This window comes from Corynebacterium sp. HMSC14B06 (assembly GCF_001807075.1).
Taxonomy (GTDB): Bacteria; Actinomycetota; Actinomycetes; order Mycobacteriales; family Mycobacteriaceae; genus Corynebacterium; species Corynebacterium jeikeium_D.
The window spans coordinates 57,672-115,342 of sequence record NZ_KV787359.1 but is presented as its reverse complement, the minus strand read 5'-3'; the positions used below and the strand labels follow the sequence as shown (position 1 = coordinate 115,342).

53 protein-coding genes (1 of these 53 only partly in view) are annotated in these 57,671 nt (G+C 59.6%); 12 read left to right on the top strand and 41 right to left on the bottom strand.

Annotated elements, in window-relative coordinates:
* Nucleotides 1–194: the 3' end of an ABC transporter ATP-binding protein gene (locus HMPREF3130_RS02650; RefSeq protein WP_048732385.1), read on the top strand. It extends 550 nt beyond the left edge of the window; the window shows 194 of its 744 coding nt (coding positions 551–744); its start codon lies off the left edge, out of view; its stop codon occupies nt 192–194.
* Nucleotides 191–1,624 (top strand): ABC-2 family transporter permease, encoded by a 1,434-nt coding sequence (locus HMPREF3130_RS02645; RefSeq protein ID WP_070429277.1) that lies wholly within the window; start codon nt 191–193, stop codon nt 1,622–1,624. The genes HMPREF3130_RS02650 and HMPREF3130_RS02645 overlap by 4 nt, the downstream gene beginning before the upstream one ends.
* A gap of 23 nt (nt 1,625–1,647) precedes the next feature.
* Here HMPREF3130_RS02645 and HMPREF3130_RS02640 read toward each other — a convergent pair whose 3' ends face one another.
* Together HMPREF3130_RS02640 and msrA are read right to left on the bottom strand one after the other, a co-directional pair.
* Nucleotides 1,648–2,829, bottom strand: a complete 1,182-nt coding sequence (locus HMPREF3130_RS02640; protein WP_016422008.1) for a YkvI family membrane protein — start codon at nt 2,827–2,829, stop codon at nt 1,648–1,650.
* 99 nt (nt 2,830–2,928) lie between these two features.
* Nucleotides 2,929–3,585: a peptide-methionine (S)-S-oxide reductase MsrA gene (msrA, locus tag HMPREF3130_RS02635; RefSeq protein ID WP_016422007.1), complete on the bottom strand. Its 657-nt coding sequence runs from the start codon at nt 3,583–3,585 to the stop codon at nt 2,929–2,931.
* A gap of 102 nt (nt 3,586–3,687) precedes the next feature.
* Between msrA and menE the strand changes: the two genes are divergently transcribed.
* The 3 genes from menE to HMPREF3130_RS02620 are packed head-to-tail and all read left to right on the top strand — an operon-like array spanning nt 3,688 to nt 6,974.
* The gene (gene menE, locus HMPREF3130_RS02630) at nt 3,688–4,848 is read left to right on the top strand and encodes an o-succinylbenzoate--CoA ligase (RefSeq protein ID WP_049190560.1); all 1,161 of its coding nucleotides are present in this window, start codon (nt 3,688–3,690) and stop codon (nt 4,846–4,848) included.
* 56 nt (nt 4,849–4,904) lie between these two features.
* Entirely contained in the window at nt 4,905–5,801 is an 897-nt protein-coding gene (locus HMPREF3130_RS02625) for a 1,4-dihydroxy-2-naphthoate polyprenyltransferase (protein ID WP_016422005.1), read from the top strand.
* Between the two features lie 9 nt (nt 5,802–5,810).
* On the top strand, nt 5,811–6,974 hold the full coding sequence (locus HMPREF3130_RS02620) for an alpha/beta fold hydrolase (RefSeq protein WP_083276326.1): 1,164 nt from the start codon (nt 5,811–5,813) through the stop codon (nt 6,972–6,974).
* Here the strand turns inward: HMPREF3130_RS02620 and HMPREF3130_RS11400 are convergent.
* Together HMPREF3130_RS11400 and HMPREF3130_RS02610 are read right to left on the bottom strand one after the other, a co-directional pair.
* Nucleotides 6,971–8,194, bottom strand: a complete 1,224-nt coding sequence (locus tag HMPREF3130_RS11400) for a TM2 domain-containing protein (RefSeq protein ID WP_210387120.1) — start codon at nt 8,192–8,194, stop codon at nt 6,971–6,973. The genes HMPREF3130_RS02620 and HMPREF3130_RS11400 overlap by 4 nt on opposite strands.
* A 124-nt stretch (nt 8,195–8,318) precedes the next feature.
* A complete protein-coding gene (locus tag HMPREF3130_RS02610; protein WP_070429275.1) occupies nt 8,319–8,678 on the bottom strand; it encodes a DUF4229 domain-containing protein in 360 nt (119 codons plus the stop codon).
* Nucleotides 8,679–8,854: 176 nt separating this feature from the next.
* Here HMPREF3130_RS02610 and HMPREF3130_RS02605 point away from each other — a divergent pair, with 176 nt between their 5' ends.
* The gene (locus HMPREF3130_RS02605; RefSeq protein WP_070429274.1) at nt 8,855–9,121 is read left to right on the top strand and encodes a hypothetical protein; all 267 of its coding nucleotides are present in this window, start codon (nt 8,855–8,857) and stop codon (nt 9,119–9,121) included.
* Here HMPREF3130_RS02605 and rfbA read toward each other — a convergent pair.
* The 17 genes from rfbA to HMPREF3130_RS02520 form a co-directional block, all read right to left on the bottom strand.
* A complete protein-coding gene (rfbA, locus tag HMPREF3130_RS02600) occupies nt 9,118–9,993 on the bottom strand; it encodes a glucose-1-phosphate thymidylyltransferase RfbA (RefSeq protein ID WP_016422001.1) in 876 nt (291 codons plus the stop codon). The two genes, HMPREF3130_RS02605 and rfbA, sit on opposite strands and share 4 nt — an antisense overlap.
* 20 nt (nt 9,994–10,013) lie before the next feature.
* The gene (locus HMPREF3130_RS02595) at nt 10,014–10,703 is read right to left on the bottom strand and encodes a dTDP-4-dehydrorhamnose 3,5-epimerase family protein (RefSeq protein WP_016422000.1); all 690 of its coding nucleotides are present in this window, start codon (nt 10,701–10,703) and stop codon (nt 10,014–10,016) included.
* A gap of 102 nt (nt 10,704–10,805) precedes the next feature.
* Complete coding sequence (rfbB, locus tag HMPREF3130_RS02590; RefSeq protein WP_070429273.1) at nt 10,806–11,798, bottom strand: dTDP-glucose 4,6-dehydratase; 993 nt, start codon at nt 11,796–11,798, stop codon at nt 10,806–10,808.
* A 52-nt stretch (nt 11,799–11,850) separates the two neighbouring features.
* Complete coding sequence (gene ccsB / locus HMPREF3130_RS02585; RefSeq protein ID WP_016421998.1) at nt 11,851–12,861, bottom strand: c-type cytochrome biogenesis protein CcsB; 1,011 nt, start codon at nt 12,859–12,861, stop codon at nt 11,851–11,853.
* A gap of 172 nt (nt 12,862–13,033) precedes the next feature.
* Nucleotides 13,034–14,722: a cytochrome c biogenesis protein ResB gene (locus HMPREF3130_RS02580; RefSeq protein WP_016421997.1), complete on the bottom strand. Its 1,689-nt coding sequence runs from the start codon at nt 14,720–14,722 to the stop codon at nt 13,034–13,036.
* A 14-nt stretch (nt 14,723–14,736) separates the two neighbouring features.
* Nucleotides 14,737–15,597 (bottom strand): cytochrome c biogenesis CcdA family protein, encoded by an 861-nt coding sequence (locus HMPREF3130_RS02575; protein WP_042389096.1) that lies wholly within the window; start codon nt 15,595–15,597, stop codon nt 14,737–14,739.
* 23 nt (nt 15,598–15,620) lie between these two features.
* A complete protein-coding gene (locus HMPREF3130_RS02570; RefSeq protein ID WP_016421995.1) occupies nt 15,621–16,235 on the bottom strand; it encodes a TlpA disulfide reductase family protein in 615 nt (204 codons plus the stop codon).
* A gap of 55 nt (nt 16,236–16,290) precedes the next feature.
* Complete coding sequence (locus HMPREF3130_RS02565) at nt 16,291–17,001, bottom strand: histidine phosphatase family protein (protein ID WP_016421994.1); 711 nt, start codon at nt 16,999–17,001, stop codon at nt 16,291–16,293.
* Nucleotides 17,002–17,008: 7 nt separating this feature from the next.
* Entirely contained in the window at nt 17,009–18,355 is a 1,347-nt protein-coding gene (gene hemL, locus HMPREF3130_RS02560) for a glutamate-1-semialdehyde 2,1-aminomutase (protein ID WP_016421993.1), read from the bottom strand.
* Between the two features lie 35 nt (nt 18,356–18,390).
* The gene (locus HMPREF3130_RS02555) at nt 18,391–20,982 is read right to left on the bottom strand and encodes a heavy metal translocating P-type ATPase (protein WP_070429272.1); all 2,592 of its coding nucleotides are present in this window, start codon (nt 20,980–20,982) and stop codon (nt 18,391–18,393) included.
* A gap of 19 nt (nt 20,983–21,001) precedes the next feature.
* Complete coding sequence (locus tag HMPREF3130_RS02550) at nt 21,002–21,382, bottom strand: hypothetical protein (protein WP_070429271.1); 381 nt, start codon at nt 21,380–21,382, stop codon at nt 21,002–21,004.
* Nucleotides 21,379–22,023 carry a hypothetical protein gene (locus HMPREF3130_RS02545; RefSeq protein ID WP_016421990.1) on the bottom strand — a complete coding sequence of 215 codons (645 nt, stop codon included), beginning with the start codon at nt 22,021–22,023 and terminating at the stop codon, nt 21,379–21,381. The genes HMPREF3130_RS02550 and HMPREF3130_RS02545 overlap by 4 nt, the downstream gene beginning before the upstream one ends.
* 45 nt (nt 22,024–22,068) lie before the next feature.
* Complete coding sequence (gene hemB / locus HMPREF3130_RS02540) at nt 22,069–23,127, bottom strand: porphobilinogen synthase (RefSeq protein ID WP_016421989.1); 1,059 nt, start codon at nt 23,125–23,127, stop codon at nt 22,069–22,071.
* Between the two features lie 47 nt (nt 23,128–23,174).
* Complete coding sequence (locus HMPREF3130_RS02535; protein WP_016421988.1) at nt 23,175–24,842, bottom strand: bifunctional uroporphyrinogen-III C-methyltransferase/uroporphyrinogen-III synthase; 1,668 nt, start codon at nt 24,840–24,842, stop codon at nt 23,175–23,177.
* Nucleotides 24,843–25,046: 204 nt separating this feature from the next.
* A complete protein-coding gene (hemC, locus tag HMPREF3130_RS02530; RefSeq protein WP_016421987.1) occupies nt 25,047–25,979 on the bottom strand; it encodes a hydroxymethylbilane synthase in 933 nt (310 codons plus the stop codon).
* A gap of 15 nt (nt 25,980–25,994) precedes the next feature.
* Nucleotides 25,995–27,437: a glutamyl-tRNA reductase gene (locus HMPREF3130_RS02525; protein WP_042388369.1), complete on the bottom strand. Its 1,443-nt coding sequence runs from the start codon at nt 27,435–27,437 to the stop codon at nt 25,995–25,997.
* Nucleotides 27,438–27,661: 224 nt separating this feature from the next.
* A complete protein-coding gene (locus HMPREF3130_RS02520; protein ID WP_016421985.1) occupies nt 27,662–27,904 on the bottom strand; it encodes a glutaredoxin family protein in 243 nt (80 codons plus the stop codon).
* A 164-nt stretch (nt 27,905–28,068) separates the two neighbouring features.
* On the opposite strand from HMPREF3130_RS02520, the gene HMPREF3130_RS02515 reads away from it, so the two are divergent.
* Nucleotides 28,069–29,193: an HAD family hydrolase gene (locus HMPREF3130_RS02515; protein WP_016421984.1), complete on the top strand. Its 1,125-nt coding sequence runs from the start codon at nt 28,069–28,071 to the stop codon at nt 29,191–29,193.
* Nucleotides 29,194–29,431: 238 nt separating this feature from the next.
* Here the strand turns inward: HMPREF3130_RS02515 and HMPREF3130_RS11035 are convergent, their stop codons facing one another.
* From HMPREF3130_RS11035 to HMPREF3130_RS02495, 5 genes are all read right to left on the bottom strand, one after another.
* The gene (locus tag HMPREF3130_RS11035; protein WP_003855542.1) at nt 29,432–29,533 is read right to left on the bottom strand and encodes a 30S ribosomal protein bS22; all 102 of its coding nucleotides are present in this window, start codon (nt 29,531–29,533) and stop codon (nt 29,432–29,434) included.
* Between the two features lie 242 nt (nt 29,534–29,775).
* On the bottom strand, nt 29,776–29,967 hold the full coding sequence (locus tag HMPREF3130_RS02510) for a helix-turn-helix domain-containing protein (RefSeq protein WP_005509751.1): 192 nt from the start codon (nt 29,965–29,967) through the stop codon (nt 29,776–29,778).
* A 263-nt stretch (nt 29,968–30,230) separates the two neighbouring features.
* Nucleotides 30,231–31,040, bottom strand: coding sequence for a pyrroline-5-carboxylate reductase (gene proC, locus HMPREF3130_RS02505; protein ID WP_016421983.1), 810 nt, complete (start codon nt 31,038–31,040; stop codon nt 30,231–30,233).
* Nucleotides 31,041–31,142: 102 nt separating this feature from the next.
* The gene (locus tag HMPREF3130_RS02500) at nt 31,143–32,555 is read right to left on the bottom strand and encodes a hypothetical protein (protein WP_070429270.1); all 1,413 of its coding nucleotides are present in this window, start codon (nt 32,553–32,555) and stop codon (nt 31,143–31,145) included.
* A gap of 1 nt (nt 32,556) precedes the next feature.
* Nucleotides 32,557–33,495 (bottom strand): Ppx/GppA family phosphatase, encoded by a 939-nt coding sequence (locus HMPREF3130_RS02495; protein WP_161798518.1) that lies wholly within the window; start codon nt 33,493–33,495, stop codon nt 32,557–32,559.
* A 34-nt stretch (nt 33,496–33,529) separates the two neighbouring features.
* Here HMPREF3130_RS02495 and HMPREF3130_RS02490 point away from each other — a divergent pair, with 34 nt between their 5' ends.
* On the top strand, nt 33,530–34,462 hold the full coding sequence (locus tag HMPREF3130_RS02490; RefSeq protein WP_016421980.1) for a DUF3109 family protein: 933 nt from the start codon (nt 33,530–33,532) through the stop codon (nt 34,460–34,462).
* 51 nt (nt 34,463–34,513) lie between these two features.
* Here HMPREF3130_RS02490 and HMPREF3130_RS02485 read toward each other — a convergent pair whose 3' ends face one another.
* From HMPREF3130_RS02485 to mshA, 5 genes are all read right to left on the bottom strand, one after another.
* Nucleotides 34,514–35,209 (bottom strand): response regulator transcription factor, encoded by a 696-nt coding sequence (locus HMPREF3130_RS02485; protein WP_016421979.1) that lies wholly within the window; start codon nt 35,207–35,209, stop codon nt 34,514–34,516.
* 3 nt (nt 35,210–35,212) lie between these two features.
* Nucleotides 35,213–36,520 carry a sensor histidine kinase gene (locus tag HMPREF3130_RS02480; RefSeq protein WP_016421978.1) on the bottom strand — a complete coding sequence of 436 codons (1,308 nt, stop codon included), beginning with the start codon at nt 36,518–36,520 and terminating at the stop codon, nt 35,213–35,215.
* Between the two features lie 130 nt (nt 36,521–36,650).
* The gene (locus tag HMPREF3130_RS02475) at nt 36,651–37,397 is read right to left on the bottom strand and encodes a phosphoglyceromutase (protein ID WP_016421977.1); all 747 of its coding nucleotides are present in this window, start codon (nt 37,395–37,397) and stop codon (nt 36,651–36,653) included.
* A 70-nt stretch (nt 37,398–37,467) separates the two neighbouring features.
* Nucleotides 37,468–37,953 carry a type III secretion system chaperone family protein gene (locus tag HMPREF3130_RS02470; RefSeq protein ID WP_049172367.1) on the bottom strand — a complete coding sequence of 162 codons (486 nt, stop codon included), beginning with the start codon at nt 37,951–37,953 and terminating at the stop codon, nt 37,468–37,470.
* Nucleotides 37,954–38,012: 59 nt separating this feature from the next.
* Nucleotides 38,013–39,275: a D-inositol-3-phosphate glycosyltransferase gene (gene mshA / locus HMPREF3130_RS02465; protein WP_172620248.1), complete on the bottom strand. Its 1,263-nt coding sequence runs from the start codon at nt 39,273–39,275 to the stop codon at nt 38,013–38,015.
* 259 nt (nt 39,276–39,534) lie between these two features.
* Here mshA and HMPREF3130_RS02460 point away from each other — a divergent pair, with 259 nt between their 5' ends.
* Entirely contained in the window at nt 39,535–41,370 is a 1,836-nt protein-coding gene (locus HMPREF3130_RS02460) for a long-chain-fatty-acid--CoA ligase (RefSeq protein WP_080969550.1), read from the top strand.
* A 286-nt stretch (nt 41,371–41,656) separates the two neighbouring features.
* On the opposite strand, the gene HMPREF3130_RS02455 is transcribed toward HMPREF3130_RS02460, so the two are convergent.
* Nucleotides 41,657–42,832: a UDP-N-acetylmuramate dehydrogenase gene (locus HMPREF3130_RS02455; protein ID WP_070429289.1), complete on the bottom strand. Its 1,176-nt coding sequence runs from the start codon at nt 42,830–42,832 to the stop codon at nt 41,657–41,659.
* 85 nt (nt 42,833–42,917) lie between these two features.
* Between HMPREF3130_RS02455 and HMPREF3130_RS02450 the strand changes: the two genes are divergently transcribed.
* The 3 genes from HMPREF3130_RS02450 (at nt 42,918) to purU (ending at nt 45,206) form a co-directional block, all read left to right on the top strand.
* Entirely contained in the window at nt 42,918–43,415 is a 498-nt protein-coding gene (locus HMPREF3130_RS02450; protein ID WP_049192975.1) for a DUF2505 domain-containing protein, read from the top strand.
* A gap of 97 nt (nt 43,416–43,512) precedes the next feature.
* Nucleotides 43,513–44,283, top strand: coding sequence for an LmeA family phospholipid-binding protein (locus tag HMPREF3130_RS02445; protein ID WP_070429269.1), 771 nt, complete (start codon nt 43,513–43,515; stop codon nt 44,281–44,283).
* A 17-nt stretch (nt 44,284–44,300) separates the two neighbouring features.
* The gene (gene purU / locus HMPREF3130_RS02440) at nt 44,301–45,206 is read left to right on the top strand and encodes a formyltetrahydrofolate deformylase (RefSeq protein WP_016421970.1); all 906 of its coding nucleotides are present in this window, start codon (nt 44,301–44,303) and stop codon (nt 45,204–45,206) included.
* A gap of 182 nt (nt 45,207–45,388) precedes the next feature.
* Here the strand turns inward: purU and HMPREF3130_RS02435 are convergent, their stop codons facing one another.
* The 9 genes from HMPREF3130_RS02435 to HMPREF3130_RS02395 form a co-directional block, all read right to left on the bottom strand.
* Nucleotides 45,389–45,700, bottom strand: coding sequence for a DUF2516 family protein (locus HMPREF3130_RS02435; protein WP_042388363.1), 312 nt, complete (start codon nt 45,698–45,700; stop codon nt 45,389–45,391).
* A 124-nt stretch (nt 45,701–45,824) separates the two neighbouring features.
* On the bottom strand, nt 45,825–47,174 hold the full coding sequence (locus tag HMPREF3130_RS02430; RefSeq protein WP_070429268.1) for a DUF445 domain-containing protein: 1,350 nt from the start codon (nt 47,172–47,174) through the stop codon (nt 45,825–45,827).
* Between the two features lie 190 nt (nt 47,175–47,364).
* Nucleotides 47,365–47,763 (bottom strand): hypothetical protein, encoded by a 399-nt coding sequence (locus HMPREF3130_RS02425; RefSeq protein ID WP_070429267.1) that lies wholly within the window; start codon nt 47,761–47,763, stop codon nt 47,365–47,367.
* A 40-nt stretch (nt 47,764–47,803) separates the two neighbouring features.
* Nucleotides 47,804–48,553, bottom strand: a complete 750-nt coding sequence (locus tag HMPREF3130_RS02420; RefSeq protein WP_005511353.1) for a succinate dehydrogenase/fumarate reductase iron-sulfur subunit — start codon at nt 48,551–48,553, stop codon at nt 47,804–47,806.
* Nucleotides 48,553–50,571 (bottom strand): fumarate reductase/succinate dehydrogenase flavoprotein subunit, encoded by a 2,019-nt coding sequence (locus HMPREF3130_RS02415; RefSeq protein WP_016421965.1) that lies wholly within the window; start codon nt 50,569–50,571, stop codon nt 48,553–48,555. The genes HMPREF3130_RS02420 and HMPREF3130_RS02415 overlap by 1 nt, the downstream gene beginning before the upstream one ends.
* A 19-nt stretch (nt 50,572–50,590) precedes the next feature.
* On the bottom strand, nt 50,591–51,331 hold the full coding sequence (locus HMPREF3130_RS02410) for a succinate dehydrogenase cytochrome b subunit (RefSeq protein WP_049189509.1): 741 nt from the start codon (nt 51,329–51,331) through the stop codon (nt 50,591–50,593).
* Nucleotides 51,332–51,745: 414 nt separating this feature from the next.
* Complete coding sequence (locus HMPREF3130_RS02405) at nt 51,746–54,361, bottom strand: glycoside hydrolase family 65 protein (protein WP_070429266.1); 2,616 nt, start codon at nt 54,359–54,361, stop codon at nt 51,746–51,748.
* A 15-nt stretch (nt 54,362–54,376) separates the two neighbouring features.
* Nucleotides 54,377–55,150 (bottom strand): HAD family hydrolase, encoded by a 774-nt coding sequence (locus HMPREF3130_RS02400; protein ID WP_210387119.1) that lies wholly within the window; start codon nt 55,148–55,150, stop codon nt 54,377–54,379.
* A gap of 257 nt (nt 55,151–55,407) precedes the next feature.
* Nucleotides 55,408–57,618, bottom strand: a complete 2,211-nt coding sequence (locus HMPREF3130_RS02395) for a malate synthase G (protein WP_070429265.1) — start codon at nt 57,616–57,618, stop codon at nt 55,408–55,410.
* Nucleotides 57,619–57,671 lie beyond the last annotated feature (53 nt).

Genomic DNA, 57,671 nt, shown 5'->3' with positions numbered 1-57,671 from the left:
TGCGAAATCTTGCCGCTAGCGGCAAGGCCGTCGTGGTGTCCTCCCATCAACTCGGAGAGGTTGAAAAGAGCGTTGACCACCTTGGCGTCCTTGCTGGTGGCCGACTGGTCTACGAAGGCCCGCTGGCTGACTTTGCGGCAGCTGGTCAATCCCTCGAGCAGGCTTTCTTCACCGCAGTAGGTGTTGCCCGATGAGCACTCAACCGCACACTCGCCCCCTGTACACGCGCACTGTTCCTTCTCGCCGCTACTTGCGAGCCGAGCTACTGCGGGCAAAGTGGTCGCTCACCATGTTTCTGCCCATCATCATGGTGGCAATCGCGCTGGTCAGCATGGTCTTTTCTACAGGTGTTGACGCCACCGCCATGGCGAGCGCCCACATCTACTCGCTTATCCTGCTTCCTCCCCTGGCTGCTGTTACGGCCGTCGTCGGCCAAAACCGTGAAGAAAAGCTCCGCCAAGGCGGCCTAATCTGGCGCAATATCTCGAGCACTCGAGTGCTCCTCGCGCGCGCCGCTACTGTCATCGCCTCCGCGGCCCTCGGTCACGCATTGATGGCTGCACTCCTTGCCCGGAGCGTGAGCACCGCATCGCAATTCACGCTCTTTAGCACGTTGTCATTCTTCGTCTTCTGGGCATTCGGCCTTGCCCTATGGCGCCTTGTGCCACGCGCAGCTCTCTTCCTCGCTCCGCTCGCTTCCATCGCTTGGGCCATCGCAGGAACACTGGACGCCATGAGCCCAAACTGGAAAGTTCTCCCGTGGACCTGGGCAATCCGCCCAACGTTACCTATCCACGGAGTGCAGGCTAATTCCATCTCGGCTCCCGCCGACAGCGAGATCTGGAACATCGCCATCCTGCCGCCCGCGTTGCTGCATTTACTCCTCGGGCTAGGTCTATTTGCCATCGCATTGCTTGCGCACGGAAAATCTCTCAGCTTGCCGACGGGCCGGGAACGCAGCACTTCGTCGTTAAGCCATGGCATGAGCGCGACCCTTCCCTGGCGCACCTGGTGGAGTCTCGCAGCGCTGATGCTTGCCGGACTTGCGGTCGTGCGTGTGGTGTGGAACCCGGAGTATGCGCTGGGGCTGCTGAGTTTCGTCTGCGTGCCGACGGCCGCAACCGTGGTGGCCATCATGACATGGACTTCGCAAGCCGATGCCTGGCCAGCACTGATGTATCGGCGTGCGCGACGCAGCATCACGCTCCGACTGTTTGCCTTGGATATGGCGTTTCTCCTGCCGGTGCTGGTGGTTGCGGTGGTTATCAGTGGTGCAGGCGGCGAGACCAATAGCCAGACGGGCATTAACCCCTGGCCGTACCAGGCGATAATCGCGTCTCTTGTGGCCGCGATGATTGTGGCCGTGACCGGCTTAATTGCGCGTCGAAGTGTGGCGGCCGCAATCTTTGTCTCGGTCGCGCTCGGCGGTTGGGCGGTGATGGTTGGCGGTGATGTCCTCAGCGCCTCACCGCTGTGGTGGACCTCGGAATGGGGATGGACCTGGGTGGTACGTGATTACCCCGAGCGGTGGCCGTCGATGGTTCTCGTATCCGCCATTGTGATCGTGGCTTTCGCGGCTTGGGCTCGGGCGACATCGCTAAAGGCCATCCGATCCCAAGATTGACAGCGGTGCCGCGAGCACCCCACCTACTCCTCGATCGCCTCGCGGACCTCTTCGACACTGAGGTTGGAGTCTTCAATCTCCTCGCGGGCCTCCTTGTTCCGGCCACGGCGGACCAGGCGGAAGATGCGCTTGCGGCGGGAAGTCTCTTCACTGATGCGCTCGCGGCCGCGCAACCAGGCAACAAGCATGACAGTAATGAGCAGCAGACCGATGTAGCCCAGGATTGGGTAGACCCAACCGATTAGGTTCTGGAAGCCCATGAAGCTCAAGGCGAAACCGAGCAAGACCAGCGCGACGTAGACAATCTTGAATTTTTCCGGGTGATTTGCGGTGACGCGACGCCCCAGTGCGTAGAACATGCCAAGTGCCGTGTTGAAGATCATGCCAAGGATTACCACGGCCATGGCCTGGCCTAGCCACGGGTGCAGTCGATTAATGACGGTGAGCATTGGCACGGCATCGGTGGCGACGGTACCAACAGTGTGGAACAACGTGATGGTGGTGATCAGCAGCATCGCGGAGTAGATCAAACCACCGGTAAACCCACCGGCTCCAGCGGCGCGGGGATTGAACAGGCTACCGCCAATAACAATCGCCATGGAAACCGCAACCATCAGGTTAAAACCGACATAGTTCACTGCGGCGACAACCCAGTTCGGCAGAGTGGTCGGGACTTCCGCAACGGCAGCTGCCTGCTCCGCGGCTGGGGTGGCATCGGTGAACGCCAGCGTATAAACACTGGCCAGCAGAATAAAGCCGACGATAAACGGCGTGATGGAACCGATCACTGTGGTCACTCGGTCAACATCGAGGAAACCGGCTGCAATGGTAACCAGCACCATGATTACGGCACCGATCCACACGGGGATGCCCCACTGCTGCTCCATGTTGGCACCGGCACCGGCGAACATGACGAACCCTGTGGCGAAGAGCGTGATAATCACGCCAATGTCCAGTACTCGCGAGAAGATGGGGTGCGATACGCGTCGGAAAACTTCGCCGTGCTCGCTGGCCTGAAAGTAGCTTCCCAGCTGCAAAATGATCATCGCCATCAGGCTCATGATCACCGCTGAGAGAACGGCACCCCAGACACCATTGATGCCAAAGGCGACGAAGTATTGCATGATTTCCTGACCCGTCGCAAAGCCCGCGCCGACGACCACGCCGACGAAGGCAAATGCAACGCGCAGTACTTGCTTCACCACAAGGGTTCACTCCTATTCGACTATCTGATTGATATAACCACCTTACTTTTCTCAGTGAGTTTTACTAATCGCGACTGACCGTTCTAAAAAGCTTCGCCTTTAAATTCCGCAGGCCACGCCGGTCGAATGCACTGGGCAGTAGCCGTTCGGATTCTTAAACAAGTACTGCTGATGCTCATCCTCGGCTCGGTAGTACTCCCCTGCCGGAGTCTCCGCGAGTGGCTTAATCTCCGTGGTGATGGCCCCCAGGCCAGCGTCGGCAAGCTTCGGCGCGTAGGCATCGGCGATCTCCTGTGCCCGGCGCGCTTGCTCGGGCGTCGTCGTGTAGATCGCGGAACGGTACTGCGTGCCGACATCATTACCCTGGCGGTAGCCCTGCGTGGGATCGTGGGCTTCGAAGGCCTTGGCGATCAGCTGGTCGAAGCTAATCTGCTCCGGGTCGTAGACGACCTCCACAATCTCGGTGTGGTTGGTGCGTCCGGTGCAGGACTCGCGGTAGGTGGGATTTGGCGTCACGCCACCGGCGAACCCGACCGATGTGCTGAGCACGCCCGGTGTTTCCCAAAACAGCTTCTCAGCGCCCCAGTAACAGCCAATCCCGATGTAGACGACCTCCTGGCCTTCCTCCCATGGGCCGGTGATCGGCGTGCCGAGCACCGCATGCGGCTTCGGATTTTCCAACACCGGGTGCGAGCCGCCCTTGAGCGCCTCATCTTCCGGCACCAGCTCTGCGGACCTGCCAAAAATCCAACCCATCTTCTACGCCTTTCTATCTATGACTGTCTTTGGTCTGCGCAACGCGCCCGAGGCCACGATTGTTCCGACCTCGCCACCAGAAACTACGGCACAACACGGGCTATGGTTTGGGTTGTGCGTACGCTCAGCCTGCTTTCCGTCAATCCCCACGACCCGACCGCCATCCTGCCCGACCTCCGCGCCGCGCTGGACGGTGAGGTCTCTCTTCTTCCCGTTCCGCTTCACGACGGCACGCGCGCCTCAATCTTGCGGAACTCGCAACGCGCAGGTGAGCCGATTGATGAGTCCATCGCGCTTGTTGTCGGCACTTCCGGTTCCACCGGCACACCGAAGGGTGCACAGCTGACGGTGGATAACTTGGTCTCCTCTGCTACCGCTACACATCAGTGGCTCGGCGGTGAAGGACAGTGGATGCTGGCGATGCCGGCCTACCATATCGCTGGCCTGCAGGTTCTCATTCGTTCGCTGCTCGCTGGCACGGATCCGGTGTGTGTGGATGTGACCGACGGTTTTGATGTTGCCGCATTCGCCGACGGCGCCGAGGCCCTCACAGGCGCTGGCGCCGGCCACCGCGCCTACACCTCGCTGGCTCCGATGCAGCTGGCCAAGGCCATGGAAGAACCCTTTGGTGCGGCAGCCCTGCGCCTGTTTGATGCCGTACTTGTCGGCGGCGCAGCTTTGAACCCGCAGGTGGCAGCACGCGCTGAAGAGCTGGGCATCAACGTCGTGGCCACCTATGGTTCCTCCGAGACAGCCGGCGGCTGCGTCTATGACGGCCAGCCCATCGAGGGTGCACAGGTCGCCATCGAAAATGGTCGCGTTTGGCTGGGCGGACCGATGATCGCGCACGGTTACCGCAATGCGCCCGGTCACGAGGCTTTCCATAAACCAGGTTGGTTCGCCACCTCCGATGCGGGCGAGATCCGCGATGGCCGACTAGTCATTACGGGACGCCTGGACACCATCATCGACTCCGGCGGGTTGAAGCTGCACCCCGAAGTCCTCGAACGTGAACTGCTCGCCATCGATGGAGTTACGGGAGCCTGCGTGGTCGGTGTGCCACACCCACGGCTCGGCCACGCTATCGTCGCAGCGTATGAAGGCACCGCTGAGCTCGGCGATGTCATGGACGGGCTCGGCGATGCTGAAGACGCCGGGCGAATCAATCACTGGATGATTCCGAAGGACCTGCGTCGTGTGGAGGCTCTGCCACTGATTGGTCCGGGCAAGGTCGACCGGAAGAAAGTCGCGGCGCTCTTTTAGCTCATTCAGACACGCATTAGTTCAAGGCATTTGGTGTCACGTCCTATTATTAATTCATGTCTGAAGCACCAAAGAGTCCTGCAACGGCGTCGTTAAGCGATTGGCTGGAAGGCGCGCGCCCCCATACCTGGGCGAATGCGTTTGCGCCGGTCATCGTCGGTGTCGGAGCGGCATCGACGCACGCGCCGATTATCTGGGGACGTGCGGTGCTCGCGCTGGTTGTCGCGTGGGCGTTGATTGTGGGCGTGAACTTCGCCAACGACTACTCCGATGGCATCCGCGGCACTGACGATGACCGCTCGGGCCCGCTGCGCCTGACGGGTTCTGGTCTGGTCGAGCCGAAGGTTGTGAAGTACGCGGCGTTCGGTTCCTTTGGTGTCGCCGGTCTTGCCGGTGTGGCGCTGTCCCTGATGAGCGCGTGGTGGCTCATTCTGGTCGGTGCACTGTGCATCGCGGCTGCGTGGTTCTACACCGGCGGTAAAAATCCCTACGGTTATCGCGGACTTGGCGAGGTCTCGGTCTTCGTCTTCTTCGGTCTCGTCGCGGTGCTCGGCACGGAATTCACCCAGACGGGCTCGCTGTCTTGGGTCGGCCTGGCCTGCGCAATCGGTATTGGTTCGGTGTCTTCTGCCGTGAACCTGGCGAACAACTTGCGCGACATCCCCACCGACGCCGCCACCGGCAAGATCACGTTGGCAGTTCGCCTGGGCGACTTCCGCACCCGCATCGTCTGGCAGATTCTCTCACTCATGCCCGCGCTGGCCAGCAGCTTTATCGCTTTCTGGCGCCCATGGGCGCTGGTGGGTCTGCTCATCGTGCCGCTGTGGGTGAAGGCCTCCGAGCCAATTCGCATGCATAAGAAGGGCAAGGAGCTCATCCCGGTACTGGGGCTTACCGGCAAGATGATGCTTGCCTGGTCCGTCATTACGGCACTCGCACTCGCGCTCAGCTAGGGGGTACCGATGGACTTCCGCACACTGACGCACAAGGCGCTTGACGACGTCCAGGAGGCCGCAACCCGAGTTGGCGACACAGCAGCCAAGGCTCCAGCTTTCGCCCGCAGCGCTGCTCTGCGTTTGACCAAATCGGGACGCCGCCGACTGGCGCTGGAGCACGGTGCGCTGCATTCGCAGACCCGTGAACCGGGACTCACCGATCTCACGTCAACCGGCGTGGTGCATATCAAGACCGCACCGGTCACGGCCGAGATTGCGGCCAAGGACGACGAGCGGAAGGCCAGCGACAAGCCGGATGCTGTCACCACCGATATTCCGGTGCACTGGTACGAGGTTGAACCTAGCGAACCCGCCAAAGAACCCGTGACCATCGTCTTCGTCCACGGCTTCACCCTGGCTGGTGAGTCCTGGTACCGGCAGTTCAACGCGCTGCGCAAGTCGCACCCGGAAGCACGCCTGTTGACTATGGATCTGCGCGGCCACGGCCAGACCGGAGCGGTTCCGGCTTCACTCTGCACGGTCGAAGGGGCTGCGGCCGATGCGCTGGCCGTGATCGCCGAGCGTGCCGCGACCGGAAAACTCATCGTGGTTGGGCATTCGCTAGGCGGTTTGATTGCACTGCACATGGTGCGGGCTGCCGAGGAAAGCATTCGCCGTCGGATAGCAGGCGTAGTGTTGATTTCCACGTCTATCGACAAGCTGGCCGCCCAGGGTGTGCCGCAGATTCTGGCGTCCCCGGTGGCGGATGCGGCGCGCAATGCAATTGAGTCCTCGCCGAAGGAGATTCGCAAGTTCCGCGAGGCAATCGCGTCACTGATGGCGCCGTCGTTGGCGGTGGCGGTGTTCGCCCGGCGCACGGACTACGAGATCATCGAGTTCCACGCGGCCATGATTAATGAAACACCGCTGGAAACTTTCGTGGGATATCTCGACGACCTGCAGGATCACGACGAGTTCGCAGCCGGGCCTTACTTGGAGGGCTTGCCAGGAGCGGTACTGGTGGGCACGAAGGACGATGTCACTCCGCGCAAGCAAGCAGACCTAATTATGGAAAAGTGGCCGGACGCCGAACTGGTTGAAGTCGACGGGGCCGGCCACATGTTGCCGCTGGAGGCGCCTGAAGCGGTGAACCGGGCAATCGAGCGACTACTGGATCAGGTGCATAGCTAAGAGAATCTCTGGGGATGAGCATTGGCATTACATCGGTTGACCATTCCAGGAATAAGGAAAATATCTAGCAGCCACCAGATACCAGCGCCGCCCATAGTAATCAATTGAAGAAGACCCCCGACGTTATCGCCGAGATAAATCCGATGTGCGCCGAAAATCCCCAGGAAGAGCCACAAGAAATACGCTACGCCAATGTCCTTCGAGGCTTTAGGGGAAGGCTTTAACGCACTAGACAGCGTTGGCCTTGTTTCGAGCATTTTCTGAGCAGACATCATCGCGGCAGAATATGGGTTGTTCGCCGTCGCTTCGTAGGACGGCTCCTCGGAGGCATCTTCATCGTCGAAGTTATCTACTTCAAATGGGTCGGAGTTGTTCTCACCTGTCCACGCATCCGGAATTGCCAATAGCTGATTACCATTGACAAGTTTGGGGATATCTACCGACTCGGGCGCATAAAGGAAAGATGGAGCGACCTCATCCGCACGTGCTGCACATACAGTCATCGCTGCAGCCACTGCGGAACCACGGAGCATCGCACGAGCCGTGGGCTGCAAATTGAGCTTCTCAACCTGTTCAATAAGAGGTAACAGCCGGAAGACTTGTGATTGCGGCAATTCGCCTACCTCATCAAACCCAACGTGGACCGAGATTGCTGCCTGCCCTTCAGCTGCAGAATTTTTGCTATGCAAAGTTACCAAAACCTGGTTTTCACCGGATTCCGAAATCAATGGCTGCAACACATTTATTTGATTATTATCAATTAGCACAGGAATTGGCTCCCCCCACGGCAACAACGCCATGGGCAGTACAGGCGGGTCATTAACGGGGACAAGTGTTCCTGGCACTCCTAGTGCAATGATGAGGGTGAACTCAGCAAAAATCGAGTACAAATCCCCGTCTGGAATGAGCCGAGCCATTGTCGTCGGTCGTAGCCCAGTTGCAGCGATACGCGCCAGCTCATCCCAGTACTTTTCGGACTCATCCTCCGGAAGGTAGCCCAAAACCTCATCTTCAAAGCGAATCGAAATTGCCTGTCGAGAGCGGTGAAATGGATTATCTGGCTCCAACACCAGCTCTACAGGGAATTCGTAACTCCCATTTTCGTCTGCGGTACGGCTTGCACTTGCGCGCTGAGCAGACCGAAGATATTCGTCACAACCTACTGCTTCGATGTTGAACCACAATTTTCGCGGAGAAACATCATATGTCGCATGATGCATTTTGCCGACACCCTTCATAATTTTTAAACAAAATCAAGAGTGGATATTAGCAACATCTTCAAGCGCCCCGGACATGTGTCCGAGGTACATAAATAAAATGGACTAGGAACTAATAAAATTAGCGCTAGTTTTCCTCGCGGTCCTTAATCTGCTGCGCAATGTATTCCTTGTGCGCGCGGCGGTTCTCCGACCACACTGCAACAGACTCATTGGCCTGGACGCGCAGCTTCGGGAACACAAAAACCGACAGCGGCATCGCAATAATCAGTGCGAACACAGCCGTAATTGCAGCCGGAATCTGCACATTAACGAAGTAAATAATCACGAGCAGAACGAAGAACAGCACTAGGAATAGCAGCAGACGAGCAAGGCCGTACCAGAACAGCCCCTTCATGGCATTGCCGCGACCAGCATTCTTGGTCACCGGAGCTGCTGGCATCTGAGCCTCAGAAGCCAACTTGTCCTGCTCTGCTGGATTGGTCATTAAACCCTCACCTCTACGTGTTACGCCTGTGCTGTGCCCGACGTTGTTCGTGTCCAACGTTCCTTTGTACCCTAACGAACTCTGTACGCCGTACCGCATGCAGTGCGATACCCCTCGTGGGCACTACGGGACTCGTTGCGTATTCTAGTCGGTAAATCCAGGAGGTTAGCTATTACATGGGTCGGCTCATTCTGCTGCTGTTCATCATCCTTGTCGTAGTCATGCTGTGGAAGGCATTTGGCCCCGGCAGTCGCGGCAACGGCATGCGACGTATTTCCGCTCCGCAACCGGAACCCCGTCCGCTCGCTCCCGACGATGATCCGGAGTTTCTCTGGAAGCTCAAGAAGGCCGAATTCGATCGCCGTAAACGTGAGCAGGAGCTGCAGGAGCGGCGCGAACGGGAGCAGGACGACAACCTCGATAATCCCGGCGAAACTGACTAAACGTCCTTGCCACGCAGCAACAACTGCTGTAGATATTCCCCGTAGCCACTGGCGCTGAGGGCGTCGGCACGCGCGCTAAGCGCAGCATCGTCAATGAATCCCATGCGCCACGCCACCTCTTCCGGCGAGCCAATCTTTAGCCCCTGCCGCTGCTCAATCGTGCGCACGAAATCACCCGCGGCCATCAGATTGTCCACCGTGCCCGTGTCCAGCCATGCCGTGCCGCGCGGCAGCACCTCTACCTGCAGTTTCCCGCGCTCCAAGTAGGCGCGGTTAACATCCGTGATTTCCAATTCGCCGCGTGACGACGGTTGCAGCGAGCGAGCTATCTCAACAACCTCGGCATCATAGAAGTACAAACCAGGCACCGCGAAATGGCTGCGTGGTTTCTTCGGTTTCTCCTGGATCGCCACGGCTTTGCCGCTTTGGTCGAAGTCCACGACTCCATAGGCTGTGGGATCTGCGACCCAGTAGGCGAAGATCGCTCCGCCATCGACGTTATGGAAGCGGCGCAGCTGCGTGCCCAAGCCAGCACCGTAAAAGATGTTGTCGCCGAGGATGAGGGCAACGGAGTCATCGCCGATGTGGTCCGCACCGATGATGAACGCTTCAGCGAGACCACGGGGCTCGTCTTGGGTGGCAAAGGTGAGGGTGAGGCCCCACTGCGAGCCGTCGCCAAGCAAGCGTTCAAACTGCGGGGCATCATGTGGCGTGGTGATGACGAGGATGTCCCTGATTCCCGCTAGCATCAGCGTGCTCAGCGGGTAGTAGATCATCGGCTTGTCATAGACGGGAACCAGCTGCTTGCTTACGCCAAGTGTGATGGGAAACAGCCGAGAGCCCGTACCACCTGCGAGGATGATGCCCTTCATAGTGCTCGCGCCTTTCTGCCTTACTGCCCGGCCGCTTCGTTGGCGATTGCCCACTCGTCGCGAGCCATGTTCTCAAGATCCTTGCAGTCAAACTCACTGGGGAGCTTATTGCCCTCGGCCTCGAACTGCTCGATAGTCGGAGCCTTCTGATCGCGCTCGGAGAGAATCATGTCCGCGTCGGTGAGACCACCCTTGGCCAGCAGCGCAGCCAGGTCAATTCCGAGAGTCGGGTCCTGGATGCTAACAGCACGCTCTGCCTCCGGGTTGTAACCGGTGGAAGTGAGGTAAGTGAGCACAGAGTCGTCGGCAAGCGAGACGAAGCCATGTCCGATGCCGTTGGGCAGATAGACCACTCGGCGGGTCTTGCTGTCGAGCTCGAAAACCTCGACCTTGCCGAAGGTATCGGAGCCGCGACGCAGGTCAACCGCAATGTCGAGGATGTGGCCCGCGGGACAAGTAACCAGCTTCGCCTGGCCGGGGTGGCCATCTGGCGCGGTGCTGACGTCAGCGAAGTGCAGGCCACGGACAACGCCTGCGGCGGAGACACTCATGTTGGCCTGCTCCGGGAAGAACGGGTAGCCCGTGGCCTCGGCGAATGCGTCGAGGCGATACCACTCGTGGAAACTACCGCGGCTGTCGCCGTGGATGACCGGTTCGAAGGTGAAAACGCCGTCGATAGAAGTGGGCTGGAATGTGCTCTTAGGGCTCATGGGTAACAAGTGTAGACGGGGCGCCCGGGCTGAGGCTGTGGCACGCGTTGAGTGTGCACTGAGTGTGCGTTGAGGGTTCGCTAGGCATGCCCCAGCAGCGAACTACAACTCCTGCTCGCGCTCCGCGTAGCCAGCCTCAGCGGCATCGTAGGCCGCCGCCCACCAGGACTCGTTGGCGCGATACCAGTCGATGGTCTCGGCGAGCCCCGCGGAAAAGTCTTGGTAGCGCGGCTGCCAGCCAAGGCTGCGGATGGATGCGGGGTCAATCGCATAACGACGGTCATGCCCCGGGCGGTCAGTGACATGGACAAAGTCGGACCGCTCACGACCGAAGCCCTCCAGGATGTCTCCGACCACGTCGAGGTTGGAACGCTCGCCATCGGCACCAATCAGGTAGGTCTCCCCCACCTCGCCAGAATCCAAGATTGCCCAGACCGCGTCGTTGTGGTCATCGACGTGAATCCAGTCCCGAGCATTCTCGCCAGTGCCGTACACGCGAGGGCTACGACCGCGCAACAGACCACAGATCTGGCGGGGAATCAGCTTCTCCGGATGCTGCCTCGGCCCGTAGTTGTTCGAGCAGTTACTAATCGTCGCAACCAACCCGAAGCTGCGCACCCACGCCCGGACAAAGTGATCCGCTGAAGCCTTGGAGGCCGAGTAGGGGCTGGAGGGTTTGTACGCGGTGGCCGTCGTAAAGCGTGCTGGATCGTCGAGAGCGAGATCGCCGAAGACCTCGTCGGTGGAGATGTGGTGAAGGCGGACGTCGTGGGTGGCGCAAGCCTTGGCCAGATTCACGGTGCCCATGACATTAGTGGTGACGAAGGGATCGGCATCCACCAGCGAATTGTCGTTATGGCTCTCTGCGGCGAAGTGGACGACCACGTCGAAGCGGGGCACGAGGCGATCGATCAGCTCCGCGTCACGAACATCGCCGCGGATGATTTCACAGTCCGCGCCATCCAAGCTCGCAGGGTTCGCGGCATAGGTGAAAGCGTCCAGCACCGTGACATTCACATCGGGCCGTGTAGCCAGAGTGCGGAGAACGAAGTTGGAACCAATAAAGCCGGCACCACCGGTGACGAGAACGCGCATGGAAGCGATTCTAGTTCACCCGGCGATGCCGGCTTTGTACAAGTGTGAAGACTTAGTTCAGACCAGCGTAGGAGTGCAGGCCCGAAACCACCTGGTTGATGAAGAAGAGGTTGAACACCATGGTGGCAAAACCGAAGATGTTGATCCACGCGGCCTTGGTATTACGCCAACCCGAAGTCGCGCGAGCGTGCAGGTACAGGGCGTAGATAATCCAGGTAATCAGCGCCGTGGTCTCCTTCGGGTCCCAGCCCCAGTAACGACCCCATGCGGACTCGGCCCAGATAGCGCCCAGCACAATGCCCAGACCGAACAGTGGGAAGGACCAAATAGCGGTGCGGTAAGCAATCGCATCCAGCTTTTGAGCATCCGGCAGCGGCGCGACCAGTTTGCCCAGGAAGCCCTTTTCCTTGCCCTCGCGGTTGTACATCCGCAGCATGTAGAGAATCGAGGCAACACCGGAAATCAGTGCGATACTGCACCCGATAGAAATAATCGAGACGTGAACCGGAATCCAAATCGACTGCAGTGCCGGCACCACCGGAGCAGCCTCAACATATAGGTTCTTACCACCGTAAAACATCAGCGCCAGAATCGGAGCCAACAGCCACGGCCAGAACACACGCATGGTTTCACGATGCAGTACGCCAGCTGCAATTGCCATAGCAAAGAGGATTGAAACTGATACGTACTCGTAGAGGTTGCCCCACGGGAAACGCTGCACGGCCAGGCCACGCAGCAGCACCGATGCAAAGTGCACGGCCACCCCGACGTAAATCAGCATTTCCGTCACAACGCCGAGTCGGTTCGTCAGCACCTGGTTCTTAGGCTCGCTTGCCGACGACTTCGTCGCCGACTCCCCCGAGTCAGCAACACTAGCGGTGGTAGCTCCCTCACCCGCACCGGCGGCTACCAGCTCGCGTTCCGCAACCTGGCTTTTCGCTTCAGCGGCCGCGATACGACGACTGTAGTAGGCAATGGAAATAACAAAGGCCACAAGATAAAAGGCGAAGGCCGTGAAGTACGACCAGTCCGAAAACTGCGCCAGTGTCTTATTGACGAGCATGTACTTGGCTCCAAAGTGTGGAATTAGCGGAATACTTCTTCAAACCCTAGTACTAAAGCAGGACTAAGCAAAAGGGGACCGGGGACACGGGGGACGCAAAAATGCGCGGAGGCGCAATTCTCGCCCCCGCGCATTCACCCTGCAGTAATGATGGACCAGACTTAGTGGTCAGTTAGCTTTTGTCCTTGTCGTCCGCGCTCTCGTCGGTCGCAGCATTGTTGTCAGCAGCATCCTCGTCATCACTGTCACGTTCCAGGATGTCATCTACGATGTACTGGAACTCCTCGCCCCAACCTGCCTTGTCGGTGCGGGCAAGGCCACCGAACTCAACGCGAGTGCGGCCATCTTCCAGCGGGAACATGCGCACCCAAACACGTCGGCGCTTAATGCCCAACGAAAGAACCATGCCCGCCAGTGCGGCCACAGTTGCCACCAGCACCCAGAACTGCGTGGGATCGTGCGAAACCTGCAAGTTGACGAATTCCTTCGCACCGAGGAATTCAATCTTGGTGCCGTCGGCAAGCTCGGTGGATTCGCCCTGCTTGAGGTTGACGCGGGCTTCCTTAGCCAGCTGACCCGAGTGCATCAGATCGCGGTCGAGGGAAAACAGCCCCTGCGAACGACCGGTGTCCAAGCCCGCGTCGCCGCGGTAGATGTCGACAGCCACGGCCGGGTCTTGCATCGCCGGGTAAGAGGACTGCAGCAGAGCACCCTTTTCACCAGTAAACTCCGCGGTCGGAGCGAACAGTCCCTCGATTGCAATCTGGTTCTGGCGGCGCTCGAACAAGTCCGGGTACATGCCTGCTGGTGGGTCGAAGCGCAGCGCACCAGAGGACAGGAAGAAGGTCGGATCATCCGGACGGAACTGGACAATCGACGTACGCGACTCGCCATTCGGCCAGGTCACCTTAAAGGCCGGGGCAAAGCCGTGCCCCTGCAGGTACACACGGTCACCGGCGACGCGCAGCGGATGGTTGACCTGCAGCGTGGTCTTTTCCCACTCATCGACCGGCTTGCGCATATCCTCTTCTTCTGCGAATCGGATATGAGAGGTAAACATCTTGGCCTGACCGTTCGGCAGGTAATCGGCGAAGAAGTCATCGACCTGAATACAGAACGGGTTCAGAGTTGTACCGTCGAAGGTGTTGCCAGCACGCAGCGAGTCATAGTTCGCAGCAGCGGTGTTACAGAACGGAACGCCCACCGCGCTATTGACGTTGTCGTCAGAAATCTCGGTGCCGGTGTTGGTCAGCAAAATGACCTGACCCTCGTAATAGATCATGCGGCCCAAGCCGACGATGATAATCAGCAGCGCAATGCCCAGGTGGAACACCAGGTTGCCAAACTCACGCAGGTATCCCTTCTCCGCGGAAAAGGATCGTGCCCCAGCGCGATCTTCATCTGCTGGAGTCTCGGTCAACGCCCACTTGTTCAGGCGCTCACGCACCCGCTTAGAAACTTCATCCGCAGAGGCATCGACCACGGCTTCGTCGTGAAGCGGAAGACGCGCCAACCGTTTCGGCGCCTTGGCCGGTGGCGTCTTCATGGCCTTGTAGTGGTCGATGGTGCGCGGAATAATGCAGCCAACCAGGGAAATCAGCAGCAATGCCACGATGGCGACGAACCAGACGGACGAGAAGACATCGAAAAGCTGCAGCTTATCCATGATCTCGGCGGTCTTGCCGTTGGCGGCTAGATACTGGTCGACCTTGTCCTTATTCAGCGAGCGCTGTGGCAACAGGGCGCCCGGAACCGCTGCGAAAGCGAGGATGAACAGCAGAATCAGCGCTGTGCGCATGCTGGTCAACCAGTTCCAGACCTGCTGGAAGGGCTGTCGTACCTTATTCCAATTCACCGACATCGAAAAATCTTTCACTAAATTGGCGTTACCGTATCAGTAATAAAAGCGGCCTGAACCCAGGCAACAAAAACATCCCACAGTCCCGTGACCAGGGCAATTCCGACCAGCACCAGCGCCACACCACCGATGAGCTGAATAGTTCGCGAGTGCTTACGCAGGAAGTCCACTCCACGCATCGCGCGTGCCGACCCCAGCGCCACCAAAATGAACGGCAGCCCCAGCCCCAGGCAGTAAGCGATAATCAGCGCCACTCCCCTGGCCGCGGTCATACCCTGCGTGCCCGCGGACACCGAAATAATTGCAGTCAGCGTCGGGCCCAGACACGGCGTCCACCCCAGCGCGAACACCGCGCCAAGCAGTGGCGCTCCCAGCCACGTGGTCCAGCGCTTCGGCGCCATGCGGGTGTCCTTCTGCAGCGCCGGCACCATGCCCATGAAGGCGAGTCCCATCACGATGGTCACCACGCCACCGACAATCGTCAGCGTGCGCGCCTGCAGACGCAGCGTGGACACGAGCCCGAAAATTGAGGCCGACCCCAGCACGAAAATGACAGTGAAGCCCAGCACGAACAGCAACGCAGCCAGGCCGACGCGGGCAGTTGCGGAACGCTTGCCACGCCCTCCATCGCCGTCACGCTTATCGACGGCGGTTGCGTCCGCAGTGCCCGTCGTCAAGCCCTGGCCCTGCGCCCCCGATGCTCCGGAAATACCGGTGAGATACGAGACGTAACCGGGCACGAGCGGAATGACGCACGGGCTGGCAAACGAGACGAGACCAGCCAGCGCAGCAGCGAGCAGGCCTAATAGGATGGGACCGCCGGTGGCGGCGTCGGCGAACTGCTGGCCGATGCCATCGGCAAGATAAATCGTGTCCATGGCAAGAGTTCCCATGCTGGGGCCTAGCCCTCCGCCTTCACTTCATTAACAGCCTTCATCAGCATGGTGTGATCGACCTCGCGGAGGAAGACCTTGGCCGGGCGGTGCTGCTTGTCCAGAATGATGGTTGTCGGAATCACCGAAGCCGGGATGCCGCCGAGTGCGCTGGCGTTGACGAAGGCCGGGTCATAGATGGACGGGTAGGTGATGCCGTTGTCCTTCACAAAGTCGATGGGAGCCTGGCGGACATTGTCGCGGACGTTGATGCCGAGAACGGTGCCGATACCTTGCTCTTCCATCTGTTCCTGGACATACTGCAGGTCATCCGATTCGGATCGGCACGGTGCGCACCACTGCCCCCAGGCGTTTAGGACCACAATCTGGTCCTTGAAGTCATCGAGGGAGATTTTCTTGTCGTCGTCCTCTAGAGAAGGACCGAACACCTTGCCGACCGGTTTGCGCTCCTCGGGTGCGTAGTCAATGATCTGCTGACCCCCTGGAGAAACAAACTCGAACTGACCGCCGACGGCAACGGCATCGTGTCCCACTGAATCTCCGGGGTTACATGCTGCGAGCGACAGAGACAGAGTTGCTGCCGCTAGCGTTGCTGCAATTCGGGACGATGAGACCTTGGCCACTTGGGGTGCCACCTTCCGGGGGTCAGTGAAACTTCAACAAAACTATTTATTCACCTTACAGGTGACCGGCCGGTTCACTGTAGCGCACGTCGACAATGGTGTCGCCGACGAAGACCAAGGAGGTCACGCTGGCCAGATCGCACTGCCTAGTTGCCGGGTTGTGGGCGAGCTTCAAGTACCGCGCACGACGCTGAGCTGCAATGATGCACAGCTGGTGTGTCACCAGCACCGCTTCCGCTCCCTCGGCGGCCTCGCGGGCTCGCTCGATGGCGTGGAACATACGGTCCGCGATCTCCTCGTAGGGCTCGCCCCAGCTGGGCACGCTCGGACGACGCAGTCGTGGCCAGTACTTCGGATTCCACAGTGCGGAGTCAATGCCCTTGATGTGCAAACCCTCAAAGGAGTTGCCAGCCTCCAGCAAATCTTCATCCAGGGTCGGCTTCATGCCGATTACCTCGGTGAAGGGCCGTGAGGTTTCCTGCGTGCGCTGCAGCGGAGAGCAGGCGAAGTAGCGGATGTCGTGGCCTTCGAAGGACGCGGCCGTGGCCGCTGCCTGACGCTGACCGCGCTCAGACAGGTGCCAGCCGGGCAGGCGACCGTAGAGAATCTTATCCGGGTTATAAACCTCGCCGTGGCGGACGAGATGTACGACCGTGGTCTTGGCGTGCTTTGTTGCACGCTTAGACGCCTGGTTTTCCGGCGGTGTCGGCTGCGATTCCTGCTGTGCTGCCTGCTGCTCGGCCTGCGAATTGGTCTTGTTCGACACGTGTCACCTACTCCGGCTTGGCGGCTGCCGCCGCCTCGGCCGCGCGGGCTGCTGCACGCTCGATGATTTCGAAGTCGGCGTCGGTCAGCGCAGCGGAGACGAACCAGGTCTCGTAGCAAGAAGCCGGCGGGTAGACACCATTGGCCAGTAGGGCGTGGAAGAAAGCCGGGTAGCGGAAAGTATCCGCTGCCTGCATCTGCTCAAAGTTATGGCCCTCGCCCTCAGCGAAGCGTGGCGAGAGCATCGTGCCCGCACGCTGAATGTGGTGGGCCACGCCCTGCTTGGTCAGGGCGTCGGACAGAATCGTGGCCAGGCGATCTGCGTTGGCTGCGACGGTGTCATAGACATCCTTCGTGGCATTTTCCAGGTTGGCCAGTCCAGCTGCCATAGCGACCGGGTTACCGGAGAGTGTGCCTGCCTGGTACACCGGACCGTTCGGAGCCAAGTACTCCATGACGTCGCGGCGACCACCGAAGGCAGCTGCCGGCAGACCACCGGAGACGACCTTGCCGAAGGTGGTCAGGTCACCGGCCACACCATCAATGCCGTACCAGCCGTTGTAGGAAGCGCGGAAGCCAGTCATGACCTCATCGAGAATCAGCAGTGCGCCGTCTGCGTGGCAGACTTCCTTCAACTTCGCGTTGAAGTTGTCCTGCGGTGCGACGGTACCCATGTTGCCCGCTGCCGCCTCAGTGATGACACAGGCAATCTCGCCCGGGTTCTCAGCGAATGCGGCCTTGACGGCCTCAATGTCGTTATAAGGAACAACAATGGTGTCGGCAGCCGATGCACCGGTGACACCCGGCGAATCCGGCAGACCAAAAGTAGCGACACCGGAACCGGCCGATGCCAGCAGCGCGTCCACGTGACCGTGGTAGCAGCCGGCGAACTTGATGATCTTGGAACGGCCAGTGAAACCGCGAGCCAGGCGTACTGCGGACATAGTGGCCTCAGTGCCGGAGTTGACCAGACGCACCTCATCTACCGACGTGCGCTCAACGATGTGACGAGCCAGGTCGGTCTCAGCCGTCGTCGGAGCGCCGAAAGACAAACCGCGAGTGGCGGCGCTCTGAACGGCCTCCACCACTGCCGGGTGCGCGTGGCCCAGAATCATTGGACCCCACGAGCAGACCAAGTCCACATATTCGTTGCCATCAACATCCACGAGACGAGAGCCCGCGGCGTGGTCAATGAAACGTGGGGTGCCACCGACGGAACCGAAGGCGCGGACCGGCGAGTTCACGCCACCCGGCGTCACTGCCTGAGCCTGCGTAAAGAACTCTGCCGAACGATCGGTGAGCTCAACGTTTTCTGGAACATGAGGAGCATTAATGTCTTGAGTCACGGTGACCATCGTAGACGGCCACTCGGATGAAGGGCTACCCTGCCCTACCAACGTCCCAGCTTCACCCTGAATAGATGCTTGCGGCGAGAGGACACTCGACGGGATCGCCAGTCGATCCACAAGCTGGAGAAAATCATCAAAAGCGATGCCAGCAGCGGGTGAATCATACCGGTCATACCCAGCAGGATGACCGCAACGTTGTAGAACCACGCAAAGTAGATGTTGGAGTCCATCATCCGCACCACAGCACGTGCGATTTCAATGGCCTCCGGAATCGACAACACGTTGTTACGCAGTGCCACGACATCGGCGTAATCAACATCAAGATTCTGATTGCCTTCGGTGTTGTCCATCAAAACACCCACGTCAGCGGCACGCAGAGAGTCCCGGATGTCCTTGTCGCCAACCATCACGACAGTCTCGCCGTCACTGTGGACCGAACGCACCGCAATGGCCTTGCGGGAGGCAATGATGCCCGCGAATACTCGTGAGATATTCAGCCGGTCAGCAAAACGACGGGCTACTGGATACGGATCTCGCGTGATCATCATGGTGTCCACGCCCATATCTTCAAGCTGGTCGATGCTCTCGACCGCATCGGGCTTAATGTCCTCACCAATGGTGATGACACCACGGACCTTGCCACGCCACGACACCACCATCGGAGTACCGCCACTGAGCGCAGCCACGGCCATTTTCTCGCTGAGTGCAGTGAGATCACGCGGACGCCAAACACGCCCCTCAACAAAGCGCATCTCCAACTTGTCGTCCGAGTCCTTTACCGGGATCTCTACCTGGCCAACGAACGCACCGTCTTCCGCAATTGCGACGTGTACAGTCTCAATCCAGTGCGGCACCTCACCACCGCCGGAACCGGCGTCGCGGGATACACGGCACGCGCGCACGATTGCCGCTGATGCCGGGTGGTTGCTCTCCATCATGAGAGCGCCCGCCACACGCAGAACCAGATCCGGATTTTCATTGCGCTCAGCGGCGACACCGAGCACGTGGGTGTCACCCTCGGTCAGCGTTCCAACTCGGTTAAAAATCACCACATCAGCAGCGGCCAGCTTTCGGAAAGTCTCATTGCCACGAATCAAGATTCCGTTACTAGCACCGGCCAGAATCCCGATGCGCTGCACGGTCGACGTAGACATTGCCAATGCCACCGGCGCGATGCCCGAGAGCATAGCCAGCGCCACCGCGAGGGCACCGCTCATCGTGCCCGTCGCCAGCCACCAACCGCAAAAAGCCACGCCCGCCAACGACAGCGTCCATGGCACCAGCTCTGATGCCGAGTGCACTGCGGTCTGGTGCATCACCGTTTCTTCTCGAACCGCTTGACGCAGCCAACGTGCTATCGATGACGCCCGGGTCTTGAAACCAGTGCGCTCCACACGCACCTTGAGCTCCGAATCCAGGTTGATTGCGCCGGCCCAAACCTTGGAATTGACCTTGACCTTCTGTGGTTCAACGCCGATACCGAGTAGCTGCGCATCCATCGTGGACGCACCACCGATGACTGAGCCATCAACCGGAATCACCGAGTGCGGTGGAACCACGATGTCATCACCGATATTGAGCTCCGCGACCGTCACCTCCACCCGTTTCGGCTCCGCGGATTTAGCGCTCTTGCGCACGACTGTCACGTTTCGCTCAGCTGGAATGCGCAGGTTGCGCAAGATTTGTCCAGTACGCACCTTGTTGTAGCGCGTAAACATGCGACCTGTTAGCAACAGCACAGTCAGGCCGCACGCAACGTCGAAAAACACCTCTGCCGAGGCGCTTTCCCGGTAGTTGAAAGCAAACCACGTGGGCGCAGTGGTATATCCAATCTGTCCCGCGGGACCAAAGATAAGCTGCGCTAGCGACCACAGCCACGCCAGCAGGATGGCAATGGAGCTCGCCCCATCCAGCGCCGACATCCGCCGACGCAGGGACGCCGCCATTGCCCGGTGGAACGGCCAACCACCCCACCACACCACAATCGTGGTCAGCACAAGACACATCCACTGCCAACCCGGGAACTGCCAGTTGACGTTCAACGACGTCACCAGCACCGGAATCGATAGGAACAGACTTCCCCAAAAGCGTTGCTTGGTCACCAGTTCACGCGCCGTGAACAGTACTTCCGCGCCACCGCCGCTTCGGCGCAAGGCCGCTTCACGACGGCGAATGCGCTCCTCCTCATTCTGTTGAGCGGCAACCGGAACAGCGGGACGGCGATGTTGTGACACATCCAGCCGAGTTGCACGACGCCGTAGCGTACTGCGCGTGAGGTACGACTCGACCCCAATTTCGCGGAGAGCTTCGATGAACTGATTCGGATCGATGGTATCGGGCGCGGTAATCCACGCGCGTCCGGGCTTGTAGACCACAGAGGCCGTCACATCTGGAAAGGATTCCAAAACATGCTCAGCACGCTCAGCGCTCTCGGCGTTTTCCAAGTTTTCCAGGATGAGTGCGAAAGCTGTGTTGGACTGGCCCCTGCGGTGTGCAAGCCGCTGATGGGCACTTTCTTCGTCGATGTCCTGACGGCTTCGTGGCAATGCCTTACGAGCAGCGACCTTGGCATCCACAATCGCTTGTTCAACGCGATTGTCCAGAGAGAAATCAAACTCACCGGTGTCACTCATAGCCTTTGAAACTTTCCGTCTAATCCTGTGGCTGGTTGGCGCGCGTGAGCGCTAATTCACGATAGAGCAACAGTAGTCCACACGCCATTGCCAGGCTGGGCACGATAACCCATACAGTCAGCGCGCCGGCCATAACGGCAAAGAACATGGCGAGAGCCGTGATAATCACCATGATGAGCAGGCAGTTCCGGGAGAGTTTGAACTCAGTGGCCGTCGGCAAGCAGCCGCTACCAATAAGCGAGCAGACCAGCGTCACACCGGCGACGATGTAGATATCGCGGCCAACGGCGGCGGGAGCCTGCGAGTAGTCGCCGGTGACCAGTATCAAGCTCAGGACAATCTGGGCGATGAGCGCGACGAAGAGCACCCACTGCCAGGGCCGACTCGGCAGGGACATCATCGCTTGGACTCCTCAGGCTGCTTGGATTGCTTGGGCTGTGACTGGCCCAGCTGCTGTTGCCGCTTTGGATCAGCGCCATGCTTCGACGCTCTCGGCAGATGCGATTCCGGAGCGGACGGGGTCCACGGTTTCGACGGGCGCTGATGATCGAAGTAGTCCTTGGATTCCTTCGAAGCGGCGAGCACTAGACCCGCTACCGCGGCAGTGGCCGAGGCGATTCGCACAATTCCGCTGATAAGAACGAGGGATGCCGGCACTCCCGATTCTGAAGCCGTAGAAGAGAAGAAGGACATCAGCGCCGACAGTGCCAGGTAAAGCGAGCCGATAACCAGCACGGTGCGAGCACCTTCGCTCCCCTTGCGCATTCGCTCGATAATGGCGAAGAACGCGATGCAAAGCCCCACTGCGAAAAAGAACGCGATAACGATAGTCGCCTTCATGGCAGCATCAATCTGGCCCTCGCTGAAACCCGGGAAATTCTCCTTAGCGGTTGAGGGGCTCATCAGCATTTCCGGATGCAGCCAGTAGGTCACCGTAGCTACCGCAGCGACGAGCAGCTGCAACACGGCCGTAACCCGCCACGCCTGCCTAGCTCCCTCGACCTGCTCGGGAATTGCGGGCTTCTTCTCTTCTTTAGTCATCCGTCCACTTCTCGATATTTGCTACTGCACGTTCACCCGAGCGAATTAGAACTGGGCGCGCAGCTTCTTCGCCAAGTCCACCGCTGCGTACGTCAAAATCTGCTCCGCACCGGCACGGCGAATGCTCAGTACTGCCTCCATCATCGCAGCATCCAGGTCAATCCACCCGTTGGCGGCAGCGGCGTGAATCATCGCGTACTCACCAGAGACCTGGTAGGCGGCAACCGGCACCGGCGACATATCCGCGACCTCGCGCAGAATATCCAGGTAGCTCATGGCCGGCTTGACCATCACCATGTCCGCACCTTCGTCAACGTCGAGCTGCACTTCAAGCAGGGACTCACGACGGTTTGCAGGATCCTGCTGGTAGGTACGGCGATCACCCTGCAGCGAGCTGCCCACAGCTTCACGGAATGGACCGTAGAAGGCGGAGGCGTACTTTGCCGAGTACGCCATGATGGAGACATCCTCATGGCCAGCGGCATCCAAGCCCTCGCGAATTGCGGCAATCTGGCCGTCCATCATGCCCGAAGGGGACACGATATGGGCACCGGCGTCGGCCTGCGCAACGGCCATCTTGATGTAGTTAATCAGCGTGCGGTCATTCTCAACGACCGTGTTGCCGAAGCGATCCGTGCCCAGCACACCACAGTGGCCGTGGTCAGTGAACTCATCCAGGCAGGTGTCGGCCATGATCAAAATGTCATTCCCGAACTCGTCGCGGAGACGACGCAGGGCACGGTTGAGTACGCCCTCCGGATTCCAGGACTCAGAGCCCTCGCCGTCCTTGTCCGCATCCAGCGGGACACCGAAGAGGTCAACTGCCGAGATACCTGCCTCAACAGCCTCGCGCACAGCTTCTACCAGGGAGTCCTCGGTATGCTGCACTACCCCGGGCAGGGAGCTGATGGGCTTCGGCTCATCAATACCATCTGCAACAAACATGGGCAGGATGAGATTTTTCGGAGTCAGTGTCGTCTCCGCCGTCATCGCACGCATCACCGGGTTGGTGCGCAGCCTGCGTGGGCGACGAATCGGGAGAGGAAATCCAAACTGTTCGAGATCGATTTCGCGGGATGATTCAGAAGCTCCAGATGTAGTCATAAAGACAACCTTAATCAAAACGCGAACTCGCTCCGGTACGCCCCTGCTCAGTCCTTGGTTTTACGCGAACGACGACGCTTCTTGCGCGGTGGTGGCAGCTGCCCTGCCGCCCGCAGTTGCGCAACATGCTCTGCCAGCGCATCCACCAGCTCCGGGATGCTTGCGCGCTCCGGCACGACATCTACCCGCAGGCCGTACTCGCGAGCCGTGGCTGCGGCCATCGGCCCGATGCAGGCAATGATGGTGCGAGCATGCGGCTTACCCGCGATACCGACCAGGTTCTTCACCGTCGACCCCGAGGTAAAGCACACTGCGTCGAAGCCACCGGACTTAATCATGTCGCGGATATCCGCACTCGGTGGCGCTGCCCGCACGGTACGGTAAGCGACCACATCATCAACTTCCCAGCCCAGATCAATCAGACCGTCGACAAGCACGTCAGTGCCGATATCGGCGCGCGGCAGCAGCACGCGGTTGACCGGATCGAGATCCTCGATGTACTCCGGGAACACGTCGACAATGCCCGCGGCATTTTGACGAGTGTCATCCGGAAGCAGCTCCGGAGTGATGCCGAGATCGCGGATGGCAGCGGCAGTGCGATGGCCGACGGCTGCGATGCGGACCCCAGCGAAGGAGCGCGCGTCCAAGCCGAATTCCTGGAACTTCTCCCACACTGCGGTGACGGCGTTGACGGAAGTGAAGACAACCCACTGGTAACGGCCGTCGACAAGCCCCTTGATGGCGCGTTCCATCTGCGCCGGGCTGCGCGGTGGCTCGATTGAGATGGTCGGGACCTCAATCGGGATGGCGCCGTGCGCAACGAGACGGGCACTCATCGGGCCTGCCTGCGCCTTGGCACGTGGGACCAGCACCTTCCATCCGTAGAGAGCGCGGTTTTCCCACCATGAGTACTTCGAACGATTGTCCACACCCTTGCCAAGCGTGACCACCAGCGGACCGGTCAGGTCACCCGAGAGCTGCGCCAAGGTGCCCAGCGTGACGTCGTAGGTGCGCTGCAGACGAGTCGTACCGTTGACAGTCACCGACACCGGCAACGACGACGGCAGGCCGCGTTCGCCGAGCTCAGTTGCAATGGCGGACAGGTCGTCCTGCACGGCCTGCAGTACCAGCGGCTGCGGTGCCTGGGCCAGCTCGTCCCAGTCCACATCGGCGCGACCGAGATCGGTCTCCGTGTACGTCGAGCCCAACGCGATACCGGCAAATGCCGGGACGGTGGAGGGCACGGACATGCCAGGGACAATCTGGAACTCAACATCGGCGTGCGAGACGTCGTTGATTTCGGCCAGCAGCGAATCGTTGGTCAGCGGATTGCCTGCCACCAAACGCACCACGTCATTGCCTTTAGCGGCTTCTTCGACGAGCAGGTTGGCCATCTTCTTGGGATCGTCGATAGGCGTGCGCAAATCTGCGGCGGTCGGTGGTGCCGGACGCGGCGGCTTACGACGAGACCCCTTGGCCTTGGCTGCGGCGCACATGCGCTCATACTCTTCCTCGGCTTCCTTCAGCAGCTCGGGAGGAACAGGCACATCGGTTGCGACGAGCTCTCGAACCCCCGGCATGACATCGGCGTCGACGTAGGCGATAGCGGTGTCTGCGAGAATCTCACGGGCGCGAAGCGTCAGCAGGTCGGGATTTCCAGGACCAGCGCCGACGAACAGGATGCGTCCCGTTGCTGAGGGGAGGGAGGTGTTCATCGTTGCGGAGTGATTTCTTTTCTATTGGTTGTTCACTTTTCGTGCCGATGAGTCTCTAAGGAAGAAAGCGGACATGCGCCAACGCATGTGAGGGGCAGGTGGACACCTGAATCTCACATGCGAGCACACGAAGGAAACCCTTATCCCAACGGCATGCATACAGGCCTATTAGCATAAAGGGTTTGAGCCAAATTAACTAACCGGCTACTTTTGAGATTCCCGCAGGGTATCGCCCATTACCTCATGAGCACCCCGTTCGAGCAGGGCCGCCGCAACCTTCCGGCCAAGCTCATCGGCCTTATCCACGTTTGCGGTAGCGGTCTCGAGCAACTGACGCGAACCGTCGAGTGCGAACACCCCCGCCTGCAGGGTGAGTTCACCACTGTCGCTCACGGTTGAGTAGGCCGCGACCGGAGCGGTACAGCCCGCTTCCAGCTCATTGAGTACCGCGCGCTCAGCGACAGCGCGGGCATGGGACACCGGGTGGTCAATCTTGCGCAGAATATCCACAATTTCGCGGTCAGCAGTGCGGCACTCCAGCGCCAGGGCGCCCTGAGCCGGGGCCGGTATGAGGACGTCCACGTCCAGGGATTCCGCAATCTCTCCGAGGCGACCCGTGCGCTCCAGCCCAGCGCGAGCCAGAATGACAGCGTCCAAGTCCTCAGAGACGCGCCCCATGCGGGTTTCGATGTTTCCACGCAGTGGTACAAGTTCCAGGTCGGAGCGCAGCGCACGCAACTGAGAGACACGACGCGGCGCGGAGGTACCCACACGAGCCCCCTCAGGCAGGTCCATCAGCGGCGTGGCATCGCGGGAAATCAGCGCTTCTCGCGGATCGACGCGCTCCGGCACGGCTGCGACCATCATGTCGTCTTCCGGCAGGGTCGGCAGGTCCTTAAACGAGTGCACGATAATGTCGCACACCCCCTCGCGGAGTGCATGACGCAGCGCCTGGGTGAAGACACCGATGCCAATCTTTTCCACCGGGTCGTGGCGGTTATGGTCACCGGCGGTCTTTACAATCACCAGCTCTGCAGGCTGTCCCAGCTCAATCAGTGCATCACGGACGTGACCGGCCTGTGTCGTGGCCAGTTCCGAGCCCCTGGTACCGATACGAATAGTCGCTGGGTCAGGCATGTTTCCCTCCGGGTGTTAATTTTTGGTGGTTTCAGCAACGCCTTCAATGATGGCACTACTGTCAAGACCATACTGCTCAAATCCCTGCATCCGCCCAATTCGGCCCTCTACCATGAGATCTGCGGGGATATCGGTGTCAGCATACAGGCCAGAGGGGGTGGATAGGGGCAGGTCGAAGAGCTTCTGCAGGGCAAGCGCGTAGTTGCCACCACCCTGCTGGCTAGAAAGCTTCTTGACCTGAACCGTTGGCGCGTGCAAGAGCTTATCGACGACGCGGCGAACCGTGGACTCGACCTCGCGACGTTCCTTTTGAGTAAGACCCGGTGTCTTCGCCTCCAGGCGAGCGAGCTCAGCCGCCGCCACATCCGCCGCGCGCTCACGCAGAGCGCGAACAGTCGGTGCTACCTCGCTTGCGCGCTGCGCCGTGAGGTAGGACTCCAACTCTTCGGCCACAATGTCGCGCGCTGCAGCCTCATCATCACGACCCGGAACCTCCGTGCGAGTCATCTGCAGCAATTCGATGTTGAAGAGTGCGATCCCCTCAAGCCCGGAGACATCCTCCGCGACGTCGCGAGGCATAGACAAATCGACGATGGCGAGCGGGCCGTGGTCGACAACATCTGCAGCTGAGACCACTGGAGTCATGGCTCCGGTGGCACTGACGAGAATGTCCACATCATCGAGGACATCAGCGAAATCATGCAACGCAATAGCAGTAGCGGGGATGCCCGCTTCGATCGAGTGGTTAGCCAGGTTCTGCGCCCGGTCAACGGTGCGGTTGGCAATAATCAGACGATCAATGCCGCAGCGCCCCAGGTAACTGGCGGCCAGCGAACTCATCGCACCGGCGCCGAGGATAAGGGCCGAACGTCCGGCCAGAATATCGGTACCCTCAGCGACGTCAACACCAGAGTTGAACCCAGGATGCAGCGCAGCAATCGCCTCGTCGATGGCCACGGAGACCATCGATGCGCCCGCATTATCAATCAGTGTTTCGCTGTGGACTCGCTTGCCTGTGTGCAGCGCCTTCTGCGCCAAGTCATGCAGCATGCGACCGACGGTGCCGGCTTCGTCCGCTTCCTGGTAAGCATTGCGAAGCTGACCGATAATCTGCTGTTCCCCCAGCACCATCGAGTCAAGACCAGCACACACCGAGAAGGCATGCTCCGCTGCGGCCTGTGCGTACCGCACATAGAGGTGCGGTGTCAGTTCATCGAGTTCGAGCCCAGTACGACCGACAATTTCACGGACCACGGCCGATAGGCCAGAGTGGAAGCCGTTGGCCACCACGTAGTACTCAACGCGGTTACAGGTCGACAACAGCATCGCTTCGCTGATCGCTTCATCCGCGACCAGCCGAGCCAAAATGGCCTCTCGCTCAGTTTCACCGACGGAGACCTTTTCAAGAAGGGTCACCGGTGCAGACCGGTACGACATTCCGACGAGAAGCACACTCACCGCTCAATCACCGCTCTATTGCTCCTTCACAGGCCCCGCTACGGGCTTTTTCACACAGCTATGACTGTTAACGCTAGACAACTCTGCCATCTCGTCACAACAAAGGCATACTTTACTTAGTCTCTACCTCGATGTTCGCAGCACTCCCCTACTTCTTTGCCGCTACTCCACATTCTGCCATGTCTCCGCAGCTCCTAGCAGTTCGGCAGAGTTGTCTCCCGAACTTATTCGGCCTCCGCTATCGCTTCCAGGAGTTCATCATCATCGATTTCCCAGCAAGCGATTTCCTCATCATTGACCAAAATCACCGGCACGCGATCGCCAAATTCCATGGCCAAGTTCGGATCGGTATCGACGTCTTCCACCTGGAACTGCGCATTTTGGTCCCGAACTAGCGGCTCAATCTGCGCAATCACTCGGGCGCACGAACCGCACGTCTTCCTACTCATCACCGTCACAGTCACCATAACGGCCAGTCTAAAGGTCGACTGTTTCGCTTTACGACGTCCCCCTCCCCACACTTCCCCTGCAAAAGTGACTCTTCTTATCCTTGCCCCATCCGCTCCTTGAATCTCAGCGCGCAGCTTTGCCTAAAGACCGGATACTATTCAACAAGAGCTTCCGATAACGGATGTCGGTTGCATACACCGTGGAAAGAGATTTTCGTGCCGTGAGTGAGTTCAGTGCCGACAACCGCTCCCCCTTCCCCATCGACATGCTGGGTGACCTTGCGTCCTCGCAGGGTAACGTCCGCAACTTCCTCGAGCAGGTAGTTCTCGCTCCGCTCAATGACGAAGCACAGGAGGAAGCTGGTGCTGCAGCGGCTGCCAATGCACTGGAAGCTCTCGGCGAAGTCTACGACGTCGGCGGCGAAGAACTGGCTACGGGATTTCGCAGTGTAGCTGGTGCCGAAGATGCCGCTGGCGGTGCCCGTGTGCTCTCGCAGCCCATTCCAGGTGTCGAACGCGATCAGGGCGCAGCCGCTTTCTTCGATGTGGACAACACGCTTGTCCAAGGCGCATCAATCTTCCTCTTTGCCATGGGTTTGGTCGAGCGCGGCTTCATCAAGAAGCGTGATTTGGCCGGCATGATTTGGAAGCAGCTGAAATTCCGAATCTCAGGCGCGGAAAACGCTGCCGACGTAGCTAAGGCCCGTGAACAGGCATTGGAGTTTTTCGCCGGCCACGATGTGAATGAAATGGTCAAACTCGGCGAAGAAATCTTTGAAGAAAAGATCAGCGACCGCGTTTACCAGGGCACCCGCGATCTGGCGGAACTACATATCCAGGCTGGCCAAGAGGTCTGGCTGGTCACCGCCACCCCGGTGCAGCTGGCCCAGGTTATCGCTAAGCACATCGGACTGACCGGCGCCCTTGGCACGGTCGCCGAGGTCAAAGATGGCAAGTTCACTGGCCGCCTGGTAGGCGATATTCTCCACGGCCCGGGTAAGAAGCACGCGGTGGCAGCTCTGGCAGCCTCTTCCGGGTTGGACATGTCTCGCTGCACGGCATACTCAGATTCCGCCAACGACATTCCCATGCTGTCCATGGTGGGCACCGCCGTGGCCATCAACCCGGACCGCAAGTTGCGGAATTACGCCCAGAAGATGGGGTGGACTATCTACGACTATCGCCACTTTCGCTCCGCAACCTTCGCCACGATGCGGTGGCTCTCGATCGGAGCACTGCTGGCAGGAGCTGTCGGGGGCGCGGGACTCGTCGGCAAGCGACTGTGGGACGCGAACAAGGAAAGTTAAACGCTGCTAGGCGCACTCGAGAGTTAGTGACTGCGTTTATGACAAAAATGGCTCGAAAAATGGCATGAAAGTGTCATAAACTCCTACAGTTTCACATTTGCAGCCCGTAATCGGCAGCCCGTGATTAGCCCCCAACGACAAAACCCGCCCTATCTCAACGAGACCGGGCGGGTTCTGCTTTTAAAACGTGTACGCGACGCAGCACGCGCGCTCCTGCGATAACGGCAGGAATGCTGGCTTACTTGCCGAGCTTACGACGCTGCACGCGGGTACGGCGAAGCATCTTGCGGTGCTTCTTCTTCGACATGCGCTTGCGACGCTTCTTAATGACGGAACCCATCGGCTCGACCTCGCTATTCGTTGACGGAAATTTCTTTTCTTGCACAATGGCGGCGTACTCAATGCGGCCTTACAACCGCCGAGATGTCACGCCCTTTTTCCTTCCGCCTTCACAGCTAGATACTTCATGACTTGAAGACGATAGGAAACAGGGGCGCAGCACAGCACCATGTACTAATCGGATTAATCATAGCGGGGACATATGCGTTCAGGTCAAACAGCCCCGCTTAAAGGCAGAAAAAATTAACCCGCGTTGTAGAAGGAGGAGTCCAGGTATTCCTTGACTGCGGACTCATGGACGCGGAAAGAACGGCCAACGCGCACTGCCGGCAGCTCGCCAGCGTGAACCAGGCGGTAGACGGTCATCTTGGATACGCGCATGATGTCAGCAACTTCTGCAACGGTCAGAAAGGTGCCTTTATCTGCATTCTGCATTAGTAAATATTCCCTTCAGCGCACGCGACGCGCTGCAGGCTTCCCCTCCTGCAGAAAATCGTGACACGCACGTGCTTTTCATATCCTACCGGTAGGCAAGGTGCCGGTGCGATTTTTGATAAAAAATAGGGGCATTGGCGAATGGTGTGACAGTTGTGACTAACCCATCGTCCCTGCGTATCGGATTAGCTACTGCCGCTGACCATTTCCAATGCCCCAAATATTGGGGTTACTTGTACACCCGCCTCTACTCGGCGAAATGCTTATTTACCCATCTCGTTGGCCTTGTCATAGCAAGCCTGCAGCGCACGATGCACCGCGCGACGAATGCCTTCTTCCTCGAAAACTCGGGTGGCCGCAGCGGTTGTACCGCCCGGAGAGGTGACATCGGCACGCAACGCAGTCGGGTCCGCGCCTTCCTGCATCATCATCTCGGCTGCACCAGCAGCCGTAGCCGACGCCAGACGCTTAGCCTGATCACGCTTGAGGCCCAGATTCACACCCGCGTCGGTCATCGCCTCGACGAACTGGAAGAAGTAAGCCGGACCGGAGCCCGAGACTGCAGTGACTGCAGACATCAGCGACTCATCGACAACCTCAACGCTGCCGACCTTCTTCAACAGTTCGACAACCTCGTCGGTCTGGCTCTCCGTGACAAAGCGGCCCGGCGCGACTGCACAGACCCCCTTGCCCACCAGCATCGGGGTATTCGGCATGACGCGGATCACCGGAGTACCGACAGCACAGACGCTTTCCATCTTGTCCAGCGTGATGCCAGCCGCCATCGACACCACAATGGTGTCGACCTCAGAGTCATCGAGCACGTCGGCAATCTGCTCGAGCATGTCGATAATCAAGTACGGTTTTACGCACAAGAACACCACGTCGGCACCGTCGACGGCCCCTACTGGGTCGTCGGCATCGACAATGCCGTAGGTCTCCTTCAGACCGGCCAGGCTCTCCTTGGTGCGCCCCACCACATAAATCGAGGAGGGCGAGACACCACCGTCGATGAGACCACCGACGAGTGCGCTACCAATCTTTCCGCCACCAATTACAGCAATTCTTGTCATGGACGCTAAGTGTGCCAAAACTGGCCCACACATGCGAATGCAGGGACCGGAAAACTACGCTTCCGACCCCTGCATCAGGTGATGATTATTCTGTTGACCCCACTACAACTGGAAGAGAATCCAGGGGCCAAATGTCAGCGCCAAACCGACAAGTCCTGCGAGAATCGGTGTCAGTTTGTCCTTCTCACGGCGCAGGTAGTTCGCCATTCCCGCGAAGCCACCAGCGACCACGAGAGCCATGATGACAACCACAATCTTTGGCAGCGACGACCAGGCCATGGTGAAGCCCAGGAACACCAATGCACCAGCAATCAGACCCACGAAGACCTGGATTAGCAGCAACGGCACCGAGAGGGAATTGTCCTCGGCGTAGCCATCGCGCGCGACGGCCTTGCCCTTGGAGCTCTTGGATTCTTCACGCTTAACGACGTCCCGGGGCTCCGCCTGCTTCTCGTCAGCTGCGGCCTGGGTCGGTGTGGTCTCGACCTGTGCAGCCTCAGTGGGGGCGTCCTCGGCCTGCTCGATATCGGCCTGTGCGTCTTCTGCCTGTGCAACTTCAGGAGCGACAGCGGCTGCCACTGCCGCCTTGGAAGCGGCACCGGTATCGGCGTCAGCGTCGGCAGCCTCGAAGGTAGCGGTTTCCTGAGCAGCTTCAGCCTCAGCAAATTGTTCACCGTCGACGTCATCCGATTCAGCGGATGCCTCGGACTCTTCGTCGACATTGTCCTGGACAACCGGAATGGAGGCAGTCGGACGGTCGTCGTAAGCGTTGGAACCGGTGAGTACCGCACGAGCGACTGGCCCCGGCTCCCCAAGCTGCTGCGACTCGTCTGCCATGTCACGCAGTTCGGTGAAGGTGTAGGTAATCTCCGAACGCTCGGAGTTGACCATGACCGGACGGGGTTCCATCGGAATTGCCAATGGCACCGCAGGGGCTGCTGGCTGCGCAGTTGGTGTGCTCTGCGCGGCTTGCTCCTGCTGCGGAGCTGCCGGTGCAACCGGTGCAACCGGTGCAACCGGTTCTTCAGCAACTTCGGCAACCTCGTCAGCTTCGGCCTCAGCGACCTCGGCGTCAGCTACTTCGGCGTCAGCCTCAGCTAATTCCGACTCCTCTTCTTCCTGATCAGCAGCTTCAGCCTCGGCCTCAGCTTGAACCTCATGCTCCGACGAATCCGCCCCTTCAGCAACTACCACTGGCTCAGCGACAGCCTCCGAGTGCTCCGGAGCTTCTACCTCCGGTTCGGTTGCCTGCGCTTCTTCGGCGGCGTTGGCCGCAGCTTCGTCGGCAAGCAAATCACTCGTAGTCGTCTGATCGTCGTCTGCGTTGGAAAGAGCGTGAGCACCACGTCGCGGTTCGTCGGCCTTTACACGAGGGATTGAGCCGGTGAGCTCCTGAACAGACACACCGCCTTCTTCAAGGCTGCGTCGACGGCGGCGCCGCGGTGGTTCAGAGGGGGCTCCCTCCTTCTGCCGCCGCGCCAGCAGTTCGGCAACGGTGAGCTTTTCCTCGCTCATCTCAACCCTTTCCGTATAGGTCACTGTCCAGTCGTCGGAAGATAATGCCCTCACGCAGCGCCCAAGGACAAATCTCGACCTTCTCTAATCCCAATGCTCGCATACTAGCCTCTGCAACGAGAGCACCTGCGACAATTTGGTGAGAACGATTCGCACTAACACCCTCAAGTTCAGCACGGTCAGCCGCCGTCATGCGGGAAATAAACGCAATCAACTGGCGCAAACCAGCGGCAGTCAGAGTGCGCTTAACCCGGGGACCAGCAGCGGAAGGCGCCGCACCGGTCAGGCGAGCGAGAGTGCGGAAAGTCTTCGAGGTGGCGACAGCCAAGTCCGGCTCACCAAGCGTACGCAGATGACGAGCTGGCTCAGCGAGCTCAGCATCAATGTAATCGCGCAGCAGGTCAATCTTCTTGCGCTCCGGCGGATCGGTCTCGAACCACTCGTGGGTCAACCGTCCCGCACCGAGCAGCAGCGAGTACGCGGCCTCCGGATCTTCATCAGTACCCGACGTCAGCTCAAGAGAACCGCCACCGATATCCAGGTTGATTAGACGACCAGCAGACCAGCCGTACCAGCGCCGTACTGCCAAAAAGGTCAGACGAGCCTCATCCTCACCGGAGAGAATCTGCAGCTTAATGCCAGTTTCTTTCTCAACGTGGGCGAGAACCTCGTCCGCATTCGTGGCATCGCGAACAGCTGAAGTGGCGAAGCTAATCATCTCTTCGCACTTCATCTGCTCAACCAATTCCTTGGATTCAGCGACGTAGCCCGTCAGCTTGTCAATGCCCTTCTTGGACAGGTTGTTGTCCTTATCCAGGTACTCGACCAGCTTCATCGTCGACTTGGAATCGCTCATCGGAGTCGGATGTCCGCCCCGGCGGGCGTCCACCATCACCAAGTGGACGGTATTACTACCTACATCTAATACACCTAATCTCACTCTTAGTAGGTTAGACGGTCTACGGTGTATTGGTGTGAATCAACCCCACCCCCGCCCCGGTCGTGGACCGCAACCGTCTCCCGCTGAAGTCGCCTATGACTTTCCCCGCGAGTGGTTCGAGTTCGCCCACCCGGAGGACCCAGAACATATCATCACCTGCGACCTAACCTGGTTGATGAGCTCCTATCAATGCGCTTTCGGCACCTCCGCTTGCCAGGGCATCGACTCCGCGAACGCGGATGTCGGATGCTGTGGCCATGGCGCCTTTATCACCGACGAAGAAGACCGCGAGAGGGTTATTGACGTCGTAAAGCGAATGGAAGGCGACTCCGCAGAGCCCCAGTGGTGGCAGAACCGCCCCGAACAAACTCTGAAGTGGCTTGAAACCTACGAAACCGACCCCTCCGAACCGTTGGAACCGTGGTTAGTGTGGGACGAGCTTGACGACGAAAACGGAGAGCCTGAGCCTGCTCTGAAAACGAAGGTCGTGAAGAATGCCTGCATTTTTGCCAACCGTGACGGATGGCGCAATGGTGCGGGCTGTGCCATCCACCAATGGGCGATGGCCAACGACATTGACCCCGTAAAGGTCAAGCCGGATGTGTGTTGGCAGGTGCCGCTGCGCCGACTGGAGGACTGGGAGGAACGCCCGGACGGCCAGGAGATTCTGCGCACGACCATTACCGAATACGATCGTCGTGCCTGGGGCGATGGCGGCGAGGACTTTGAATGGTTCTGCACGGGCGCGCCGGCCACACATACCGGTGGCGAGCCGGTGTGGCGCACGCACAAGTCCGAGCTAATAGAGCTCATCGGCGAAGAGTGCTACGAAATTCTGGCGGAGCACTGCCGTGCCCGAGAAATAGCGGGCGCGGCCAAGGCTTTCGGGCCGAGTGGCTACCCACTGCTGGCGATTCACCCGGCCACACGCGCAGCGGCCGAGGGGCTGGCGCCGGACGAGGTTTAAGTCGGGGTTTCTCAGACCGACGGCGGAGATTGTCGGCAGCAGTCTGCTGAGCTAGTCCTCGAACTTGTAACCCAAGCCGCGAACGGTGACCAGGAACTCCGGCGAGGAAGGATTGCGCTCGATCTTGGAGCGCAGGCGCTTGATGTGTACGTCCAGCGTCTTGGTGTCGCCGACGTAGTCGGAGCCCCAGACGCGGTCGATGAGCTGGCCACGGGTTAGCACACGACCACGGTTGCGCAGCAAGTACTCCAGCAGGTCGAATTCCTTGAGCGGCATTGCGACATCATCGCCGTCAACGGTGACTACATGGCGCTCGACGTCCAGCACGACCGGGCCGCCGCGCAAGACCTCCTCGTAGATATCCTCGACATCGTCGGAGTCGTCGTGGCGACCGCGGCGCAGCACAGCCCGGATACGGGCAATAAGTTCCCGAGAGGAATACGGCTTGGTCACATAGTCATCCGCACCAATTTCGAGGCCGACGACCTTGTCAATCTCAGTGTCACGGGCGGTCACCATAATCACTGGGACAGAGGACTTTAAGCGGATGTTTTTGCAGACCTCGGTGCCACTCATACCTGGCAGCATGAGGTCCAGCAGCACAATGTCCGGTTCTGCCTTGGAGAATTCTGCAAGTGCTTCCTGGCCGTCAGCGGCCATCCGCACCTCGAATCCTTCGCGCTGCAGCAGAAACGCAAGCGGCTCCGCCAAAGCCGTCTCGTCTTCGACAATAAGTACCTCAGTCACGGATTACTTCATTCCTTCCTTGGAATCCTTGTTCTGGGAATCCTTATCCTTGCCACGGGTTTTGCCCGTACCGCGCTGCGCGTTTTTCTTAGCCGCAATTTTACCCGCAGGCTGGGTGTGGCCGATTGGCAAACGTGCAGATACATCGCCATCATTCGACGCGGAACCGTTCTTTTCCATCAGCGGGAGCTCAATGGTGAAGGTCGATCCTGTGCCCAGCCGACTCCACAGCTTCACGGTTCCCTTGTGATTCGCTGCGACGTGCTTAACAATTGCCAAGCCCAGACCGGTACCGCCTGTCGCCCGCGAGCGTGCCTTATCCGCACGGAAGAAGCGCTCGAAGATACGCTTCTGATTCGCCTGGGAAATGCCGATACCGCGGTCAGTGACGCGGATAGCGACGGTGTCGTTATCCTCCTTGACCGCAGTCACAGATACAGGCGTGGCCTCTGGCGAGTAGTTGATCGCATTTGAAATCAGGTTGGACACCGCGGTGATCAGCAGGCTGCGTTCACCTTCAACCACCAAATCCGGCTCACAGTCAACGGTGATTTCAATACCCGCCTGCTCCGAGAGCATCTGGTTACGACGCACAGCTCCTTGGACAATCTCTTCAACCTTCACGGGAGACATGTCCGGCAGCGGCTCTGCCCCCTGCAGCTTCGACAGCGAGATGAGTTCCGTAATCATGGTCGACATCCGCTTGGACTCCTGCGTCAGGCTCTCACTAAAGTGACGCACGGCAACCGGGTCGTCGGTAGCTTCATTCAGCGCCTCGACCAAGAGGCTGATGGCCCCCACCGGAGTCTTGAGCTCGTGGGAAACGTTAGCCACAAAGTCACGTCGCGCGGCCTCCATACGGGCCTGTTCGGAGACATCCGCCGCATAAATCACCACAAAACGGTCGTCCACCAGTGACAACGGAGTTAGCTGACAGCGGACAATTGTGTCCGGCGCCCCCGCCCGGCGCGACGGCAGCACCAGCGTTAGCTCCTGGTCCTCCTGCGAGTCAAAGACCTTGAGCGCAGCTTCCCAGCCCACGTCATTGAGGCGGCGCTCATAGACCAGCCCTAACTTGTGCGCCATGGAGTTCGACAAAATCAAATCACGTGAGATGTCAACGACCACCACACCCGTCGGAGACTTCTGAATGGCCAGGTGCATGACCTGCGCCATGGTGGTTATTGAACTTTCCTCGTCGCTCTTCTGACGCCGAGCGGCGTTATAGGCACCCGAGACAACTCCACCAAGAATCAGCACAGCTGCCATAACCGCAGCACCTAATAGAGCGGCGATAATGATTTTTGACACGGGTCTTACCCTAAGCTCTTTTCACAATCCGCGCGCGCTGAAAATCAGTGCGCTAGCTAGCTCTAAATAGACCAAGGAGCACAGCCCCACTTGGCTGCGCCCCTTATCGGCCTATCAAACACCTACATTTTTACTTGTTGCCCTGAGCAGCAACAGCAGCAGCACCTGCAGCTGCAGCTTCCGGATCCAGGTAGGTGCCACCCGGGTTCAAAACCTTGCCCTCAGCATCAAAGTCGTAAACCAGCGGGATACCGGTCGGGATGTTCAGAGCGGCAATGTCCTCGTCCGAGATGTTGTCCAGGTGCTTGACCAGTGCACGCAGGGAGTTACCGTGAGCTGCCACCATGACAGTCTCACCGGCCTTCAGACGCGGCAGGATTTCCTCTTCAAAGTAAGGAATGAAACGCTTCACGACGTCCAGGAGGCACTCCGTGCGCGGAACCTCATCCAGGTTGGCGTAACGCGGGTCATTAGCCTGCGAGAACTCGCTGTCATCCGACAGCTCCGGCGGCGGAGTGTCGTAGGAGCGACGCCAGGACATGAACTGGTCCTCGCCGTACTTCTCCTTGGTCTCTGCCTTGTTCAGACCCTGCAGAGCACCGTAGTGGCGCTCGTTCAGACGCCAGTCACGGATAACCGGAATCCACAACAGGTCAGCGGTATCCAGGGCAATGTGTGCGGTGTTAATTGCGCGACGCAGCAGCGACGTGTAGAGAACCTGCGGCTTCAGGCCTGCCTCTACGAGCATCTCACCGGCACGTACTGCCTCAGCGCGGCCCTTGTCGGTCAGTGCAACGTCGACCCAGCCCGTGAACTGGTTGGATGCGTTCCACTCACTCTGGCCATGACGGACAAGAATCAGTTTTCCATTGCTCATACCCCTAATTGTGCCCCAAAACGGGAAAGCCCGCCGTTCGTTGCCCCGCTATGTGGGTTGCTACCCCCGGCTACTCAACCATGTGGCGGAACTGCTCCAGATTGGCCAGGTTTTCCCCACGGTCAACCCGCCACTCCCACTCGCGCTTAATTGCCGATGCAAAGCCGCGTTCGAGGATCTGGTTGAAGTCCCCATCGGCCGTCTCGAGCAGCTGACCGAGGAGGCGGTCGAGGTCATCGTCGGAAAGCTCAGCGGGCAGTTGACCGACCAGGTAGATGTCGCCGGCGGCGTCGATGGTGTAACCGATGCCGAACAGACGACGGTTGCGCTGTAGCAACCACTTGTAAACGGCCTCGTGGTTTTCTTCGACCGCGCGACAGACGAAGGCTTCAACACGCAGGGAGTCCGGTGCCGGGATGAGGCCGACGACAGTCTTGAGCTTCTTCTTACCAGGCAGGACCACCACGGCGGCATTGTCTGCAATACCATGCTCGACACCGAGGCGTTCCAGCTGCTCACCGAGGGATTTCAGCTGTACTTGGATGTCCGTGCTCATCGTGAATCATCTCCCTGCTTTTGTGGCTACGGCTCTGGCGGTACTGAAGCTAACGAAACCTACCGGGAGCCGCCCGCATCCCGGATAGAGCCGGGACAATTTTCCTTTTGGAGTTCGGTTCGATGATAGACATCGGCCAACCGATCCACGGTCTTTTGCCAGGAAAACTCCAGGGAGTGCTCGCGTGCCTGGGTGGCCAATTTAATGCGTAGCTCGTCGTCCTCCACCAGGCGACCGAGGGCATCGGCCCAGGCTGCGGGCTCGTGACCGTCGACAAGCAAACCGCTGACCCCATCGTCGACAGCGATGGAGAGTCCGCCGACATTCGCCGCGACAACGGGAGTACCGGTGGCCTGAGCCTCCATCGCCACCAACCCGAAAGTTTCGTTGTAACTGGGCACGGCGACAATATCTGCGGCCTGGTAGAGCTTCGCCAGGTCCTGCGGCGGGCGCGGGGGCATGAACCGGACCAGGTGGTCGATCCCCTCTTCCGCGGCGAGATTGGTGAATTCGTCGGGCGCATGCAGCCCAGAACCGGAAAGTCCACCGCAGATAATCACTCGGACATTAGTGGCGGGATGGCGACGCATGAGCTCACCGACACCCCGCAGCAATACCTGCGGGCCTTTCAGCCGCTGCAGCCTACCGACGAACAAAATGACCTTAGTGTGCAACGGGATGCCCAACTCACGACGGGACCGCTCGGTGGCACGATCACTGCCTGGCGAAAAGAGCTCCACGTCCACCCCGGGCGGCACGACATTGATGCGCCACGGGTCGGCATCGTGGAGATCCGCGAGCTGCTTAGCCTCGGCATCGGTGTTGACGATGAGCCGGCACGCATTGTCCACAATCTGCTGCTCACAGATACGCCGAGACTCCGGCTCCGGCGTATCTCCCTCCGCCAGATGGAGATTCTTCACTGCCGCCAGCGTGTGCGCCGTGTGCACAAACGGAATGTCAAGCAAATCCGACAGCAGCCACCCCACTTGGCCAGAGAGCCAGTAGTGCGAATGGATCAGGTCGTATTCAATCCCCTGTTTGCGGGCGAATTCAATGACCCCACCGGCAAAGGCCGGCATCTGCGTAGCCAGGTCTGACTTCTCTAACCCCTCATATGGACCAGCCACAATGTTGATGACGCGGAAGTTCTCACTGACCTGAATCACCGGCCCATCGCTGGAACGCGTGGCGCGGGTGAAAACATCCACCTTCACACCGCGTCGCGCCAGCTCCTCGCATGTGCGCAGCACGTAGACATTCATGCCACCAGCGTCTCCGATGCCCGGTTGCTCCAGCGGAGAGGTATGCATGGAGATCATCGCGATGCGGTTCGGCCACGCCGGGGTGTTAGAGGTGGCCGCGTCTGCGCCCGCCGTTGCCGCCGGAAATGTTTCGCTCATACTGCCCAGAGTGCCTACGCCAGGGGCAACCCCGCAAATGAGTACCTCAAATACGTGTATAGGAATTCCGGCATCGCAGTGCGACGTACGGCACAATAGAGGTCGATACCTACTACGTCGTAGGTTATTATCACCTCACGACATAGTCAGGCGATAAACAAAAACCTAGGAGGATCCCATGGCCGATACATCCAGCTCACACGCTGCAAATGACTCTGCCCCAGCTCACGGTTCCACACCCAACGCTGCGGCCTCCAAGGCCTGGCTGAACCTGTATCCGGAGTGGACCCCACCCCACATCGACTACAACTTCGACACCCTCCTAGACGTCTACCGCCACACTCTGAGCAACCACCCGCGCCGCAAGGCATTGACCTTCTTCGGTCGCTCCACCTCCTACGCCGAGCTGGATGCCAAGGTTCGCAGCGTTGCCGCCGGCCTGCGCGCACTTGGCGTACGCAAAGGCGATCGCGTGGCACTGCTCATGCCGAACTGCCCGCAGCACGTCATCGCCTACTGGGCAGTTCTGCACCTCGGCGCTGTTGCCGTAGAGCACAACCCCCTCTACACCGCCCACGAACTGCGCCACCCATTCAACGACCACGGCGCCCGCTTTGCCATCTGCTGGGACAAGATCGTCCCCGTACTTGAGGACCTCCGCAACAACACCCCGCTCGAGACCATCATCGCGGTCAATATGCTGCAGGACCTGCCGTTTGTCATGCGCACCGCCCTGTCGATCCCGCTGCCGAAACTCCGCGCCGCCCGCGCTAAGCTGCACTCCTCCGCACCGCAGGTCATGGGTTTTGACGCTTTGCTTCACGACGCCGTCGGCGGAGACGGCCACGACCTCCAGGCCGATGAATCCATCACTGCCGATGACACTGCAGTGATGATGTACACCTCTGGCACCACGGGCTCGCCAAAGGGCGCGCAGTTGAGTCACCAGGGGTTGGTAGCCAACATTCTGCAGGGCAAGGCCTGGGTGCCGGGCCTTGGCAAGGAGCGGGAGATCTCCCTCGGTGTTCTGCCGATGTTCCATGCCTACGGCCTGACCATTGTCACCAACTTGTCCATGCTGATTGGCGCTGAACTGGTGCTGGTGCCGGCACCGGAGATTCCGCTGATTATGAAGGTGATGAAGAACAATCGCCCGACATGGGTGCCTGGTGTGCCGACTCTCTACGAGAAGATTGTCGAAGCCGCCGAGCGCGATAATGTCGACCTCTCCGGCGTGAAGTTCGCCTTCTGCGGTGCTGCTACCCTGCCGGTTTCCCTTGTGCAGAAGTGGGAGAAACTCACTGGCGGGCGCCTTGTCGAAGGCTACGGCCTCACCGAAACGTCACCGATTATCGTCGGCAACCCGATGGACGGCAACCGCCGCCCGGGCTACGTTGGCCTGCCATTCCCCGACACCGAGGTTGCCATCGTTGACCCCGAAAATCCCACCAAACTCCGCGCTGACGGCGAGGAGGGCGAGGTCATCGTCCGAGGCCCACAGGTTTTCGCCGGTTATCTCAACCTCCCGGAGGCAACGGAGAAGTCCTTCACCGATGGGCCTGCTGAGCTTCCCGCTGGCGACCGTTGGTACCGCACCGGCGATGTCGGAGTCATGGAGTCGGACGGCTTCATCAAGCTGGTTGCCCGCATCAAGGAGGTCATCATCACCGGTGGCTTCAATGTCTACCCGGCCGAGGTCGAGGAAGTACTGCTCTCCCACCCGGACATCACCGATGCCACGGTCGTCGGCCTGCCGAAGAGTGACGGCTCCGAGATGGTCGTGGCCGCCATCACCCTTGCTGACTACGCCCGACTGGATTCCGACGCCTACCGCGACCACTGCTACGACAACCTGACCCGGTACAAGGTGCCGCGCGCATTCTTCCACCTGGAGGAACTACCTCGCGACCAGATGGGCAAGGTCCGCCGCCGCGATGTCCGCGACGTGCTGCTCACGCAGCTGGAGCAGAAGGGCCAGAGCGTCGATTCGCTTTCCCACCGCAAGCACCATTAGTTCACGGTGGTTTTGTAGTTGGGATAGGGGCCTGAGTAGAGCGGGCTCCTATCCCTTTAAGGCGGACCCCGGCTCCCCCCCCCCAGACTTAGTGACTAGGTTTATGACAAAAAACTGAGGGTGAATAATATTCACATGTCATAAACCTAGTCACTTTCTTTATCTCCCCATTGGGAGAAGGCCCGGGAGCGCAAACTGAGGACTACTCAGCGGCCCCGCCAGTCCCATCAGGCACGCTAGCCTCTCCAGTCCGCCCCCCACTGGCCATCAGCCACCCGCCGCGGGCCTAGTCGATGCTCACGCCGACCCACACCGGCTCGGGCACCAGGGTCACGCCGAAGGCCTTTTCCACGCCAGCGCGCACATCACGCGCCAAAGCCACCAAGTCGGCGGCGGTCGTAGGCGTACCGTCGCCGGACTCCCCGCGGTTGGTCAGGGCAAGAGTGTGCTTAGTCGACAGTCGCGCGGGCGCACCGTCACCGGGGTAGCCCTTGGGGAACCCGGCGCGCTCGATAAGCCACGCCGCCGAGAGCTTCACGGCTCCCTCGTGGCCGGGGCCAGCGGGGAATGCGGGCATATTCGCGGCCTCATCGGCCCCACGCAGCGCGGCAACCTTTGCACGCACGGCCTCCACCGAGTTCTCCGGAATGATCGGGTTGGTAAAGAAAGAACCCGCCGACCAGGTATCGCGGTCAGCATCTTCGAGCACCATGCCCTTGCCCCGGCGCAGCTCAAGCACCTTTTCGCGCACCAACTCAGCCGGCCTGCGAATCTCGCCAGCCGCAGCCTCGGCCTCGTCGACGCCCAGGCGCCGCGCCAGTTCGCCATAGCGAAGTGGCGCGGACATGCCATCCACACTGAGCTCGAACCGCACGGCCAGCACCACTGCCCGTGCGGTGAACTTCAGGTTCGAGTAGCGGTAGGAAAGGTCGAGAGACTCCGGTTCCACCCACTCGACCGAGCCGGTTGCGCGATCGTAAAGCTGCACCGAGTCCAGGACCTGCGACACCTCAGCACCGTAGGCGCCAACGTTCTGCACCGGAGTGGCTCCGGCCGATCCCGGAATACCCGACAGGCATTCAAGGCCGCCAAAACCTGCGTCGACACTCATCTCCACGACCTCGTCCCAGACCGCACCGGCCTCGGCCTCCACGATTGCCGACACGGACTCCAGCCCGTGTCCGCGAGTGCTCATGGTCACGTTGTCGGCCTCGATCACCACAGCCACCAGCGGCTCGAGTTCATCGGCCACCACCAGGTTGGATCCGCCTCCCACGATGAGGAGGGGCACGTTAGCGTCGTCAAGCGTGCGTACAACATCGACCACAGCGTCCGTCGTGTTGCACCGCACGACCGCGCGTGGCACCCCGCCAAGGCGGAGCGTCGTCAAATCCGCGAAAGCGGTATGCGTGCTGAGCTCCACCCCCTCTAGCCCCGCAAGCCCATCGATGGCTTCTTCCATGTCGGAGGTCAGGTGAATTGGGTTCGGCGATTGGTCGAGATTTTCCACGCCCCTAGCGTAGTGCAAATTACGTATCATCAAGCGCATGAGTACGACTAACACGCACACCGTCAACTTCGACCAGCCGATTGAGAAGGTTTACGAGGCCCTCACCGACGCCGGTTTCTGGGAGAAGGTCGCAAACCGTTTCTCGGCAGCTGACGGCAAGGTGGAAAAGTTCGAGACCACCGACGCTGGCACCACCGTCGTGATTCGCCAGACCGTCTCTGCTGACAAGATTCCGGCGCAGGCACAGAAGTTCGTCAAGTCCGGGGTCGGCATGACGCGCACGTTCGTCATCAGCCCGCTTAACGACGACGGCGCGACCTCTACTTTGACCACAGAAGCTTCGGGCGTACCGGCGTCCTTCAGTGCGTCCCAGAAGCTCACCGCCCAGGGTGAAGGTTCCGTGCTGACCACCAACTCCGAGTTCGCCATCAACGTGCCGCTGCTCGGTGGCAAGCTCGAGGAGAAGGCAGCTCCGTACCTGGAGCGCGTCCTCAACGCTGAGACCGCTGTGCTGGCGGACTACGTCACTAAGTAGGTTGCGCAGCGGGGCACACCGAGGCGGCACCGGGGGCGGACACCCGGGCGAAGAAAGGTGGTAGCGACGGAGCCGTCGTTAAGCAAGACTGGGAACCATGAGTTCTGCTAAACGCTCGTCGAGCGTCAAAGTCCTGCCCACCGTCCTCGGTGTCATCATCGTGGTGGCACTCATTGCGATTGCCGGCGAAATCGGCGTCCGGATGTTCGTGAGCAAGGAGATTTCCGACGGCTACCGCACCTCCGCCGAAGAGCGTGGTGCGACGGTCACTGAAGACCCCAAGGTTTCTTTCGGCACCCGCCCGATGCTGCTCGCCTTGGCCACCAAGTCAGTGCCCTCGATGGATCTGTCCACTCCGAACACACTGGAGGTCAAGAACCCGGAAGCGCTGGGTAGCGCACCGGAGATCAACGGTGACCCGGCAGCGGAAGTGCACCTGGAAAACGTGGATCTGAGCAATCGTGCGGATCCGACCGCAGAGTCGCTGCGAGTAGACGTCACAATCCCACCTCAGCTGCTGCAGGCGCTAATTAACCGGGAAAGCGGTGTACGCGCTTCCACAATCACGCCGTTGCCGGACGAAGGCCTGTTCAACATTGAATTCGCCTCCGGATTTGCGACCTCCAAATTCCGCCCGATTGCCAACGGCGGCCATATCGAAATCAACTTGGAGGGCGGCTCAATCCTCGGCTTAAACCTCGATGGCCTGGCCGGCTGGCTGGGAGAAGCGAGCGGTACGCTGTTGAGCTACGATATCGGCCACGGTATGCAGGTGGAGGAAGCGCACGTCACCGGGGAGGGCCTGGCGTTGACGCTGACGGGCGCAAATCTGCCTTTGTCGACCGTGAGCGAACTTACCTTTAGCTAGCAGGTAAGATACCGAGAATGACTCGCTCTCTCATCACCGCAAATAGCGGTACTCCCACCGAGCGCCAGTACATCTTCTCGCTCGGCTGTCCAGACCGTACCGGTATCGTTTCCACCCTGTCGACCTTCCTGTCCGACATTGGTGCGTGGATTACCGAAGCGGACTTCTTCTCCGACCCGGAGACCGGATGGTTTTTCACTCGCCAGGCGGTCCGCGCCGACGCGCTCGACCTGACGGTAGAAGAGCTGCGCGAGAAATTCGCCGAGCTCGTCGGTGATTGGGGCCCTGAGGTCCGCTGGAAGGTCACCGACAACGCTGTCCCGAAGCGCGCTGTCATCCTGGTGACCAAGGAAGGCCACTGCCTGCAGGATCTGCTCGGCCGCGTCGCACAGTCCGACTATCCGATGGAAATCGCTGCAGTAATTGGTAACCACCGCGATCTGGAGCCACTGGTCGCAGCGTATGACATTCCCTTCCACCATGTGCCCTTCCCCAAGGATGCCGTCGGCAAGCGTAAGGCATTCGATGAGGTCGCCGAGATTGTCGACGCCGAAAACCCGGATGCCATCGTGCTCGCACGTTTCATGCAGATTCTGCCGCCGGATCTGTGCGAGAAGTGGGAAGGCCGCGCAATCAATATCCACCACAGCTTCCTGCCGTCGTTCATGGGCGCGCGCCCGTATCTGCAGGCTTATCGACGTGGTGTGAAGCTCATCGGTGCCACCTGCCACTACGCCACTGAGGACCTCGACGATGGTCCGATTATTGAGCAGGACGTCATGCGTGTCTCCCACAAATACACCGCTGCGGACATGCAGCGTGAAGGTCGCGATGCGGAGAAGCAGGTCCTCGCCCGCGGTTTGCGCTGGCACCTGGAGGACCGTGTGCAGGTTTACGGCAACCGCACCGTGGTGTTCCAGTAGGTTACCGTGGCGTTCCAGTAGGTTTTCGGGGAGCCAGACCTATCCCTATCCCCTCCCCCAGAAAGAAAGTGTCTGGGTTTATGACAAAATCACCGGGTTTTTCACCCAGAAACTGTCATAAACCCAGACACTTTCTCAGTTGTGCGGGCTAACACCCGCCCTGGACTAACACCCGCCCGGGACTAATAACCGCCCTGTGCGTTCGACAAAATGTCCTTGATCTGTGGGCGAACATCCAACCAGTAAATCCCCGTGATGACTAGTCCGGCAATCAGCGGGATGCCCAGCATTGCCCAGCCCAGCCACGGCAGGAGTAGGAAGATAGCCGAACCGACCAGCATGCCGGCCCAGACGTTGCGGCTCTTGCGGTCTGCAGCGTCAAAGGCATCCGCGCGGGTGGTGATGACAAGCACCGCACCGATTAGCGCCAAGATGCCGATGACAAACGGAATGGCGAACTGAAACAGGACGTCCACATAGACGGAAATTGCCATCAGCGGCGAATCCGCAAGACTGGGCAAAGATGGTAACAGGCGCACCGGGGGAACAACTCCTTTAACAGGGATGCATTGCTTTTTACATGCTAACGCACACGGTCTGATGTGCTGGGTTGTGCTGCTAAATAGCCCCAAACACCAAGGTCGACAGGGTGTAAATAGCCAAACCGGCCAGTGATCCGACAACAGTGCCGTTAACGCGAATGAACTGCAGATCGCGACCGACCATCAGTTCAATCTTGTCGGAAGCCTCATCGGCGTCCCAACGCTCGACGGTCTCGGAAATGATCGAGGTAATCTCGCCCGCGTAGTTCTCAGCGATGAAGACGACAGCCGCTTCCAGACGGCGGTCCATTCGTTTGCGCAACTCAGGATCGGACTGGATTCGCTCGCCGTAGCGGGCGGCCGTTTCCGAGACCTTCCGACGGAGCAGGGAGTCCGGGTCGCGGGCAGCGTCGACAAGCTTTGCGGATGTTGATGCCCAAATCTTCGCCGGTGCCTGTGTGACAGCGGCGGACGAAAGAATGTCAGTCTTAATTTCTTCGACCTTGGCGATGGTCTTCTCGTCGTTCTGCAAATCAACGGCGAGCTGCGTGAGGAAGCGGTGGAGCGCCAGGCGCGCGTCGTGCTTAGGGTCATGCTGCACCTGCCAGGTCCAATCAACCAGCTCGCGATAGACCTTGTCGCCGATGAGATCGTTGACAAAGCTCGGCGCCCAGGATGGGGCACGCTCTCCGACGAGGCGGTCGATAAGATTCTGCGAGCCCAGCGACTTCCGGTGCAGCCACTCAGCCATCTGCTGGACAATAGGCTCGGTGCGCCCCTCTTCGATGAGCTGCTCGAGAACCTTACCCGCTGGTGGTCCCCACTCCGGGGCCGCAACTTCGTCGATGACTGCTGACTTCAGCACTGCGGCGGCATCGTCAGGATTAATCGCCTCCAGCACATTTCCGGTGAACTTACCGACCTCTGCTGACACTTTGTCGGCGTTTCCCGGCGCTACCAGCCATTCGCCGATACGCTCAGGAATCTCTGCCTTACGCACCTTGTCCACAATCAAAGCGGGGTTCAGGAAGTTGTCTCCGACGAACTGCGCCAGAGACTCACCGACCTGATCCTTCTTGCGGCGGACGATAGCGGTGTGTGGGATAGGAATGCCGAGCGGGTGGCGGAACAGAGCTACGACTGCGAACCAGTCGGCGAGGGCACCGACCATGCCGGCCTCAGAAGCAGCGCGAACGTAGCCCACCCACGCGGGCACAACTTCGCCTGCGGATAAGTGTGAAGACTCAATACCGCGGCATGTGAAATACACAGCGGTTGCGATGACCAGCAGCATCGTAGCGAAGGCCTTGGCCTTACGCAGTTGCGCACGTTTTTCCGCCTCAACCTCTGGTGATGGCCCGGGAACTTCGAGACGGCCCGAGACCGTATCTACAGCTGCCGGGAGCTTAGCGGGGTTGTTATCCATGTGTATAGATTAGGCGCCGAAAACGCGAAAATGCCACCGCGCCGCAGTCCGCTGTTGGTGAGAGAGGTACTTCTCAGTACTTCCCTACCCCAGCGCACTGTGCACAGTGGCATCAACTGTGGAGGTGCTAGTTCAAAAGGCTAGCGTTGCATCCGCCTAAAGGCGAGCCCCTTTAAACTGGGGCAAGCCTTTAGTGGTGAGTGCCGAATTCCTTTCGGTAAGCCTTGTAGTCACGACGACCGATGGAGATGCAGGCCAGACCTGCAATAACCATAACCAGTGCGACAACCAGGCCAGCCCACATGAACACGCTGCCGTCGAAGTTCCAACCACCGGTGTAGTCGGTGTAGTTGGCGGCATCCTTAGCCAGGAAACCGTTGCTGTGAGAGGCAGTAGTCTGGTCGGCAAAAACGGTCGTTGCGAGACCGAAAATGAAGGTGCCCCAAGCCGCCAGAGAGGCGAGCATGAGTCCCATGCCAATCCAGGTAATGCTCTTGTGAAGCGAGGAGTATTCGGCATTCATGCTCTGAGGCACGTAACCGTCGACGAAGTGCTCTTCGCCCTGGTAACGCTTGACTGCATTCGCCATAATCTATGTCCCTTCTGGAAAACTCTAATCGAGAAAGAGTTTAGTCGTCCTTACCGCGGAAGAACGAACGAGCTCGTTCCTTGGTAACGGCGGCAACCGCAGTCAGCGGGATACCTGCCGGGCAGACGTCAGCACATTCACCATAGAGAGAGCACGGACCGAAGGTGCCTTCGACCTCGTCAACCATCTTGCGAGCACGCTTGCCACGCTCTTCCTTACCCAGCGGGACCAGGGAGAGGTGAACCAGCTTTGCGCCGGTGAACAGGTGTGCAGCACCGTTCGGGCAAGCTGCGACACAAGCACCACAGCCGATGCAGGCTGCGTGGTCAAGTGCGAACTCAGCGGTCTCGTGGTTCAGGTGCAGAGTATCTGCATCCGGAGCGGTACCAGCGTTGATGGAGACGTAGCCACCCTGCTCGAGGACACGGTCCAGAGCGGAGCGGTCAACGACCATGTCCTTGATGACCGGGTATGCGGCGGAGCGCATCGGCTCGATCTTCAGGGTGTCACCATCGTTGAACTGGTGCAGACGCTGCTGACAGGTCGGGGTGTTCTGGCCCGGGCCGTGCGGACGACCGTTGACGTTCAGACCACAGGTACCACAGATACCCTCACGGCAGTCAGATGCGAACGCGAACGGCTCCTTGCCGGACTCGACGTACTTGGAGTTGACGTGGTCAAGCAGCTCCAGGATCGACATCTCTGCGACGGCGTCGTCAACGTCAACGGATTCAAAGTGTCCCTCGACGTTCGGACCTGCTTGGCGCCAGATTTCAAGGTGCAGTTTCATTACTTGTAGTTCCTTGTCATGAGCGGGACGGCTTCGAAGGTGAGCGGCTCGGCGTGGCGAATGAATTCGTGACCGGACTGATCCCATGCAGGACCATTGTTGCCTCGCTCCCATGCGGAAACGAAGCACCAGTTAGCGTCATCGCGCTCTGCCTCGCCATCTTCGGAGATGTGGTCATCGCGGTAGTGAGCACCACAGGACTCATCGCGGTCGAGGGCGTCGACACACATGAGCTCACCGAGGTCGATGTAGTCAGCAACGCGGTTAGCGTACTCGAGCTGCTGGTTCATCTCGTTCGGCTCACCCGGGATGAACAGGTCAGACCAGAATGCCTTACGCAGTTCGCGGATCTCCTCGATACCGCGAGCCAGGTCTTCCTTGTTACGGGCCACACCACAGTCGCGGTAGAGAATCTCACCGAGCTGACGGTGGAAGTACTCAGCGCCGTGCTTGCCCTGGATGCTCATCAGCTTGTCCAGGCGAGCCTGAGCGCGGTCCAGTGCTTCCTTGGCCTCCGGAGCATCCTCAGCCAGGCGGTCGGTACCGAGCAGCGGGCCGAGGTAGTTCGGAATGGTGAACGGCAGGGTGAACCAACCGTCGACCGAACCGGACAGCAGGGAGTTTGCACCAAGACGGTTTGCACCGTGGTAGGTCCAGGATGCCTCGCCACCGGTGAACAGACCCGGGATGGAGGTCATCTGGTTGAAGTCAGACCACAGGCCGCCCATGGTGAAGTGGCAGGTCGGAGCAATACGCATTGGAACCTTGTACGGGTCCTCACCGATTGCCTCTTCGTACATCTGAATCAGGTTCGAGTAGCGTTCCTTGATGACCGGCTGGCCCAGGCGCTCAATTGCGTCACGCAGATCCAGGTAGACGGAGTTCTTCAGCGGGCCAACACCGTAGCCGGCGTTAATCTGCTGAGAGTTGGCACGGGAAGCGACGTCACGCGGGACGAGGTTACCGAATGCCGGGTAGCGACGCTCCAGGAAGTAGTCGCGCTCGTCTTCCGGGATGTCGTTGGCCGGGCGCTCGTCGCCCTTCTTCTTCGGGGTCCAAATACGTGCGTCGTTACGCAGGGACTCGGACATCAGAATGGTCTTCGACTGCCAGTGCGCGTTGACCGGAAGACCGGTCGGGTGGAACTGGATGAAGGACGGGGATGCGAAGTAAGCACCCTGATCGTATGCACGCATGATGGCCGAAGCGTTGGAGTTCTTGGCCAGCGTGGACATGTGGTAGACGTTGCCGTAACCGCCGGTAGCCAGAATAACTGCGTGAGCAGTGTGAACGGTCAGCTCACCATTGATGAGGTTACGCATGATGGCACCCTGGCAACGGCCGTCGGCGACGATGATGTCAACCAGCTCGTTGTGGGTGAAGATCTCGACGTTGCCGAGACCGATCTGACGCTGCAGAGCCGAGGTAGTCGACAGCTGCAGCTGCTGACCCGTCTGACCACGGGTGTAGTACGTACGGGAGACCTGCACACCACCGAAGGAACGGGTTGCCAGGGTACCGCCGTACTCGCGAGCGAACGGAGCACCGATTGCATTCAGGTGGTCGATGACGCGGACGGACTCGACAGCCAGACGCCAGCAGTCGTTCTCGCGGCAGCGGTAGTCGCCGCCCTTAACGGTGTCCTTGACGTGGCGGTAAGCGCCGTCGTTGTCGACCTTCTTACCGCGAGCGGAGTTGACACCACCCTGTGCAGCAATGGAGTGCGCACGGCGCGGAGCGTCGTGGTAGGTGAAAACCTGCACGTCGTAGCCGAGCTCGCCGAGCGCAGCAGCGGCAGCGCCGCCAGCCAGGCCGGTACCGACGACCATGACGCGGAACTTACGACGGTTCAGCGGCGAGACCAGGTTGGCATGATCCTTCTGGTACTGCCAGTGGTCCTTCATGGAGACCTTGTCACCCGGGGAGTTATCGGACAGAACCTTGCCGATCTTGACCCCGTCGACAGCGCTTTCCGGCGCGCGGAAGTCCGCAGCGACGGTTGCTTCAGTGTTAGTCATAGTAAATTTCCTCCTCGACCTACGAGACCAGACCGGTCAGGACGGCGACTGGGATGAAGATGTTGCCGACAACAACCAGCAGCGGCAGCAGGCCGGACAGGAACAGCAGAACCTTGCGCCAGCGCTTACCGGTGATACCGAGGTCGGAAGTAGCGGTCCACAGACCGTGGGACAGGTGCAGCAGCAGAGCAAGCTGCGCAATGATGTACCAAACAACAACACCCGGACGCGAGAAGGACGCAACCACGTTCTGGTATGCCTCACCGTGCTCGAAAGAAGACGGAGCAACGCCAGCGCCGATGGTCAGGTCCAGCAGGTGGAAGATGATGAAGGCCAGCAGCACGATGCCGGTGATCACCATCGAACGTGCGGTAAAGGTGTTCCAGCTGGACACCATGCCCTGACGGCGGAACTTGCCGCGGGACTGCTTAGCACGTGCAGCCAGGGTGAGGCCACCGAAAATGTGCAGGACAATAGCTACCAGCAGGACAATGCGGAAAATCCACAGAATGCCCTCGTTCGGAACTGCCGGAGCACCGACAGTGCGCAGGAAGGTCGCGTATGCGTTGAAGTCTTCCTCGCCAGCGAAAATCTTCAGGTTACCCAGCATGTGGACAATAACGAAGAGGCCAAACAGCACGCCAGTGACGGCCATGGTCAGCTTCAGAGCCCACGAAGGGTATTTAGGCTGCTCGCGCAGCGGTTCTACATTAATTTTGCCGTGCGCGATTGCGTCACGGTTTGAACTTTTAACAGTCATGGCACCTCCAGTGTCATATTCACTCTAAAGTCACACAGCGCCTGGTAAACATTTTTCCCCCTTTTGGGTGGGGATTTTCACAGGTTACCTAGGCCTTTTCTCCGCCTTTTCTCAGGTTATCGCATTTTAGCCGCTTCTGAGGTTGTCGCTGCATAAACCCTCTCCCCCACCATAAAAACGCGCCTACCCCGACTTTTGCCGATTTTTCACCCGCCCAAACCGACTAATAACGCAACATAAATAGCACGAAAATAAAAAAACCGCCCACTTTTCTCAGGTGGACGGATTTAATACTCAATAATTATGTTGCGAAATTCTTTATTTTTACCCCTGCCCAATTCCCCAACGGCCCAAACAGCCACCCCCAACAGGCAATCCCCCCCATTGGCGCCGTGTGCAGCCGAAGCCGTCCGGCTAATCCTCGCCCTGATCCGAGTTCGCCATCACCACGGTCAACGGCTCCGGACCAACGATCACCTCATGGCCTGCGACCATAATCGGCCCAACCTGGTGGTCACCCTCCTCCAGGACGACTTCCACCGTGCGGCCGCGCACCGTCACTCGGATACGACAACCTCGAATAGTGACTCGGTATGTCAGACCACTCCAGTCCTCCGGCAGACGCGGATCAATACTGTAGCGGCCGTCATGATCGCGGAAACCACCGAATCCATAGACCAGGGACTGCCACACACCACCGGCAGATGCAACGTGAACACCATCGGCAGCGTTGCCGTGCAAGTTCGCCAAATCCACATAGAGCCCACGCAGGAAGAAGTCCATTGCCTGCTCCTGCAAGCCCAACTCGGCCGCAACAATGGACTGCACAACTGCGGACAGCGAGGAATCACCAGTGGTGAGCGGATCGTAATACATGTAGTCTGCGCGCTTTTGTTCCGTCGTAAAGCGATTGCCCATGAGGAACAGTGCGAGGACGACGTCCGCCTGCTTAATGACCTGGTGACGGTAAATCGTCAGCGGGTGGTAATGCAGCAGCAGCGGGCGTAGCGGGCCAACCTCGGGATCGTCGAGATTCCAGCGCTTACGCAGCAGGAACTGGTCATCCTGAGGGTGAATGCCGAGCTTCTCATCGAACGGGATGTACATCGCCTCAGCGGCCTGCTCCCATTCTTCAACCTCGCGCTCGGTGAGGTCGAAGCGGTTGGTCAGTTCGCGATAGGCAGCAGGGCGATCGCGCTTCATCTGCTTGACGACGTCCGCAGCAACCCGCAGGTTATACTGCGCCATCACGTTGGTGTACAGGTTGTTGTTCACCACCGTGTTGTACTCATCTGGACCGGTGACGCTGTGAATTTGGAACTCTCGCTGCTCGGCATCGAAGAAGCCCAGCGACATCCAAAACCTGGCCGTGCCGAGCAACAGATCCGCGCCCTCCTTGAGCAGGAACTCCTCATCACCGGAGGCATAGACGTACTTCATCATCGCGTACACGATGTCCGCATCGATGTGGTACTGCGCCGTGCCGGCCTCAAAGTAGGCCGAGGACTCCTGACCATTGATGGTGCGCCACGGGAAGAGGGCACCGTCGTGCGCCAGTTCGTCGGCACGCGCCCACGCGGCTTCGAGCATGTCCCAGCGGAAACGCATGGCATTGCGCGAAAACTGCGGCGACGTATAGGTAAGGAATGGGGTCACGTAGATTTCCGTGTCCCAGAAATAGTGGCCGCCGTAGCCGGTGCCGGTCATTCCCTTGGCCGGGACGCCTTGGAATTCGGCGCGGGCGGCGGCCTGGATAATCTGCCAAATGTTCCAGCGCACTGCCTGCTGAATCTCCGGCTGATTGTAAATGACCACGTCAGAGCGCTCCCAGAAGCGTTCGAGCCACTCCTCCTGGTTCTCCATCAGCCCCAGCATGCCGATGCGGCCGACGCGGTTCAGGGTGCGCTCACAGCGGAATGCCAGCTCTTCGGCACGCACCTTGCGGGAGGAGTGGTACGCGACCAGCTTCTCCAGGCGTATGACAGTGCCGACCGGCGCATCCAGGTTGAACAGGGAGCTGGCCACATCCGGCTCGGTCGACTGCGAAATCTCTACGAACGGCTCCGTGCCGTCGGGAGTGCGGACAGTAAAGGTGTGGTCCATGGAGGTGGCCACGGTCATACCGGAGTTCGCGCAGCGGTAGCCCAGCGTCGAGCGCTGCCCATGCGCCGATTCCGACTGAAATGCCGGAATGAGAACGCGGTCTTCCAGCGCCTCGGCGCGACGGGGATCCAGTTCGGTGCCCTGCGCCTTAGCGGCATCGTGGTATTCGTCCTCGCCGTCCTGGCGGTTGAGGATCTGCGAGTTAATCATCACCGCAGCATCCGCATCCAGCAGCTCGACTTCCAGACTCATCGCGGCGACATGCTTTTCCTGGAAAGACACCATGCGCTCAGAGGTGACGCGAACGCGCTTGCCACCCGGGGTGCGCCAAATGAACCGACGACGCAGCACACCCTCGCGGAAATCCAGGCTACGTTCGTAGTCGCTGACCTCAGCATTGCCGAGACGCAGGGGCTCATCGTCAATGTAGAGACGCATTGCCTTGGCGTCCGGAGCATTGGCAATCGTCTGCCCCTGACGGGCTAGGCCGTAGGCGTCCTCGGCGTGCCTAATCGGCCAGGTCTCATGCAGACCGTTGATATAAGTGCCGTGCTCACTGGAGTCACGGCCCTCCGGCGGGTTGCCACGCATGCCGATGTACCCGTTCGACAGCGCAAACAGCGTCTCGCCCAAACCGAGCGGGAGGCCGTTCGGCTTCGTCTCAATCAGACGCCACTCATCGACCGGAGTGATGTCTCGGTCCATGAGTCCCTCGGCATTTACAAGGTGGTGGTGCTTATCCGCACGATCCGCCGGGAAGTTACGACGCTGCTTACGACGAACTGGGGACACCGTCTCCTCCTGTTTTTCAGCTTCGGCGGTCTCCGCGTCGTGACCCTGCCCCTGCGGAATCACACGCTCGGTCTCGTCGACTGCCGCCGTGGTCGAATCGTTGGCCATGATGCCTTCCGGTTTTGTCTCAGCCATTTGTCACGAGCCAGCCTAGACGAGTGCCGCCAAGTCACTGACCACAACGTCGGCGCCCGCTCGGCGCAGTGCTTCTGCGCCAGCACCGCGGTCAACACCAATGACCAGACCAAATGCGCCGGCTGCACCCGCTTGCACACCACTGATGGCATCCTCGACCACCACGGCATCGCGCGGCGCCACCCCCAGATTCTCCGCCGCGTACACGAAAGTATCGGCGGCTGGTTTACCCGGCAGATTGTTCTCGTGCGCCACCACGCCGTCAACAATCTCCACGAACCGCTCACGCAGCCCAGCGGCCGTCAGCACCGGCACCGCGTTCTTCGACGAGCTAACCACCGCCAACTGCGGTTTTTCGCTTGCCGACGAGTCCCCCGCGCCCTGTAACTCGTCGAGCAGCGCAACCGATCCCGGGTAGGCCTCAATTCCCCTCTCGACTCGCGCCAAGAAGTCATCATTTTTGCGCTTCCCGAGTCCCACAATCGTCTCGTCTTTCGCTGTGTCCTCATCGCTACCGTGTGGCAGCGAAATGCCACGAGATTCCAGGATTGCTGCGATGCCCTCATCGCGGCGGCGGCCATCGAGGTAGGTGAAGTAGTCCTCCTCTGTGTAGGCCGAGACACCCTTGAGCTCGAAGTAGTCGCTAAACATGTCTGCCCATGCCTGCTCGTGCACATCTGCGGTAGGGGTAATTACCCCGTCGAGGTCAAAGAGGATTGCGCCCGCGCTATGGAGGAATTCTTTGGCCTTGGCGAGGTTGGTAGCACTATCGGTCGTGGAATTAGTCATGGGGGTCGCAGCTCCTTGGACGTTGCAGACTGCATATTCTCAATTAACTTCCCAATCAACGCTAGCAACGTTGCCCCTACCCCGCTTGTGAACCCGGGTATCTCGAATCTGAGAATCATGGTGCGATTCCCCCAAAAACAAAACTGCCGGCGCGCATGCGGAATTGGCATCAGAGGTTAGCCAATACCACCTACAAACCGGCAGTTTGGGTATCTATTTTGTTATTTCAGGCTCGGCAGCCGCAGCCCGACCAAGAATTAATCCTGGTCGATGCCCTCGCGCTTCTTGAACTCCAGGCGACGGCGGTGCAGGATCGGCTCGGTGTAACCGGACGGCTGGTTCACACCATCGAGGATGAGCTCCTTGGCAGCCTGGAAACCAATGGACTTGTCGAAGTCCGGAGCCATCGGCAGGTATGCCTCATCGCCCTCGTTCTGGCGGTCAACGACCTCGGCCATGCGCTCCAGCGAATCGATGATCTGCTCCTCGGTGACAACACCGTGCAGCAGCCAGTTAGCCAGAGTCTGGGAGGAAATACGCAGGGTAGCGCGGTCCTCCATCAGGTCAACATCGTTGATGTCCGGCACCTTGGAGCAGCCAACACCCTGCTCAACCCAGCGGATAACGTAGCCCAGGATGGACTGGCAGTTGTTGTCCAGCTCGTTAGCCTTGTCCTCATCGGACCAGTCAGCGCCCGGCTCGCCAGCCTTAGCTGCCGCTACCGGGATGGTGAGCAGATCACCGAAGGTGTCGCGACGACCGTCGGTAAGCAGCTTGTCCTGAACGCCGAAGACGTCAACCTCGTGGTAGTGGGTAGCGTGCAGCACACCACCGGTCGGGGACGGAACCCATGCGGTGGAAGCACCCTGCTTCGGCTGACCGATCTTCTGCTCCAGCAGCTCGGCCATCTGCTCGGTCATGGCCCACATGCCCTTACCAATCTGAGCCTTGCCCTGCAGGCCGTGTGCCAGACCGGAGTCGACGTTGTTGTCCTCGTAAGCCAGCATCCACGGAGCGGTCTTCTGAACAGCCTTGCGGAACATCGGACCAGCCTGGATGGAGGTGTGGATCTCATCACCAGTGCGGTCCATGAAGCCGGTGTTAATGAAGACGACGCGCTCGGAAACAGCCTTGATGGCGACGTCCAGGTTGACGGAGGTACGACGCTCCTCGTCCATCAGGCCGACCTTCAGGGTGTTGTGCGGAAGACCCAGCAGCTTCTCAACGTCTGCGAACAGCTCGTTGGTGAATGCAGCCTCATCCGGGCCGTGCTGCTTCGGCTTCACGATGTAGATCGAACCGGTACGGGAGTTCTTACGTGCGTTGTCCTGGTCCAGGCCCGGGATTGCACACACAGCGGTGACGACGGCATCCATGATGCCCTCGAAAATCTCCTCGCCGTCGCGGTCGAGGATGGCCGGGTTCTGCATCAGGTGGCCGACGTTACGGACCAGGTTCAGGGAACGACCGTGCAGGGTGACCTCGGAACCGTCAAGAGCGGTGTAGGTGCGGTCGTCGTTGATGGTACGGGACAGCTTCTTGCCGCCACGGGTGAACTCGACTGCGAGGTCACCGACGTTCAGGCCCAGCCAGTTGGTGTAACCCAGGGTCTTGTCAGCAGCGTCAACTGCGGCGACAGAGTCCTCGAGGTCCATGATGTTGGTGACAGCGGCTTCCAGGATGATGTCCTTGACGCCAGCCTTGTCAGTCTTGCCAACCGGGGACTCCGGGGCAATCAGCAGCTGGATGTGCAGACCGTTGTGCTTGAAGTAAATGGACTCCGGCGCGTCCTTGTCACCGGTGTAGCCGACCAGGGTCTCCGGCTCGCGCAGACCGGAGGTAGCGCCGCCTTCCAGGGTTGCCTGCAGGTGACCGTCGACGATGTCGTAAGAGGTGACGTCCGCGTGGGAACCGTCGACCAGCGGCAGAGCCTTGTCCAGGAAGTTACGACCCCATGCGATAACGCGGTCACCGCGGACCTTGTTGTAGCCCGGGGTGTCCTTCTCCGCACCGCCATCTTCAGGAATAGCGTTGGTGCCGTACAGCGCGTCGTAAAGCGAGCCCCAGCGTGCGTTCGCAGCGTTGATGGCGAAACGGGCGTTGAGGACCGGCACAACCAGCTGCGGGCCAGCGGTGGAAGTGATCTCGGTGTCGACGTTAGCGGTAGTGACCTGGAAGTCACCCGGGTTGTCAACGAGGTAGCCAATTTCCTTCAGGAATGCGACGTACTCATCCTGATTCTGCTCGCCCGGGTGTTCCTTGTACCAAGCGTCGAGCTTTTCCTGCAGCTCATCGCGCTTGGCCAGCAGCTCGCGGTTGCGCGGAGTGTACTTAGCGACAATGTCACCGAAGCCGTTCCAGAACGCGTCCTTGTCCTCAATGCCGGCGGCGGGGAGTGCGGTGTCATTAACGAAGTCGTAAAGAACCTTCGCGACCTGCATTCCACCTGCCGAAATACGCTGTGCCATTGCTCTCCTCAAAACTATTGATTGCAATTTGCCCATCCAGCCACGGCCACGTC

Coding starts and splice junctions, on each gene's coding strand:
- HMPREF3130_RS02645 (WP_070429277.1), top strand. CDS start 191: ATGAGCACTCAACCGCACACTCGCCCCCTGTACACGCGCACTGTTCCT.
- msrA (WP_016422007.1), bottom strand. CDS start 3,585: ATGGGTTGGATTTTTGGCAGGTCCGCAGAGCTGGTGCCGGAAGATGAG.
- menE (WP_049190560.1), top strand. CDS start 3,688: ATGGTTTGGGTTGTGCGTACGCTCAGCCTGCTTTCCGTCAATCCCCAC.
- HMPREF3130_RS02625 (WP_016422005.1), top strand. CDS start 4,905: ATGTCTGAAGCACCAAAGAGTCCTGCAACGGCGTCGTTAAGCGATTGG.
- HMPREF3130_RS02620 (WP_083276326.1), top strand. CDS start 5,811: ATGGACTTCCGCACACTGACGCACAAGGCGCTTGACGACGTCCAGGAG.
- HMPREF3130_RS11400 (WP_210387120.1), bottom strand. CDS start 8,194: ATGCATCATGCGACATATGATGTTTCTCCGCGAAAATTGTGGTTCAAC.
- HMPREF3130_RS02610 (WP_070429275.1), bottom strand. CDS start 8,678: ATGACCAATCCAGCAGAGCAGGACAAGTTGGCTTCTGAGGCTCAGATG.
- HMPREF3130_RS02605 (WP_070429274.1), top strand. CDS start 8,855: ATGGGTCGGCTCATTCTGCTGCTGTTCATCATCCTTGTCGTAGTCATG.
- rfbA (WP_016422001.1), bottom strand. CDS start 9,993: ATGAAGGGCATCATCCTCGCAGGTGGTACGGGCTCTCGGCTGTTTCCC.
- HMPREF3130_RS02595 (WP_016422000.1), bottom strand. CDS start 10,703: ATGAGCCCTAAGAGCACATTCCAGCCCACTTCTATCGACGGCGTTTTC.
- rfbB (WP_070429273.1), bottom strand. CDS start 11,798: ATGCGCGTTCTCGTCACCGGTGGTGCCGGCTTTATTGGTTCCAACTTC.
- ccsB (WP_016421998.1), bottom strand. CDS start 12,861: ATGCTCGTCAATAAGACACTGGCGCAGTTTTCGGACTGGTCGTACTTC.
- HMPREF3130_RS02580 (WP_016421997.1), bottom strand. CDS start 14,722: ATGTCGGTGAATTGGAATAAGGTACGACAGCCCTTCCAGCAGGTCTGG.
- HMPREF3130_RS02575 (WP_042389096.1), bottom strand. CDS start 15,597: ATGGACACGATTTATCTTGCCGATGGCATCGGCCAGCAGTTCGCCGAC.
- hemL (WP_016421993.1), bottom strand. CDS start 18,355: ATGGTCACCGTGACTCAAGACATTAATGCTCCTCATGTTCCAGAAAAC.
- HMPREF3130_RS02555 (WP_070429272.1), bottom strand. CDS start 20,982: ATGAGTGACACCGGTGAGTTTGATTTCTCTCTGGACAATCGCGTTGAA.
- HMPREF3130_RS02550 (WP_070429271.1), bottom strand. CDS start 21,382: ATGATGTCCCTGCCGAGTCGGCCCTGGCAGTGGGTGCTCTTCGTCGCG.
- HMPREF3130_RS02545 (WP_016421990.1), bottom strand. CDS start 22,023: ATGACTAAAGAAGAGAAGAAGCCCGCAATTCCCGAGCAGGTCGAGGGA.
- hemB (WP_016421989.1), bottom strand. CDS start 23,127: ATGACTACATCTGGAGCTTCTGAATCATCCCGCGAAATCGATCTCGAA.
- HMPREF3130_RS02535 (WP_016421988.1), bottom strand. CDS start 24,842: ATGAACACCTCCCTCCCCTCAGCAACGGGACGCATCCTGTTCGTCGGC.
- hemC (WP_016421987.1), bottom strand. CDS start 25,979: ATGCCTGACCCAGCGACTATTCGTATCGGTACCAGGGGCTCGGAACTG.
- HMPREF3130_RS02520 (WP_016421985.1), bottom strand. CDS start 27,904: ATGGTGACTGTGACGGTGATGAGTAGGAAGACGTGCGGTTCGTGCGCC.
- HMPREF3130_RS02515 (WP_016421984.1), top strand. CDS start 28,069: ATGTCGGTTGCATACACCGTGGAAAGAGATTTTCGTGCCGTGAGTGAG.
- HMPREF3130_RS11035 (WP_003855542.1), bottom strand. CDS start 29,533: ATGGGTTCCGTCATTAAGAAGCGTCGCAAGCGCATGTCGAAGAAGAAG.
- HMPREF3130_RS02510 (WP_005509751.1), bottom strand. CDS start 29,967: ATGCAGAATGCAGATAAAGGCACCTTTCTGACCGTTGCAGAAGTTGCT.
- proC (WP_016421983.1), bottom strand. CDS start 31,040: ATGACAAGAATTGCTGTAATTGGTGGCGGAAAGATTGGTAGCGCACTC.
- HMPREF3130_RS02500 (WP_070429270.1), bottom strand. CDS start 32,555: ATGAGCGAGGAAAAGCTCACCGTTGCCGAACTGCTGGCGCGGCGGCAG.
- HMPREF3130_RS02475 (WP_016421977.1), bottom strand. CDS start 37,397: ATGAGCAATGGAAAACTGATTCTTGTCCGTCATGGCCAGAGTGAGTGG.
- HMPREF3130_RS02470 (WP_049172367.1), bottom strand. CDS start 37,953: ATGAGCACGGACATCCAAGTACAGCTGAAATCCCTCGGTGAGCAGCTG.
- mshA (WP_172620248.1), bottom strand. CDS start 39,275: ATGATCTCCATGCATACCTCTCCGCTGGAGCAACCGGGCATCGGAGAC.
- HMPREF3130_RS02460 (WP_080969550.1), top strand. CDS start 39,535: ATGGCCGATACATCCAGCTCACACGCTGCAAATGACTCTGCCCCAGCT.
- HMPREF3130_RS02455 (WP_070429289.1), bottom strand. CDS start 42,832: ATGGAAGAAGCCATCGATGGGCTTGCGGGGCTAGAGGGGGTGGAGCTC.
- HMPREF3130_RS02450 (WP_049192975.1), top strand. CDS start 42,918: ATGAGTACGACTAACACGCACACCGTCAACTTCGACCAGCCGATTGAG.
- HMPREF3130_RS02445 (WP_070429269.1), top strand. CDS start 43,513: ATGAGTTCTGCTAAACGCTCGTCGAGCGTCAAAGTCCTGCCCACCGTC.
- purU (WP_016421970.1), top strand. CDS start 44,301: ATGACTCGCTCTCTCATCACCGCAAATAGCGGTACTCCCACCGAGCGC.
- HMPREF3130_RS02435 (WP_042388363.1), bottom strand. CDS start 45,700: ATGGCAATTTCCGTCTATGTGGACGTCCTGTTTCAGTTCGCCATTCCG.
- HMPREF3130_RS02430 (WP_070429268.1), bottom strand. CDS start 47,174: ATGGATAACAACCCCGCTAAGCTCCCGGCAGCTGTAGATACGGTCTCG.
- HMPREF3130_RS02425 (WP_070429267.1), bottom strand. CDS start 47,763: ATGGCGAATGCAGTCAAGCGTTACCAGGGCGAAGAGCACTTCGTCGAC.
- HMPREF3130_RS02420 (WP_005511353.1), bottom strand. CDS start 48,553: ATGAAACTGCACCTTGAAATCTGGCGCCAAGCAGGTCCGAACGTCGAG.
- HMPREF3130_RS02415 (WP_016421965.1), bottom strand. CDS start 50,571: ATGACTAACACTGAAGCAACCGTCGCTGCGGACTTCCGCGCGCCGGAA.
- HMPREF3130_RS02410 (WP_049189509.1), bottom strand. CDS start 51,331: ATGACTGTTAAAAGTTCAAACCGTGACGCAATCGCGCACGGCAAAATT.
- HMPREF3130_RS02405 (WP_070429266.1), bottom strand. CDS start 54,361: ATGGCTGAGACAAAACCGGAAGGCATCATGGCCAACGATTCGACCACG.
- HMPREF3130_RS02400 (WP_210387119.1), bottom strand. CDS start 55,150: ATGACTAATTCCACGACCGATAGTGCTACCAACCTCGCCAAGGCCAAA.
- HMPREF3130_RS02395 (WP_070429265.1), bottom strand. CDS start 57,618: ATGGCACAGCGTATTTCGGCAGGTGGAATGCAGGTCGCGAAGGTTCTT.